General features: G+C 62.6%; 49 protein-coding genes (2 of these 49 running past the window's edge). 26 read left to right on the top strand and 23 right to left on the bottom strand.

The window, feature by feature from the left end; translation table 11 throughout:
* Positions 1 to 2,890 carry the 5' portion of an autotransporter domain-containing protein gene (locus RNA01_RS11895; RefSeq protein ID WP_147180432.1) on the bottom strand. Its footprint begins 584 nt before the window's first position, so the window shows 2,890 of its 3,474 coding nt (coding positions 1-2,890); the start codon lies at positions 2,888 to 2,890; its stop codon lies beyond the left edge, outside the window.
* 196 nt (positions 2,891 to 3,086) lie between these two features.
* Positions 3,087 to 3,980: a DMT family transporter gene (locus RNA01_RS11900; RefSeq protein WP_147180433.1), complete on the bottom strand. Its 894-nt coding sequence runs from the start codon at positions 3,978 to 3,980 to the stop codon at positions 3,087 to 3,089.
* A 183-nt stretch (positions 3,981 to 4,163) separates the two neighbouring features.
* On the opposite strand from RNA01_RS11900, the gene RNA01_RS11905 reads away from it, so the two are divergent.
* From RNA01_RS11905 to RNA01_RS11930, 6 genes are all read left to right on the top strand, one after another.
* The gene (locus RNA01_RS11905) at positions 4,164 to 5,072 is read left to right on the top strand and encodes a LysR family transcriptional regulator (protein ID WP_147180434.1); all 909 of its coding nucleotides are present in this window, start codon (positions 4,164 to 4,166) and stop codon (positions 5,070 to 5,072) included.
* 280 nt (positions 5,073 to 5,352) lie between these two features.
* Positions 5,353 to 6,510, top strand: a complete 1,158-nt coding sequence (locus tag RNA01_RS11910; protein WP_147180435.1) for an ABC transporter substrate-binding protein — start codon at positions 5,353 to 5,355, stop codon at positions 6,508 to 6,510.
* A 200-nt stretch (positions 6,511 to 6,710) separates the two neighbouring features.
* Complete coding sequence (locus RNA01_RS11915; protein WP_147180436.1) at positions 6,711 to 7,700, top strand: ABC transporter ATP-binding protein; 990 nt, start codon at positions 6,711 to 6,713, stop codon at positions 7,698 to 7,700.
* Entirely contained in the window at positions 7,697 to 8,647 is a 951-nt protein-coding gene (locus RNA01_RS11920) for an ABC transporter permease (protein ID WP_147180437.1), read from the top strand. Before RNA01_RS11915 ends, RNA01_RS11920 begins: the two co-directional genes overlap by 4 nt.
* Positions 8,637 to 9,452, top strand: coding sequence for an ABC transporter permease (locus tag RNA01_RS11925; RefSeq protein WP_147180438.1), 816 nt, complete (start codon positions 8,637 to 8,639; stop codon positions 9,450 to 9,452). The genes RNA01_RS11920 and RNA01_RS11925 overlap by 11 nt, the downstream gene beginning before the upstream one ends.
* 35 nt (positions 9,453 to 9,487) lie before the next feature.
* Positions 9,488 to 10,912, top strand: coding sequence for a gamma-aminobutyraldehyde dehydrogenase (locus RNA01_RS11930; RefSeq protein ID WP_147180439.1), 1,425 nt, complete (start codon positions 9,488 to 9,490; stop codon positions 10,910 to 10,912).
* Between the two features lie 61 nt (positions 10,913 to 10,973).
* Here RNA01_RS11930 and RNA01_RS11935 read toward each other — a convergent pair whose 3' ends face one another.
* Both RNA01_RS11935 and RNA01_RS11940 read right to left on the bottom strand, forming a co-directional pair.
* On the bottom strand, positions 10,974 to 12,908 hold the full coding sequence (locus RNA01_RS11935) for an FUSC family protein (RefSeq protein ID WP_147180440.1): 1,935 nt from the start codon (positions 12,906 to 12,908) through the stop codon (positions 10,974 to 10,976).
* 3 nt (positions 12,909 to 12,911) lie between these two features.
* The gene (locus RNA01_RS11940; protein WP_147180441.1) at positions 12,912 to 13,364 is read right to left on the bottom strand and encodes a MarR family winged helix-turn-helix transcriptional regulator; all 453 of its coding nucleotides are present in this window, start codon (positions 13,362 to 13,364) and stop codon (positions 12,912 to 12,914) included.
* A gap of 177 nt (positions 13,365 to 13,541) precedes the next feature.
* Between RNA01_RS11940 and RNA01_RS11945 the strand changes: the two genes are divergently transcribed.
* Positions 13,542 to 14,213: an SH3 domain-containing protein gene (locus RNA01_RS11945; RefSeq protein WP_170253435.1), complete on the top strand. Its 672-nt coding sequence runs from the start codon at positions 13,542 to 13,544 to the stop codon at positions 14,211 to 14,213.
* Between the two features lie 99 nt (positions 14,214 to 14,312).
* Here the strand turns inward: RNA01_RS11945 and tal are convergent, their stop codons facing one another.
* The 3 genes from tal to RNA01_RS11960 all read right to left on the bottom strand — a co-directional run bounded on the left by tal (position 14,313) and on the right by RNA01_RS11960 (position 16,925).
* Positions 14,313 to 15,269, bottom strand: a complete 957-nt coding sequence (tal, locus tag RNA01_RS11950) for a transaldolase (protein ID WP_147180443.1) — start codon at positions 15,267 to 15,269, stop codon at positions 14,313 to 14,315.
* Positions 15,270 to 15,398: 129 nt separating this feature from the next.
* Positions 15,399 to 16,289: a methylated-DNA--[protein]-cysteine S-methyltransferase gene (locus RNA01_RS11955; RefSeq protein ID WP_147180444.1), complete on the bottom strand. Its 891-nt coding sequence runs from the start codon at positions 16,287 to 16,289 to the stop codon at positions 15,399 to 15,401.
* 138 nt (positions 16,290 to 16,427) lie between these two features.
* Positions 16,428 to 16,925, bottom strand: coding sequence for a DUF2244 domain-containing protein (locus tag RNA01_RS11960; RefSeq protein ID WP_147180445.1), 498 nt, complete (start codon positions 16,923 to 16,925; stop codon positions 16,428 to 16,430).
* A 22-nt stretch (positions 16,926 to 16,947) separates the two neighbouring features.
* Between RNA01_RS11960 and nth the strand changes: the two genes are divergently transcribed.
* Positions 16,948 to 17,724 carry an endonuclease III gene (gene nth, locus RNA01_RS11965; protein ID WP_147180446.1) on the top strand — a complete coding sequence of 259 codons (777 nt, stop codon included), beginning with the start codon at positions 16,948 to 16,950 and terminating at the stop codon, positions 17,722 to 17,724.
* Here the strand turns inward: nth and RNA01_RS11970 are convergent, their stop codons facing one another.
* From RNA01_RS11970 to RNA01_RS11990, 5 genes are all read right to left on the bottom strand, one after another.
* A complete protein-coding gene (locus RNA01_RS11970) occupies positions 17,725 to 18,435 on the bottom strand; it encodes a sulfate transporter family protein (RefSeq protein WP_147180447.1) in 711 nt (236 codons plus the stop codon).
* 100 nt (positions 18,436 to 18,535) lie between these two features.
* Positions 18,536 to 19,327: a carbon-nitrogen hydrolase family protein gene (locus RNA01_RS11975; RefSeq protein WP_147180448.1), complete on the bottom strand. Its 792-nt coding sequence runs from the start codon at positions 19,325 to 19,327 to the stop codon at positions 18,536 to 18,538.
* Positions 19,328 to 19,423: 96 nt separating this feature from the next.
* Positions 19,424 to 20,083: an exopolysaccharide biosynthesis protein gene (locus RNA01_RS11980; RefSeq protein ID WP_147180449.1), complete on the bottom strand. Its 660-nt coding sequence runs from the start codon at positions 20,081 to 20,083 to the stop codon at positions 19,424 to 19,426.
* Positions 20,084 to 20,227: 144 nt separating this feature from the next.
* On the bottom strand, positions 20,228 to 22,063 hold the full coding sequence (locus RNA01_RS11985) for an ABC transporter ATP-binding protein (protein ID WP_147180450.1): 1,836 nt from the start codon (positions 22,061 to 22,063) through the stop codon (positions 20,228 to 20,230).
* A 52-nt stretch (positions 22,064 to 22,115) separates the two neighbouring features.
* Positions 22,116 to 23,279, bottom strand: a complete 1,164-nt coding sequence (locus RNA01_RS11990) for a M20 aminoacylase family protein (RefSeq protein ID WP_147180451.1) — start codon at positions 23,277 to 23,279, stop codon at positions 22,116 to 22,118.
* A gap of 324 nt (positions 23,280 to 23,603) precedes the next feature.
* On the opposite strand from RNA01_RS11990, the gene RNA01_RS11995 reads away from it, so the two are divergent.
* The 3 genes from RNA01_RS11995 (at position 23,604) to RNA01_RS12005 (ending at position 27,296) form a co-directional block, all read left to right on the top strand.
* Positions 23,604 to 25,310: a peptide ABC transporter substrate-binding protein gene (locus RNA01_RS11995; protein ID WP_147180452.1), complete on the top strand. Its 1,707-nt coding sequence runs from the start codon at positions 23,604 to 23,606 to the stop codon at positions 25,308 to 25,310.
* Between the two features lie 71 nt (positions 25,311 to 25,381).
* Positions 25,382 to 26,392, top strand: coding sequence for an ABC transporter permease (locus RNA01_RS12000; RefSeq protein WP_147180453.1), 1,011 nt, complete (start codon positions 25,382 to 25,384; stop codon positions 26,390 to 26,392).
* Positions 26,385 to 27,296: an ABC transporter permease gene (locus RNA01_RS12005; protein ID WP_147180454.1), complete on the top strand. Its 912-nt coding sequence runs from the start codon at positions 26,385 to 26,387 to the stop codon at positions 27,294 to 27,296. The genes RNA01_RS12000 and RNA01_RS12005 overlap by 8 nt, the downstream gene beginning before the upstream one ends.
* A gap of 56 nt (positions 27,297 to 27,352) precedes the next feature.
* Here the strand turns inward: RNA01_RS12005 and RNA01_RS12010 are convergent, their stop codons facing one another.
* The 3 genes from RNA01_RS12010 to RNA01_RS12020 all read right to left on the bottom strand — a co-directional run bounded on the left by RNA01_RS12010 (position 27,353) and on the right by RNA01_RS12020 (position 29,863).
* Positions 27,353 to 28,684 carry an NAD(P)/FAD-dependent oxidoreductase gene (locus RNA01_RS12010; protein WP_147180455.1) on the bottom strand — a complete coding sequence of 444 codons (1,332 nt, stop codon included), beginning with the start codon at positions 28,682 to 28,684 and terminating at the stop codon, positions 27,353 to 27,355.
* Between the two features lie 165 nt (positions 28,685 to 28,849).
* A complete protein-coding gene (locus RNA01_RS12015; RefSeq protein WP_147180456.1) occupies positions 28,850 to 29,200 on the bottom strand; it encodes a ribbon-helix-helix domain-containing protein in 351 nt (116 codons plus the stop codon).
* Positions 29,201 to 29,296: 96 nt separating this feature from the next.
* Complete coding sequence (locus RNA01_RS12020; protein WP_170253436.1) at positions 29,297 to 29,863, bottom strand: DJ-1/PfpI family protein; 567 nt, start codon at positions 29,861 to 29,863, stop codon at positions 29,297 to 29,299.
* Positions 29,864 to 30,106: 243 nt separating this feature from the next.
* Here RNA01_RS12020 and RNA01_RS12025 point away from each other — a divergent pair, with 243 nt between their 5' ends.
* The 6 genes from RNA01_RS12025 to RNA01_RS12050 all read left to right on the top strand — a co-directional run bounded on the left by RNA01_RS12025 (position 30,107) and on the right by RNA01_RS12050 (position 37,805).
* Positions 30,107 to 31,102: a P1 family peptidase gene (locus RNA01_RS12025; RefSeq protein WP_147180457.1), complete on the top strand. Its 996-nt coding sequence runs from the start codon at positions 30,107 to 30,109 to the stop codon at positions 31,100 to 31,102.
* Between the two features lie 218 nt (positions 31,103 to 31,320).
* Complete coding sequence (locus tag RNA01_RS12030; RefSeq protein WP_147180458.1) at positions 31,321 to 33,135, top strand: PHA/PHB synthase family protein; 1,815 nt, start codon at positions 31,321 to 31,323, stop codon at positions 33,133 to 33,135.
* Positions 33,136 to 33,142: 7 nt separating this feature from the next.
* Positions 33,143 to 34,549, top strand: a complete 1,407-nt coding sequence (locus RNA01_RS12035) for a bifunctional enoyl-CoA hydratase/phosphate acetyltransferase (protein WP_147180459.1) — start codon at positions 33,143 to 33,145, stop codon at positions 34,547 to 34,549.
* Complete coding sequence (locus tag RNA01_RS12040) at positions 34,546 to 35,718, top strand: acetate/propionate family kinase (protein WP_147180460.1); 1,173 nt, start codon at positions 34,546 to 34,548, stop codon at positions 35,716 to 35,718. Before RNA01_RS12035 ends, RNA01_RS12040 begins: the two co-directional genes overlap by 4 nt.
* A gap of 17 nt (positions 35,719 to 35,735) precedes the next feature.
* Positions 35,736 to 36,506 (top strand): enoyl-ACP reductase FabI, encoded by a 771-nt coding sequence (gene fabI, locus RNA01_RS12045; protein WP_147180461.1) that lies wholly within the window; start codon positions 35,736 to 35,738, stop codon positions 36,504 to 36,506.
* A gap of 120 nt (positions 36,507 to 36,626) precedes the next feature.
* Positions 36,627 to 37,805: an alpha-D-ribose 1-methylphosphonate 5-triphosphate diphosphatase gene (locus tag RNA01_RS12050; protein WP_235916591.1), complete on the top strand. Its 1,179-nt coding sequence runs from the start codon at positions 36,627 to 36,629 to the stop codon at positions 37,803 to 37,805.
* Between the two features lie 4 nt (positions 37,806 to 37,809).
* Here RNA01_RS12050 and RNA01_RS12055 read toward each other — a convergent pair whose 3' ends face one another.
* Genes RNA01_RS12055 through RNA01_RS12080 form a run of 6 tightly spaced genes read right to left on the bottom strand, consistent with a single transcriptional unit; the run spans position 37,810 to position 44,137 of the window.
* A complete protein-coding gene (locus RNA01_RS12055; RefSeq protein WP_147180463.1) occupies positions 37,810 to 38,565 on the bottom strand; it encodes an ABC transporter ATP-binding protein in 756 nt (251 codons plus the stop codon).
* Positions 38,562 to 39,395, bottom strand: a complete 834-nt coding sequence (locus RNA01_RS12060) for an ABC transporter ATP-binding protein (protein WP_147180464.1) — start codon at positions 39,393 to 39,395, stop codon at positions 38,562 to 38,564. Before RNA01_RS12060 ends, RNA01_RS12055 begins: the two co-directional genes overlap by 4 nt.
* Positions 39,392 to 40,324, bottom strand: a complete 933-nt coding sequence (locus RNA01_RS12065; protein ID WP_147180465.1) for an ABC transporter permease — start codon at positions 40,322 to 40,324, stop codon at positions 39,392 to 39,394. The genes RNA01_RS12060 and RNA01_RS12065 overlap by 4 nt, the downstream gene beginning before the upstream one ends.
* Positions 40,321 to 41,388, bottom strand: a complete 1,068-nt coding sequence (locus tag RNA01_RS12070; RefSeq protein ID WP_147180466.1) for an ABC transporter permease — start codon at positions 41,386 to 41,388, stop codon at positions 40,321 to 40,323. Before RNA01_RS12070 ends, RNA01_RS12065 begins: the two co-directional genes overlap by 4 nt.
* 5 nt (positions 41,389 to 41,393) lie before the next feature.
* A complete protein-coding gene (locus RNA01_RS12075) occupies positions 41,394 to 43,034 on the bottom strand; it encodes an ABC transporter substrate-binding protein (RefSeq protein WP_147180467.1) in 1,641 nt (546 codons plus the stop codon).
* A gap of 50 nt (positions 43,035 to 43,084) precedes the next feature.
* Positions 43,085 to 44,137, bottom strand: a complete 1,053-nt coding sequence (locus RNA01_RS12080; RefSeq protein WP_147180468.1) for a dipeptidase — start codon at positions 44,135 to 44,137, stop codon at positions 43,085 to 43,087.
* 565 nt (positions 44,138 to 44,702) lie between these two features.
* Between RNA01_RS12080 and RNA01_RS12085 the strand changes: the two genes are divergently transcribed.
* From RNA01_RS12085 to RNA01_RS12125, 9 genes are all read left to right on the top strand, one after another.
* On the top strand, positions 44,703 to 45,800 hold the full coding sequence (locus RNA01_RS12085) for an ABC transporter ATP-binding protein (protein WP_284215182.1): 1,098 nt from the start codon (positions 44,703 to 44,705) through the stop codon (positions 45,798 to 45,800).
* Positions 45,801 to 45,804: 4 nt separating this feature from the next.
* A complete protein-coding gene (locus tag RNA01_RS12090) occupies positions 45,805 to 46,725 on the top strand; it encodes an ABC transporter permease (protein WP_147180469.1) in 921 nt (306 codons plus the stop codon).
* Complete coding sequence (locus tag RNA01_RS12095) at positions 46,718 to 47,527, top strand: ABC transporter permease (protein WP_147180470.1); 810 nt, start codon at positions 46,718 to 46,720, stop codon at positions 47,525 to 47,527. Before RNA01_RS12090 ends, RNA01_RS12095 begins: the two co-directional genes overlap by 8 nt.
* Before the next feature lie 17 nt (positions 47,528 to 47,544).
* The gene (locus RNA01_RS12100) at positions 47,545 to 48,579 is read left to right on the top strand and encodes an extracellular solute-binding protein (protein ID WP_147180471.1); all 1,035 of its coding nucleotides are present in this window, start codon (positions 47,545 to 47,547) and stop codon (positions 48,577 to 48,579) included.
* A gap of 72 nt (positions 48,580 to 48,651) precedes the next feature.
* Positions 48,652 to 49,833 carry a serine hydrolase domain-containing protein gene (locus tag RNA01_RS12105; RefSeq protein ID WP_147180472.1) on the top strand — a complete coding sequence of 394 codons (1,182 nt, stop codon included), beginning with the start codon at positions 48,652 to 48,654 and terminating at the stop codon, positions 49,831 to 49,833.
* Positions 49,834 to 49,861: 28 nt separating this feature from the next.
* Positions 49,862 to 51,532, top strand: coding sequence for an amidohydrolase (locus RNA01_RS12110; RefSeq protein WP_147180473.1), 1,671 nt, complete (start codon positions 49,862 to 49,864; stop codon positions 51,530 to 51,532).
* Between the two features lie 23 nt (positions 51,533 to 51,555).
* Positions 51,556 to 53,229: an amidohydrolase gene (locus RNA01_RS12115; RefSeq protein WP_147180474.1), complete on the top strand. Its 1,674-nt coding sequence runs from the start codon at positions 51,556 to 51,558 to the stop codon at positions 53,227 to 53,229.
* A 3-nt stretch (positions 53,230 to 53,232) separates the two neighbouring features.
* Positions 53,233 to 53,907: a TetR/AcrR family transcriptional regulator gene (locus tag RNA01_RS12120; RefSeq protein ID WP_147180475.1), complete on the top strand. Its 675-nt coding sequence runs from the start codon at positions 53,233 to 53,235 to the stop codon at positions 53,905 to 53,907.
* A gap of 64 nt (positions 53,908 to 53,971) precedes the next feature.
* Positions 53,972 to 54,622: a hypothetical protein gene (locus RNA01_RS12125; RefSeq protein ID WP_147180476.1), complete on the top strand. Its 651-nt coding sequence runs from the start codon at positions 53,972 to 53,974 to the stop codon at positions 54,620 to 54,622.
* A 140-nt stretch (positions 54,623 to 54,762) separates the two neighbouring features.
* On the opposite strand, the gene RNA01_RS12130 is transcribed toward RNA01_RS12125, so the two are convergent.
* Positions 54,763 to 56,208: an NAD(P)(+) transhydrogenase (Re/Si-specific) subunit beta gene (locus RNA01_RS12130; RefSeq protein ID WP_147180477.1), complete on the bottom strand. Its 1,446-nt coding sequence runs from the start codon at positions 56,206 to 56,208 to the stop codon at positions 54,763 to 54,765.
* Between the two features lie 17 nt (positions 56,209 to 56,225).
* Positions 56,226 to 57,671, bottom strand: partial view of a Re/Si-specific NAD(P)(+) transhydrogenase subunit alpha gene (locus tag RNA01_RS12135; RefSeq protein ID WP_147180478.1) — the 3' portion only. 126 nt of this gene lie beyond the right edge of the window; the window shows 1,446 of its 1,572 coding nt (coding positions 127-1,572); its start codon lies off the right edge, out of view; the stop codon is at positions 56,226 to 56,228.

The following is a 57,671-nucleotide window of genomic DNA, read 5'->3' on the forward strand; positions in this document are numbered from 1 at the left end:
GAGAACGGCCTCCGTAGAGGCCGAGCGAAGCGTTGTCGGACGTGCCCGAGGCGTCGCGCGACGCCTCATCGAACGCCGTCCGGCTGTAGGCGCCGGCGAAACCCAGCCGCCAGTCGTCGGCGAGAACCGTGTCGGCGCCGCCGGCGAACCCCCCGGTCGAATGGGCGAGCGAACCGGCATTGCCGTCGCTTTCCGAGCGTGCCCAGGCACCGAACGCTGAGGTCCAGAAACCGTATCCCTGCGGATCGCCGCCCAGCAGACGGGCGTTGAAGGCATCGCGCACATAATGGCTGTCATCGATAAGCATGCCCTTTGTCGAAGCGTGAATGTCGGCGGACAGAGCATCGAAAGCACCGGGGACATCAGCGGCGCCAAGAGCGGCTACCGCGTCGTAGAGTGCGTCCCCGATCACAAACGATTCCAGCGCTGTGCCAACGGCGGCCTGATTGCGCGTCTCAGCCAGGCTCGAGAAAGCGATGTCGTTGCGCAACAACGTCAGGAAGACATTGTCGGCATCATAGGTCAGGCGCCCGTCGAGAAAGGCGAAACTGTCGGTCACCGATCCGAAGGTGCCGTTCACGCCGCCCGCAGCCGACAGGATCGTGTAGACGGTTCCCGAAGTATAGGTCGACCCGTCGTCCGTACCATTCTCTGGCCCGACGGTCACCGTCGCGCCGCTGTTGATGGTGGCTGTTCCGGAAGCGTCAATCAGATCGCTGTTGCCGAGATCGTCGACCTCGACGGCATAGAACGAACCGGACGCAAAGGTGATGTCGCCAACGCTGATCGTGCCGATCGAATTACCGGGCGCCACGGTTCCCCCGCTCGCGACCGCGACATTGCCGAGCATCCCGTTGCCGCCGAGCGTTGCGCCGTCCAGCACGCTGGCGGCGACCGAAAGCGTGTCCGTGTTGACTGACACCCGTCCGCCCTCGATCGACAGGCCGCCGGTGAAGGTGGAGTAGTCGCCGGTCAGTTCGGTAATGCCGGACAGGAAGGACAGCGTACCTGTGCCCGCCACATCCGCACCGAAGACATAATCAGTCGCCGTGTGGTTGAAGACGATTTCGCCGTCGCCATCGCCGAAGATCACGGTGTCGGTGTCTATGACACCGGCGGCTGTCGCCGCGTCTCCGGCTGCCGCGCCGATATTCAGGGTCCCGCTCGAACTCGCATCGTCGGCAATGACAATACGGCCGGCGCTCACGGTCCCGCCGTCAGCGACGGTCAGTTCGCCATCTCCCTCGATGCCGATCGACAGGCGGTCGGTCACCGTCAGGTTGGAACCGGCACCCGAAACGACCGCCGTACCGGAAGAGCCGGCCTCGTTGGCGATGTGCAGCCGGTTCCCGGTGACCGAGCCGCCATTGAGGACCGACAGGTTACCCGTGCCGTGCCGGCCGACATTGAGGTCCCCGGAATAGAGGATCGCCGGGTCGACGGTGGCCGACCAGGTCGAACCCGCTCCCGTCACCGTCATGGTGCCGACCGAACCGGAAAGATCGCCGAGAATGCCCTGGAGGCTACTGATCGAGCCTCCGCCGTCAACGGTGACCGTCCCTTCCGCACCGGTATTGTGACCGACGAAAAATGCCCCATCCATGGTCCAGGCGGAGCCCGCACCATTGATCCGAAGCTCGCTGTCGGAGCCGTTTTCCGTACCCACATAACCGTCGGTGCTCGTGACAATGGCACCGTCGGCGACGGTCAGGGAACCGTACCCCAGATTGCCGACATAGAGCGTGCCGGTATTGTCCCACCGGCTACCGACGCCCGTGACAGTGGCGGTGCCCGTGGCGGTCGAGTTCCAGCCGAGGATGGCGCCATTCCCGTTGACGGTTGCCCCGTTGCGGATCGTCAGCGACCCAGTGCCGTCGTAGCCGACACCGATGCGGTCGGTGACGGAAAGGGACGCATCATCGACCACGATCGAACCACTGCCAGCGACGCCATATCCCAGATAAGCCGCCCCGATTTCGACACCGCCGCCGTCCGTGATTTTCAGGCTGCCGGTCCCATCCGAGCCGAGATACAGATCGCCCAGGATCGACCATTCACTGCCGGCACCGTCGACATTGACGTTGCTGCCCGAAGCGGAGGCGAGATTGGCGACGGTCGCGGTGCCGCTCTGGACATAGCCGCCATTCGTGACATCGAGGGTACCAACGCCGCCGCCGCCGACAAGCAGGCTGCCCGTCGTGTTCCAGCTGGAGCCGGTCCCGTCGACGAGGGCCGCTCCGGTGGTATTGGTGCCGTTGGCGATGATGCTGTTGGCGCTGGTCACGTCTGAGCCGGACAGGACGTTAAGATGTCCGTCGCCGCCGCTGGTCGCGTCACCGCCAAAGCCGACATAGAGATAGCCGGAGGTGACCAGACTGGAATCATCCTGCAGGTTGACTGTGCCGGTCGATGTGGTTCCGGAGGCAATATTCATTTCCCCGGTCGAAACCGTCGCGCCATCGAGGATATTGATGACACCGTCTCCGCCGTATCCGACATAGATCGCCCCCGAATTGGCCCAGGTATTTCCTGCGCCGGTGATCGTGGCCGTGCCCAGCGAGCCGCTGTTCCAGCCCAAAGAAACGGAGTCCGAGGTCAGGTCGTCTTCGATTGTCAGATCGGCAGTGCTGCTGATCCCAAGGAAAAGAGTTCCGACATAGGCGCCGGCTCCGCTGATCACCACGCCCGTCGTGTCGATACGCGCGAAATCGCCGGCATTGGGCGTGTGGCCGTCCCAGACCCAGTTGCTGTCGACGAACCAATCATTGGTGATGCCGTTCCAGTAGACCGAGTCGGCTTTCGCGGCGCCGGCAAATCCGCCGGCAAGGCATAGCGCCAGCGCGCTTGTCGATGAAAGACGCATACGACGCGCAAGACGGGCGGCTTTCATGCTGGGCCTCCCGGAGACAGCGCGACGGAAAAACCAACCGTCCCGACAACTCCAAAGTGATAAATGAATCGATCCGCTCCTTGTCCCAACTGCGGGTTCGGCCCGTCAATAGAAAGCACGCGTCCCTTTTCGTTACACCCGAAAATGGTCGCGGATAGCAGCGTACTCGGCGCAAGCCATCACACAGCGATCGGTTTCACCGCTCTACAGATGCCGCGGCCGCATTGCGTCGAGCGATCACGTTCTCCCGCCAGACGGTGAAAAGGCCGGCGCCGACGACGATTGCCGCGCCGATCACCATATTCACCCTCAGCACCTCGCCGAAAACCACGACGGCCATGCCGGAAGCAAGCACAAGCTGGAGATAGGTAATCGGCTGAACGGCTACCGCATGCAGCGTGTCATAGGCCTTGATCAGCGAAAAATGCCCGGCGATGCCGGTGCAGCAGAGCAGGATTATCCACTTCCAGTCGGACGGCGCGATCTGCGTCCAGAAGAATGGTCCGGCAATCGACAGTGCTACGGCGCCGACCGTGCCGATATAAAAAAAGCTCGTCATCGGCCCGTCGACGCGACTGGCGAGACGGGTCATCAGCCCGTACAGGGCGCCGATCACCGCGGTTGCGATCGGCAGGATGATCAACGGGCTGAACTGGTCGCCGCTCGGCGACAGGATCAAAAGCACGCCACAAAGACCGACACCGATGGCCGTCCAGCGTCGCCAGCCAACCTTCTCGCCGAGGATCGGCACAGAGAGCAGCGCGACGATCAGCGGGCCGGCGGCGAAAATCGCCTGCGACTGTGCCAAACCGACCTTGGCGAAGGCGGAAATGGCGATCGGGATCTGCAAGGCCAGCAACAGGCCGCGCGCGATCTGGAGACCCGGCCGCTTCGTCGCCACCGCAGCCCTCAAGCCACCTTGAGCCCGCATGGCCAACAGAATGGCGAACAGGGCAAAGGCCCAATAGCGGAACATCGCCACCAGCACCGGCGGATAGGCCATGCCGAGATGTTTCGACACGGCGTCCTGCACCGAGAATATGGTGAAGGCGAGAATGGCGAAGGCATAGCCAAGCGGCGTGGATTTCATGAAACTGACTGACGTGTGGACGAACGAAACGCGGTTCGGCGCAGAGAAATGGACGAATCGATCGTATACGTCTCTTGGCATTTGCAAAGGCGGATCTTTGCAAATCCGCCGTGGGCGAGGCGCGCCGCTGGAATGGCCTGACACCGGCTTGCCCTTGCGCCCCTGGCCATGCTCTAACGCGCCATGGCCTTCACGCTTCGCCAATTGCAGTATTTCATTGCCGTCGCCGAGCAGGGTTCGGTGACGCGGGCAGCGCAGAATCTGTCGATCTCACAGTCTTCGGTCACCGAGGCGATCAAGGAACTCGAGGGCGATCTCGGAGTCGAGCTGTTCGAGCGCCACCCACGCGGGCTATCGATCACCTACAACGGCCACCAGTTCCTGCGTCACGCTACCAAGATCCTCTCCAGCGTCTCCGATGCGCGTAACGCCTTTTCCGAGACCAAGGAGAACACCGGCGGTACGCTCAACATCGGCGTGACCTCGCTGGTCGCCGGCTATGTGCTCTCCGACCTGCTGGCCCGCTATCGCCGCGCCTGCCCTGGCGTCGAGGTCTCGGCGATTGAGGACAATGGCTCCTACCTCGAGCACCTCTTGATCGGCGGGGAACTAGATGTCGCCGTCATGGTCATATCCAACCTGCGCGACCGCATGGCGCTACAGGCCGAGATTCTCGAAACCTCACCCTATCGGCTGTGGCTACCAATGGGCCATCCGTTGGTGTCAGCCGATATCATTTCAATCGCCGACATCGCCCGCGAACCGCTCATCATGTTGACCGTCGACGAAATCGAGGAGAACACCGGCAAGCTCCTGTCGGCGCTCGGCGCCCGCCCGCATGTCGCCTTCCGCACCCGCTCTGTGGAAGCCGTGCGCAGCCTGGTGGCGACCGGCGCCGGCGTGGCGCTCCTGCCGGATCTCGTCTACCGCCCGTGGTCGCTTGAAGGCGACCGCATCGAAAGCCGCGACGTTTCCGGCGCACTGCCTGTCGTCCAGGTCGGCATGGTCTGGCGCAAGGGCTCGAGCCTGCCGCAATCCGCCCGCGACTTCGTCGGCATCGCCGAGGCGCTGAGGAGCGGACGAGGACGGTAAGGCTGCCTCATCGTTGGAAATCCCCTGGCCTGCCGGCCATTTCCCCCCACCAGAGGGAGAATAAGCGCCGACTGTCTTGCCGAAAACTTGGCTTGGCTTTCGAGGGCGAAGGCCCTCCCCCTTGCAAGGAAGGGGTTGGAGCGGGATTCGCCCCTGATCTATCGGGAAAACCGATAGCAACTTTCTGACAAATGAATTTGCGAATGCGGCGATTTCACGTCACCTTCATCCTTGGGAACAAACGCCGCGATAAGGCGGCCCCGAACAGGGAGAAATTGCCATGAAAAAATTATTGCAGTCCTGCACCGCAATCATTGCCGTTGCCAGCTTCGCAACCAACGCCGTCGCTCAGGAGCCCCTGAAAGCGCTCGGCAAGGGTGAAGGCGCCCTCTCCATCGTCGCCTGGGCCGGCTATATCGAGCGCGGCGAAACCGACAAGGCCTATGACTGGGTCAGCAAGTTCGAGGAGGAGACCGGCTGCAAGGTCACCGTCAAGACCGCAGCAACCTCCGATGAGATGGTTGCCCTGATGAACGAAGGCGGTTTCGACCTCGTCACCGCTTCGGGCGACGCTTCGCTGCGCCTTGTCGCCGGCAAGCGCGTTCAGCCGATCAACACCGATCTGATCCCCTCGTGGAAAAATGTCGATGAGCGCCTGCAAAATGCAGCCTGGCACACCGTGAAGGGCGTTCACTACGGCACACCCTATGTCTGGGGGCCGAACGTGCTGATGTACAACACCGATGTCTTCAAGGAAGCACCGACCAGCTGGAACGTCGTCTTCGAGGAAATGACGCTCTCCGACGGCAAGTCCAACAAGGGTCGTGTCCAGGCCTATGACGGCCCGATCTACGTCGCCGATGCGGCGCTTTACCTGATGAAGCACAAGCCGGAACTCGGCATCAAGGACCCCTACGAGCTGAACGAGGACCAGTACAAGGCAGCGCTTGACCTGTTGCGTGTCCAACGCACGCTCGTCGGCCGCTATTGGCACGACGCCATGATCCAGATCGACGACTTCAAGAACGAGGGCGTCGTGGCTTCCGGTTCCTGGCCGTTCCAGGTCAACCTGATGAAGGCCGAAGGCGACAAGATCGCCTCGACATTCCCGGAGGAAGGCGTCACCGGCTGGGCCGACACCACCATGCTGCACGCTGACAGCGAGCATCCGAACTGCGCCTACATGTGGATGGAGCACTCGCTCTCGCCGAAGGTTCAGGGTGACGTCTCGGCCTGGTTCGGCGCCAATCCCTCCGTTGGCGCAGCCTGCAAGGGCAACGAATTGCTGACCGACGAAGGCTGCTCGGCCAACGGCTACGACGACTTCGACAAGATCAGCTTTTGGAAGACGCCGACCTCGAAGTGCGAAAGCCAGGGCGAATGTGTGCCCTACCATCGCTGGGTTTCGGACTACATCGGCGTGATCGGCGGCCGCTAACAGCAAACCAGGAGAGGGCTCGCCCCTCACCTGCCCCTCTCCCCGCCAAGCGGGGGGAGAGGGAACATGCCCCGAACGACCGCCGCAAATACGGCAACCGACAGATCCGCAAGGCCGGAGAGGTTCGGCCTTCTTCCCGCATGCGGGAGGAAATGCCGGCGGGCGGATGACGGGCAACTCAAACTTTCCCTGGAGTACACATGAACGCAGCCGTTGAATTCTCGAAGGTGTCGCGCCATTTCGGCGCCGTCAAAGCCGTCGATGCCGTGGACCTCAAGATCGCGCCGGGCGAGTTCTTTGCCATGCTAGGCCCCTCCGGTTCAGGCAAGACCACCTGCCTGCGCCTGATCGCCGGCTTCGAGCAGCCGTCCGCCGGCCATATCGAGATCTTCGGCGAGACTGCGGAAGGCGTGCCGCCCTATCGCCGCCACGTCAACACGGTGTTCCAGGACTACGCCCTCTTCCCCCACCTCGACATTCTCAACAACGTTGCCTACGGGCTGATGGTCAAGGGTGTCGAAAAGTCCGAACGCCTCCAGCTTGCCGAACAGGCGCTCGACCTCGTCAAGCTGCCAGGCTACGGCGCCCGCAAGCCCGGCCAACTCTCGGGCGGCCAGCGCCAGCGTGTGGCACTCGCTCGGGCGCTGGTCAACAAGCCCAAGGTACTGCTGCTTGACGAGCCGCTCGGCGCGCTGGACCTCAAGCTGCGCGAGCAGATGCAGGACGAGTTGAAGACCCTGCAACGCTCGCTCGGCATCACCTTCATCTTCGTCACCCACGACCAGGGCGAGGCGCTCTCCATGGCCGATCGCGTCGCCGTGTTCAACGACGGCAAGATCGTTCAGGCCGGCACGCCGGAAGACATCTACAACCGCCCGAAAACGCGCTTCGTCGCAGATTTCGTCGGCTCTTCCAACGTGATTTCACCAGCCGAGATGCAGAAGCTCGGCGGCGAGGCGAAATGGGCGAGCCTTCGCCCCGAGTCGATCCGGCTTGTTGCCACAGGTGGTATTGCCGCGACCGTCCGCTCGAGGAGCTTCCTGGGGGCGGCCACGCGACTGACCGTTGCGGCCGGCAACACCAACTTGACGGTTATGGTGCCGGCAGGCCAACCCGTGCCGGATGTCGGCTCCGGCACGGGTCTTTCCTGGCAGCCGTCCGACCTGCACTACATGGATGACGCCGCATGAGCGACGTAGCGAACACATCGATCCTGCCCGGACGCGGCGGCCTGATGGGAAGCCTGTCCGACCTGTTCTGGCGTCGACCGGCCCTCCTGCTGGCGCTGATGCTGATCCCGCCGCTCCTCTGGCTCGGCATCATCTACGTCGGCTCATTGCTCGCCTTGCTGCTGCAAAGTTTCTTCTCGATCGACGAATTCTCGGGAATGATCAGCTACGAGCTGACGCTTTCGACCTACGGACAGCTGCTCAACCCGGCCAATTTCGACATCATCGTGCGCACCGTGCTGATGGCGGCCGCCGTGACACTGGCCGCGGCGGTGCTCGCATTCCCGATCGCCTATTACGCGGCGCGCTACGCCACCGGAAAATGGAAGGCTTTCTTCTACATCGGTGTCATGCTGCCCTTGTGGTCGAGCTATCTGGTCAAGGTCTATGCCTGGAAGCTGATCCTCGCCAAGGAAGGCATCCTGACCTGGGCCTTTGCCAAACTTCACCTGAGCTGGCTGCTGGACGCCATTCTCGCCATCCCGGTGATCGGCGGCAATTCGCTGTCGATCAGCTACATCGGCACGTTTCTGGTCTTCGTCTATGTTTGGCTGCCCTTCATGGTACTGCCCGTCCAGGCGTCGCTCGAGCGCGTCCCGGGGAACCTGATCGAGGCCTCCGGCGATCTCGGCGGCCGACCGGGACAGACCTTCCGCCACGTGATACTGCCACTTGCCCTTCCGGGTATCATCGCCGGCTCGATCTTCACCTTCTCACTGACGCTCGGCGACTACATCATCCCGCAGATCGTCGGCTCCTCGCGCCTCTTCATCGGCCAGGCCGTCTATGCCCAGCAGGGCACCGCCGGCAACGTGCCGCTCGCGGCCGCCTTCTCGGTCGTGCCGATCGTCATCATGGGCGCCTATCTCTGGGCTGCCAAACGCATGGGGGCTTTTGATGCGCTCTGACCGTTCCTCCGGCGCCACCTGGCCGCTGAAACTCGCGGCCGCCGGTGGCCTGCTTTTCCTGCACCTGCCGATCCTCCTGATCTTCGTCTATGCCTTCACCACCGAGGAGAAGAGCTTCCAGTGGCCTCCACCGGGCTTCACCACCAAGTGGTTCGCCGTGACCTGGGGCCGCCCGGATGTGTGGGAGGCACTAGGCCTCTCGGTCAGGGTCGCCTCGATCGCAACCGCTGTCGCCTTGGTGCTCGGCACGCTCGCGGCCGCCGCCGTCTCGCGCACGAAATTCTTCGGCCGGGAGGCGATTTCACTGCTCGTCATCCTGCCGATCGCGCTTCCCGGCATCATCACCGGTATCGCGCTGCGCTCCGCCTTTTCGCTCGCCGAGATCCCCTTCTCGATATGGACGATCATCCTCGGCCATGCGACCTTCTGCGTGGTCGTGGTCTACAACAACGCCGTCGCCCGGTTCCGCCGCACCTCCGGCTCGCTGATCGAGGCCTCGATGGACCTGGGCGCCGATGGCTTCCAGACCTTCCGCTACGTGGTGCTGCCGAATATCGCGACAGCGCTTCTCGCCGGCGGCATGCTCGCCTTCGCGCTGTCCTTCGATGAGGTCATTGTCACCACGTTCACCGCGGGCCAGCAGGCGACCCTGCCGATCTGGATGCTGGAAGAGCTGATCCGCCCGCGCCAGCGCCCGGTCACCAATGTGGTCGCCATGCTGGTGGTGATCGTCACCTTCCTGCCGATCCTCGCCGCCTACTACCTGACCCGCGACACCGACCAGATCGCCGGCAGCGGCAAATAGAGACTTTGAAACTCAATAGTTTGAGGGAGAACAACATGGACACGCAAATGCTGATCGGCTCGACGTTCGAGGCCGGCACCGAGACCGAGGAAAAGGTCCTCAACCCGAAGACCGGCGAGACCATTCTGGAACTGCCCGAGGCCTCCCTCGCTCAGGTCGACGCCGCCGTCGATGCAGCGGAAAAGTCCTTCGACAACTGGTCGGCGACCACGCCGTCCGAACGATCGGCCTATCTGCTCAAGATCGCCGACGCGATCGAGGCGGATGCCGACGGCTTTGCCGCTCTTGAATCGCTCAACTGCGGCAAACCGATCAATGCCGTCAGAAACGACGAGATTCCGGCGATCGTCGATTGCTGGCGTTTCTTCGCCGGTGCCATCCGCTCGCTCCACGGCCCGGTCGCCGGAGAATACCTCCCCGGCCACACCTCGATGATCCGTCGCGATCCGGTCGGTATCATCGGCTCGATCGCACCGTGGAACTATCCGTTGATGATGATGGCCTGGAAGCTGGCACCGGCGATCGCCGGCGGCAATACCGTCGTCTTCAAGCCGTCGGAACAGACCCCGCTCACGGCGCTGAAGATGGCGAAGCTGCTGGCCGACATCCTGCCGGAAGGCGTCGTCAACGTTGTGCTCGGTCGCGGCGAAAGCGTTGGCAATGCGCTGATCAACCACCCGAAGATCAACATGGTGTCGATCACCGGCGATATCGCCACCGGCAAGAAGGTGCTCGCCGCTGCCGCCAAGTCGGTCAAGCGCACCCATCTGGAACTCGGCGGCAAGGCCCCGGTCATCGTCTATGACGATGCCGACCTCGAAGCCGTCGTCGCCGGCATCCGCACCTTCGGCTTCTACAATGCCGGCCAGGATTGCACCGCCGCCTGCCGGATCTACGCCAGCGACAAGATCTACGACAACTTCGTCGCCGACCTCGCCTCCGCCGTCTCGACGCTGAAGTTCAACCAGGCCGACGACACAGAGAACGAGATCGGCCCGCTGATCTCCAGGCGCCAGCGCGACCGCGTCGAGAGCTTCGTCACCCGCGCCTCCGAACACAGCCACATGGAAGTCGTGGCCGGCGGCAAGGTCTCCGGCGAAAAGGGTTTCTTCTATGCTCCGACCGTTATCGCCGGCGCTTTGCAGGACGACGAGATCGTCCGGCGCGAGGTCTTCGGCCCGGTCGTTTCGGTCACACGCTTCTCGGAAACCGACGATGCGATCGCCTGGGCCAACGACAGTGACTACGGCCTTGCCTCCTCGGTCTGGACCAAGGACATCTCGCGCGCCATGAAGACGGCGGCCCGCCTGCGCTACGGCTGCACCTGGATCAACACCCACTTCATGCTCTGCAACGAGATGCCGCATGGCGGCCTGAAGCAGTCCGGCTACGGCAAGGACATGTCGGTCTATGCGCTGGAGGACTACACGGCGGTCCGCCATGTGATGATCGCCCACTGAACTCGCTCGAAACGATCACCAGGACGGCGCGGCTCCGGCTGCGCCGCCTTTTTTGTGGCCATCAGCGGGCCCGCTGCAAAAAGGCGCCATTCGCCTGAAGTGCCTCGGCCGCCCCGGCGAGTTGCCCAGCCTCGCGGCTGTGCGCCGCCGCCAGCCGCTCCGCCGCGCGTGCCATGGCTGACGCGGCCTTTTCCGGCGCCGACCGGACCTGTTTCAGCCGTTGCAGGGCGGCCCGTGCCGCCCGCTCCGCACCCGGTGCCATAGCGCCGGAACGCACGAGATCCTGCAACATCAGGATCGAACGGCCGACCGACAGAACCGCTAGACCGCCTTCGGTGACTTCACGATGGGTACCGCCGCTGCGCTCCGCATAGCGGATGAGCCGCAACAGGCGATGATACAGCCGCGCCCGCCAGGTCAGACGATGCTGCGAAGCATCCTCCGCCCGCGCCATGTCCTGCAATTCATGCACCATCATGACGATCAGCATGTCGAGCCGTTTGCCGGCATCAAGCGGGAAGATCGCCTTGTAGGCGACGAGCGCGATCAGCGGCGCCATGAGCAGCGCGACGATGCTTGACAGCATGGACGGGAGATCGCCGGTCAGCGGATAGACGGGGTGCAGCAACAACAGGGAGACCATCGCATAGTCGAATGCGGTCGGGAGCGTCCGGCGATGGGAGAAAAACAATGGGCCGACCAGGATGAACGGCAAGGTCAGGAGCACCACCTCCAGCTCGTTGCCGGCAAGCGGCCAGGCGACAAAGCGACAGAGCAACGCCCCGGCCGAACCCAGCACCTGCCCAAGCAGCACGTACCGCATGGTCTGGGCCGGGTTCTCGAAGGTCGAGAAGATTGTCGTCATGATCGACAGACCGAGCAGCAGATAGGGTGCCGAGGCCCAGCCCGTCACCACCCACAGGAAGCCGACCGCCAGCATGCAGGCGGTTGCACGGATGGCCGCCTGCCGCGCGCCGATCCAATCGCGGTGTAGGACAATCGGGTAACCGGCTGAAGCCGACGTATTCGCCGGGGCCTGAACATCCTGCCCGAGCGCGACGCGGTGAGTGCGGATCGCCTGGCTCAGCGACTGCAATGCGGCCCCCAGCTCACTTTCAAGCCCGGCGTGATCTGCCGCCTGATCGATCGCCGCAAGCGGCGCGTCCGCACTGCCACCGCCTTCGAAGCCGCTTGCGGCGCTGTCTAGAAGAGCCGCCACGGCCTCGTCGTGCGGGTGCGCGCCGCGACGGCCAGCCAAGAGCAGCGAGACCTGCACCGAAAGCACGGTACGCATCGCCCGCACGGTCTGGCGCGAACGGCGGGAGCCTGCACCATGCGGATCCAGGAGTTCGTCAATCGCCGCCATCTCCGCCAGCAGTGCCTGCTGTTCATCGCCGAGCGGAGCAGCCGTACCGGTCTTAAGGCCGAGCGCCAGATCCCGTAACAGCCGCGCCGTCACACGGCGCATCCGGCCCGTCATTTCCTGCTCGGCGGTCGCCGGCGTCAACAGCCAGCCGATCACCACCGCCGTCGCCACCCCGACCATGATAGTCGCCGCGCGGTCCGCGCCAAGAGAGAGAACATGGTCCGGGTGGCCGCTGTCGAGCAGCGCCACCATGGAGGCGGAATAGCCGGACAGCATCGCGCCATAAGAGACATAGCCCCGCAACAGATTGCCGGCAGCCACACAAATGCCGATCCAGATCGACAGTCCAATGACCAGTGGCGCCGGATGACCGCCGGAGAAGGCGACCAGGCCAACGCCCACCGCCACACCGATCAGGGTGCCGAGGGCGCGGAAAAAGCCCTTCTCCAGCAATTGCCCCCGGGTCGGCTGCGCCGCGGCCCACACAGTCATCGCCGACCATTGCGGATGCTCAAGTCCGATGGCCCAGGCGACGAGCAGCGCAAGGCAGGCGGCAAGGGCCGTGCGCAGCGAAAAGCCAAGCCGCGGCATATCAAAGCCGAATTGGATCATCCATTGCTTCGGGGACATCGATTAACACCCATCCGGCTCGCATCCACCCCGGATGCGCGCTTCAATCTTCTCGAAGGCGGAAAGCACAACGGCAATCTCGGCATCACCGAGATCCTGCAGCAGGTCGTTCTCCAACGGCACGAGGCGGCCCATGATCTCCTGCACCCGCTCCGTCCCGGCTGAAGTGAGATAGAGACGCTTCGCCCGGCGGTCATCCGCCTCGGTGTGCCGCTGCAACAACCCCAGTCCCTCTAGGATGTCGAGCAAGCGCACCAAGCTAGAACCGTCGAGACCTATGCGGGCGGCGAGCTCCTTTTGCAGCAGGCCTCCACCTGCCCGGTGGAGGTGAAAGAGCGGAGCCCAGGTCGCGTCACTTAAACCCGCGGCGGCCACGCCCTCGTCGACATAATGGCGCCAGCGGCGCGAAAGGCCGACCAAACGGAACCCGAATTCTCTGCGCTGATTTGCTTTCATGAATTTACATTGCATACAAATTATTTGCTTAGCAAGTATTTTAGGCCGACGGTGAACAACACCCTGTCGCCCATGGCTGGATGGCTTTTGGACAGGCCCCGTTTACCTTTGGCCAAGATAATCTGGCGACGTTTCGGCCAGTGTATTATCGTCCGCCGCGAACAGAGGAGTCTCCGCATGCGTCTTGTCCTGCCCGTCCTTATCGCCCTTGTGGCCACGCTCCTGCCGGCGACGGTGGGCGCGCAGGAGCTGCAGGTCATCCCGGCTCCGGACCTCGGCGGAAACCCCTCCGACGACGCAGCGATCTGGCATGTCTATGGTTTGATGCCCGATGACATGCTCAATATCCGCTCAGGCCCAGGGCCCGCCTTCCGGGTGATCGGCGCGCTTCAGGAGAGCCAGCCGGTGCGCAATCTCGGTTGCAGCGAACGCGATGGTGGCTTCTGGTGCCGGGTCTCCACCTATGACCAGCCGCGCATCAGCGGCTGGGTGAACGGGCGCTACATCACCGATGAATGGGTGCAACCGGGCGGTCGACTACTGCAAGACGACGAGGAACGCGTGATCCCGGGCACCGCTTATCATGCCACAGGCACGATCCGCTGCCAGACGCTCGGCGATCCACGGGTCGGGGCCTGCGCCTACGGCGTCGTCCGCAACGGCCCCTTCGCCGAGATCGACCTCACCTTTCCCGATGGCTATACGCGCTCGCTCAGCTATCGCGCCGGCCGTTTTTCCGCCAAGGACGGCTCCGAGGTACGCTCCCGCAAACAGGGCGGTGTCGCCATCGTCACCATTAACGGCGAAGAGACGTTCCATATTCCCGATGATGTGGTGATGGGCTGGTAAGGGCACGTCCTCCTCGCCGAGGAGAAGCGCCTGAAGCCTGAGCGAAAGGCCGTTTCAGGTTCCCCCAAGGCGAACGAGAGGGAACCTGATCGTTGCGTTTTAAGCCGCAAGCGCCTTGGCGACCATGCCGCGCAGCGTGCCGAGGTCCTTGGCGAAAGCGCGAATGCCTTCGGCGAGCTTTTCAGTCGCCATGGCATCCTCGTTCATCGCCCAACGGAAGGCCTTCTCGTCAAGCGAAACGCGCGGTTCGGGCGTGGCCTTTTCCGGCGACAGCATCTGCTGCAACGCGCCCTGATCGGCATCCAGCTCATCAAGCAGCGCCGGGCTGATCGTCAGGCGATCGCACCCGGCCAGCGCTTCGATCTCGCCGGCATTGCGGAACGAGGCACCCATGACGATGGTCTTGATGTCGTTGGCCTTGTAATAATTGTAGATCGAACGCACCGACAGCACGCCCGGATCGGTCTCAGCCGTATAGGTCTCGCCGGTCGACTTCTTGTACCAGTCGAGGATACGACCGACGAAGGGCGAAATGAGGAAGGCCTTGGCCTCAGCGCAGGCGATCGCCTGGGCCTTGGAGAAGAGCAGCGTCAGATTACAGTCGATACCCTCGCTCTGCAGCACTTCCGCCGCACGGATGCCTTCCCATGTGGAGGCGAGCTTGATCAGGATCCGGTCGCGCTCAATGCCGCGCTCCTTGTAGCCGGCGATGATCTCATGTGCCTTGGCGATCGAGCCCTTAGTGTCGAAGGAGAGATCGGCATCGACCTCGGTCGACACACGACCGGGAACGATCTTGGCGAGTGCCGCGCCGACCGAGACCGCCAGCCTGTCGGCCACGATCGCCGTCACCGCCTCGCCCGATCCGCCCTGCGCCTTGCCCCAGGCGATTTCCGCCTTGAACGTTTCGGCGAAGGCCTCCGTACCAAGCGCTTTCAAGACGATCGTCGGATTGGTGGTGCAATCGACCGGCTTCAGGCGGGCCACGGCCTCGATGTCGCCGGTGTCGGCGACCACGGTGGTCATAGCGCGAAGCTGTTCGAGTTTGGAGGTCATCATCGTCATCCCTGTTTAGAAGGCGGCAAGGCCGGAAAAATCGAGCCGACTATCACCAGCCACAGACGGCAAAGTCAAGAATGTGGGAAAACGAATCTAATCGATTAATTGATCCATCGGCACGAACAGTCAGCCGGAGATTTTCCCCGCCTCCCAGCCCAGCATGGCGCGCTTGCGCGTCAAACCCCAGTGATAGCCGGTGAGCGCACCACTTTTGCCGAGCGCCCTATGGCAGGGCACCACGAAGGAGATCGGGTTACGGCCGACGGCCGCGCCCACCGCCCGGCTTGCTGTCGGCTGTCCGATTCTGGCGGCGATGTCGGAATAGGTGACCGCCTTGCCAAGCGGAATTTCCAGGAGGCTTTCCCAGACCCGGACCTGAAAATCGGTGCCGATCAGAACGACGCGCAAGGGCTGTTCGCCGGACCATCTTTGCGGGTCGAAGACGCGCGCCGCGTAGGGTGCGGTCGCCTGCTGGTCGGCCACATAATGGGCCGCCGGCCAGCGCCGCGCCATGTCATCGAAGCAGGCGGCCTCCCCACCCGGATCGGCAAAGGCGAGACCGGCAAGTCCCCGATCGGTCGCCATCACCAGCGCCTGCCCAAAGGGCGAGGAATGAAAGCCGTAACGAATGGTCAGCCCGGCCCCCTTTGCCTTCCATTCGCCCGGCGACATCGCCTCGTGCGTGACGAACAGATCATGCAGCCGACCCGGCCCGGACAGCCCGAGTTCGATGGATGTCTCCAGAAGCGGCATGCCTTCCTGCCCGAGCAGCCGCTTGGCATGATCAAGGGTGACCGCCTGCAAAAAACCCTTCGGCGTCAAGCCGGCCCAGCGGGTGAACGTCTTCTGCAACTGGCTTTGCGAAAGGCCGAGTCGTGCTGCGATGGTGTCCAGCGAGGGCTGCGCCTGATAGTCGAGCGTCAGCATCTCGATCACGCGACGCACCGTTTCATAGTCAAAGCCTTCTGGCGTGATGTCGGTCAAGGCCGAAAGGTCGATCTGCTGGGCAAGGGTCATGGCGAAATCCTCAGTCTCTTGCCGCAACTTGACCACGAGCCGACACTTCTCGCCACCCGTTTCTTGCCGGAGATCGGGAATTCATCGGCTGCAACATGGCCGTCATCTCGGACCTGCCGAACCTGTCACGCGCCAGGTTCAGATCCGCTGCTTGGCGGTCGCCAGCGCGCCCTTGAACGCCTTGGCGAAGCTCTCCCGATCATCAGGATTGAGAAACGCGCCAATCTCGGTGCGTCGCCCCTGCCCGGTCACCTGCATCGAGACGATACCGATCTCGGCGTGCCGCTTGACGAAGAAGCGAGCCCAGAAAGGGTTGTACCAATATTCGGTCATTCGCCCTGACGGGGTGAATTTGCGAATCGCGACATCGGTTCGTGAGACATAGACCTCTTCACGCGCCCGGCCAGACCGATAGTTGAGCCAGAAAGCGCCGTAGAGCAGCAGGAAATCGAGACCGAAGAACAGACCGATCGGCCAGGCGCCGGTCACCATGAAGAACATCGCGTGCACCGCGCACACGCAACCCGTGATCATCAGCAGGATGCGGAAGCCCTTCCGGCCGAGCGAGCGGTAGGGAACAAGTTCGGCAGCGAATATCGGCTGCTCCACGACGGTGTTCACATTGCCTTCTGTCATTGTGGCCGACTATAGATTGTTCATGACGAGTCCGATGAAGAAATCCAGCACCCAAACGCTGAAAAAGTCAAATCCCGAAACCGCGAAGCGTAAGCCTGCGGCCCGGTCTGCCTATTCCAAGGCCGAGGTCGAAGAGATCTTCCGCCGCTTCTCGATCCAGCGCCCAGAGCCGAAGGGCGAGCTTGAGCATGTCAATCCCTTCACTCTCGTGGTCGCGGTCGCGCTCTCCGCGCAGGCGACCGATGCCGGCGTCAACAAGGCGACGCGCGCCCTGTTCAAGGTCGCCGACACGCCGCAGAAGATGCTCGATCTCGGCGAGGACAAGGTCCGCGACTACATCAAGACCATCGGCCTTTTTCGCAACAAGGCGAAGAACATCATCGCCCTGTCGCGGCGGCTGGTCGAGGTCTACGGCGGTGAAGTGCCGAAGACGCGCGAGGAACTGGTGACGCTGCCGGGCGTCGGCCGAAAGACGGCGAATGTCGTCATGTCCATGGCCTTCGGTATTCCGACCATCGCCGTCGACACTCATATCTTTCGCATCGCCAACCGCATCCGCCTCGCGCCGGGCAAGACGCCAGACGAGATCGAGGCCAAACTGATGCGGATCATCCCGAAGCAGTATCTCTTTCACGCCCATCACTGGCTGATTCTGCACGGGCGCTACTGCTGCAAGGCGCGCAAGCCCGAATGCGAACGCTGCATCATCGCTGACATCTGCAAGTCGCCGGAAAAGACCTGCGACGTGCCGGCGCCTCTGGTGGAATTGCCACCGCAATTGTTTGGTCCGACGGACTAGTCAGGCGACGGATACGCCGCGCCGCGTCAACATCTTGTGCAGATGCACCATCAGCCCAGCGGCAAAGAGCGGCGTCAGCAGATTGACGAAGGGGATCGCCAGGAAGCCGGCGATGAGCAGACCGGCGACGAAGACTGTCCCGGCATGGCGGGAGCGCAACTGCCGCGCCTCCTCGGGCGAGCGGAAACGCATGGCGGCGAATTCAAAGAATTCCCGGCCCAGCAGATAGCCGTTAACGAGGAAGAAGGCGAAAATATTGACGCCCGGCACAAGCAGCAGCAGCAGCGCAATGATATTGCCGACGATCACGATGCCGAAGAATTTCAGCGAGGAGACTATCGCCGCGCCGATCGGCATGGCCGTGCCGGGACGATCGGCCGGATAGTCGCGTTTTTCAATGACGTCCGCGACGTCGTCAAGGAAAAGGCCGGCGATGATGGCCGTGACAGAGGAGAGAAGCAGAGCCAGAGCCAGAGCCAATCCCACGCTGGCGAACATGCCGATGACGAAGGTCAGCCAACCGGCCCATTCGGGCGTGCCGGGGACGAGCACATCGACCCAGGGCATGGCGTAGGCCACGAAGGCTTCGCGCAACGCAAACCACAGGCCGGCCAGCACCAGGAGAGTCAGACCGATCACCTTCCAGAAGACCGAGCGGGTCTCCGGCGCGAAGAGATTGCGCAAAGCAAGGCCAGCGGCGTCAAGGATCATTCGGAACCTCCATCATATCGCTGCGGATGTAGGATGCCGGGGACCGCCGGACAAGGCCGAAGGCCAGGCTGCTCCCTGTCCCTGTCGCGGCTACGCTCCGTCACCCCAGCCGGTAAAGATCCGGCCGCCGATCGATGAGATAGGGGTTCTGCTTTCGGCAGTCGTCATAGGCGGTCGGATCGATTTCACTCACCAGCAGGGTCTCGCGCAGGCCTGCACGCGCAAGCTCGTCGCCGTCCGGACCGACGACGGCCGAACGGCCGCTATAGGAGAGCGCACCCTCCTCGCCACAGAGATCGGCATAGGCGATGAAAAGCCCGTTCTCGAAAGCCCGCGTCGGCACCACCATGTCCGCCACCCGCCGGCTGATGATCCCGGCCGGCAGCGCTGTCGGCACCAGAACAAGCTCCGCACCCGCCAGCGCCAGGCTGCGGACATATTCCGGAAACTCGACGTCATAGCAGATCAGCATGCCAGTGCGGATGCCGGCGAAATCGAAGACGCATGGGCCTTCCGTGCCCGGAGCGAAAGCGGCGCGTTCGCCATCGCCATAGAGGTGGGTCTTGCGGTAGAACTCGGTGCCCCCCTCCGGCCGTACCAGCACGGCGCTATTGTAGACAACATCCCCATCCCGTTCGGGAAAGCCGGCGCAAACAGCGATCTCGAATTCGGCGGCGATTTCCCGGAGCGCGCCGATGATGTCGCCATCGCGCCCCTCTGCAATCTCGGAGAACTGGGCAGGGCTCAAGGCATAACCGCTGACGGAAAGCTCGGGCGTCACCAGCAGGTCCGCCCCCATGTCGGAGGCCGCCGCCGCCGCCTGGGCGATCTTCGAAAGATTTCCCGCAGCGTCGCCGGAAATCGGCTGCATCTGATAGAGCGAGATCAACATGGCATGTCTCCAGGGGGATGATCGAAAACCGGACGATAGGCCGCCCGCCCGCACATTGCAAAGCGTCTCCTGGCTGAGGTCACAGGTTTCCGACGTTCAGAACACCGTTGCCGTGAGCAGCAGGATGAAACCCTTGACGAGCGCGTAGAGCACCCCGGCGACGACGGTGAGCGACACGCCGAACATCACCGTCCCCAGAAGGACACACACACCGTCACGCTCAAGAATACCAAAGGAGAACAGACAGATGGCAATCGCCGGCAGGATATTGCCGAGCGGCACAGGCAGGGTGAGGATGACCGCCAGGACGAGACAAAGCAGGCCGATGACATATTCGGCCGGCGGATAGATGAAAAAGCTCAACCTTGGCCGGAGCATCCGCTCGCCACGTGCCAGCCAAGGGGCGAGGCGAATGACGATCGAGGCGAAATCGGCACGGCTCATCGACCTTTTGGCGATGATCTGCGGCAGCCAGGGCACCTGGCCGAGCATGAGTTGGGCGGACAGGAAGACAAGTGGCGCGCCGGTCAGCGCCGAGGTTCCCGGCGGGGTCGGCACGACATTTGGCAACGCGAAGATCAGAATCAAGGCTCCGAAGGCGCGGTCGCCCATGGCCTGGAATATGTCCGCGACGGAAACGCGATCACGGCTCTCATCCATGGCAAGACTCGTCAGAATCTCGGAGAGCCGCCCGCCCCGCTTACGCGCGTCGTGGTCCCCCGATTCGTCCACCTTTGCCCCGTCGCTTTCCGCCATACTGCTCCCTGCCCCCCCTCCACCCGAGGGTTTGATCTTAGATGCAGACAATGACGAATGTTTGTTTAAGGACGAATGAAGCGATGACTGGCAACGATTAGCGCTGCCTTCGGCAAAGGCGCCCGCCAACCACGCGCCATAGCCTCATACCTGGACCAGATGCCCGGCCGACACTTCGCGGTAGGTCCGCTTCGGCGGCACATAACCGACCGGGCGGATCGGACTCTTGATCTCGTCGGTGGAAACGTTCCGTTTCAGGCTACGCCGGGCCGGATCGGGGACCGGCACCGCCGCAATCAGCTTTTTCGTGTAGGGATGCTGCGGATTGTCGAACACGGCCTGTCGCGGGCCTATCTCGACGATTTCGCCGAGATACATGACCGCCACCCGATGGCTCACCCGTTCAACCACGGCCATGTCGTGGGAAATGAACAGATAGGCGAGATTGAAGCTCTGCTGCAGATCGAGCAGCAGATTGCAGACCTGGGCCTTGATCGACACGTCAAGCGCCGAGACCGCCTCATCGGCGACGATCACCTTCGGATCGAGCATCAATGATCGGGCGATGGCGATACGCTGGCGCTGGCCGCCGGAGAACTCATGCGGAAAGCGATGCATCATATCGGCTTTCAGCCCGACCCTTTCGAGCAGGTCCGCCGCCTTTTCCCGTGCCTCGGCTTTGGCGCCAAGCCCATGCTCGATGAAGGGCTCCATCACCGCGCTACCGACGCTCATGCGCGGGTCGAGGCTGGCGAACGGGTCCTGGAACACCATCTGGACACTGCGGCGCATCTTACGCAGCGCGATCCGGTCAAGATTGACGACGTCGTAGCCATCGAGCGAAATCGCCCCTGCGGTCGGCTCGACCAGGCGCGTGATCGAACGCCCTGTCGTCGACTTGCCGCAGCCGGATTCGCCGACCAGAGAGAGCGTCTCCCCTGCCCGAAGGTCGAAGGAAACGTCTTCCACCGCATGGACCGCGCCGCTCTTGCGACCGAGCAGGCCCGAATGGATGTCGAAGCGCGTGGTGAGGTTCTTCACCTCGAGAACCGGGCGCGTGCTTTCATCGACCCCGCCGGCTTCTGTCTCCGGGATCCGCGTCTCGCCGGTGGCGATATCGATCACCGGAAAGCGCATCGGCCGCTCGTGACCGCCCATCGAGCCAAGCTTCGGCACAGCCGAGAGAAGCGCGCGGGTATAGGGGTGCTTGCCGCGGTTGAATATGTCGTCGGTCGTGCCCGTCTCGACGGCTTCGCCGCGAAACATGACGATGGTCCGGTCTGAGACTTCCGCCACCACGCCCATGTCATGGGTGATGAACAGGACCCCCATGCCCTCCTCTTCCTGCAGCACCTTGATCAGGTCGAGGATCTGGCCCTGAATGGTCACGTCGAGCGCCGTTGTCGGTTCGTCGGCGATCAGGACCTTCGGCCGGCTGGCAAGCGCCATGGCGATCATCACGCGCTGGCGCATGCCGCCGGAGAACTGGTGTGGATAGTCGTCGAAGCGGCTCTTGGCATTGGGAATGCGTACTTTGTCCAACAGCCGCAGCACTTCCGCCTTCGCCTCGGCCGAGGAAACACTGCGATGGCAGGTGATCGCTTCGGCGATCTGCTTGCCGATCGGAAAGATCGGGTTGAGCGAGGTCATCGGCTCCTGGAAGATCATGGCGATCTCATTACCGCGGACCCTGCGCATGCCTTCGTTGCCGAGCGTGAGCAGTTCCCGCCCGTTGAGCTTGACGCTGCCCTCGATGCGGCTGGCATTCTGTGGCAGAAGCCGCATGATCGACAAGGACGTGACGCTTTTGCCCGATCCCGACTCGCCGACGATCGCGACTGTTTCCCTCGGCGCCACGTCGAAACTCACGCCCTTGACCACCGAACGCCATTCATCTCCCACCCTGAAGGAGGTCGTCAGGTCCCGGACCGAAAGGACCGGCGCCGCACCCGTAAGACTGCCATTAGAGATTTCCACCATTCGACCGATCCTTGAAGCCTGCGGTTTCAGACAAGAATATGCAGTCGCGGTATCAGGCCGCGAGCGCCGTCTCCGCGAGCGTCACCCAGTAGCTGATGCCGTAGGGGATGGCCTCGTCGTTGAAATCGTAGGCCGAATGGTGGAGGTTGGCGCTGTCGCCATTGCCGATGAAGACGAAAGCGCCGGGGCGGGCCTCCAGCATGTAGGAAAAGTCTTCCGCCCCCATCATCGGCGCAATTTCGCTTTCAACCGCCCGGTCGCCGGAAATACGCCGGAGAACGCCAAGCGCGAATTCCGTCTCGTCCGGGTGATTGAAGGTCACCGGATAACCGCGCCGATAGTGCACATCGACGGTTGCGCCGAAGGTTGCGGCAATACCGTTGGCCACTTCGTTCAGGCGCCGCTCGGCGTAATCACGCGTCTCGGACAGAAGCGTGCGCACGGTGCCGGTCAGCTTGACGGTATTGGCGATTACGTTGCACGCCTCGCCGCCATGCACGGACGCGACCGTCACCACAACCGATTTCAGCGGATCGACCTCGCGCGAGGCGATTGCCTGCAGAGCGATGACGATATGCGAGGAAACCAGCACCGGGTCGATGGTCGTGTGCGGCTGCGCGGCATGGCCGCCACGTCCATGTACGACGATCTCGAACTCGTCGGCCGCCGCCATCACCGAGCCCTTGCGCGTGGCGAAATGACCGACCGGCATGCCGGGATGATTGTGCATGCCGTAGACCTGGGAGATGCCGAAGGTTTCCATCATGCCATCCTCGACCATTTTCAGGCCACCGCCGCCGCCTTCTTCTGCCGGTTGGAAGATCAGCGCGACGGAACCGCGGAAATTACGGGTCTCTGCGAGATATTTCGCCGCCCCGAGCAGCATGGCCGTGTGCCCGTCATGGCCGCAGGCATGCATCTTGCCCGGCGTCTTCGACGCCCATTCCTTGCCGCTCGTCTCGTAGATCGGCAAGGCGTCCATGTCGGCGCGGAAACCGATGACCGGTCCGTCGCCGCGGCTGCCCTTGATGATCGCCACGACCCCGGTACGGCCAATGCCGGTTTCCACCACATCGCAACCGAAGGACTTCAGTTTCTCCGCGACGAATTCGGCGGTCTCTTCGACATCGAACAAGAGTTCCGGGTTCTCATGGAGATGGCGGCGCCAGGCGGCCACCTCGCCTTGCAGTTCGCTGGCACGGTTCAACACGGGCATGTGTTCGATCCTCGCATTTTTCTTGTGGTTCCCACTTTTATCCGGTCATACTGCGCTGCCTCAAAGCGCTTTTGCAAGCCGCAATTTTCCGCCTTGAACACAAAATAGGCCTATGCTTAGATGGCTCAAATTTTGATCAGTCCCGCATGTTCCGGACAAGCATCCGAGACGATCGGAGACCTTAAGCGGAGACAACAGAGTCAAAATTACGAAACAGGGCCAATAAGATAACTGGGACTGGCCTTGACCGCCGGGAGAACGGGAACTCTCCTCAGGCAGCACTGACGATCAAAACTCCAACGATAAAAACAGGGGAATGACGACATGCAGAAATTCCGTATTCTATTGGCAGCCTCGGCTGCGGCGCTGGCCGTGCAGGCGGCACCCGCCTTCGCCGAGCGAGGCTCGGACGGTGACCTTAAAATCATCTTCTGGCAGGCCGTCTCCACCCTCAATCCCTATCTCTCCGGCGGCACCAAGGAAGTGTACAGCTCATCCATGGTGATCGAGCCACTCGCCCGCTACGACGAGACCGGCACACTGGTTCCGATGCTGGCCGCAGACATCCCGACCATCGAGAATGGCGGCGTCACGGCCGATATGAAAAGCATCACGTGGAAACTGAAGCCCGGCCTCAAATGGTCGGACGGCACGCCGGTCACCGCCGATGACGCCATTTTCACCTGGAAGTACTGCACGGCGCCGGACGGCGGCTGCGCCCAGGCCGCCTATTACGAAGGCGTGACCAATGTCGAGGCGATTGATCCCTCAACCATCAAGATCTCCTTCTCCGAGCCAAAGCCCTATCCCTACTCCGCTTTCGTCGGCGCCCAGTCGCCGCTGATCCAGGCAGCCCAGTTCAAGGATTGCATGGGCGCCAAGGCACCGGAATGCACCGCCGCCAACTTCGGTCCGATCGGCACCGGCCCGTTTGTGGTCAAGGAATTCAAGCCGAACGACGTCATCACCTTTGAAGCGAACCCGAACTACCGCGACCCGGCCAAGCCGGCCTTCGCCACGGCAACGCTGAAGGGCGGTGGCGATGCCGCCTCCGCGGCCCGCTCGGTTCTTGAGACAGGCGAATACGATTACGCCTGGAACATGCAGGTCGAACCGGAAGTGCTCGAACAGATGATGCAGGCCGGCAAAGGCAAGATCGAGGTGGCCTTCGGCACCCAGGTCGAGCGTATCGACCTGAACCCTTTCGGCGTCGACCCGTCGCTCGGCGACAAGCGTTCGACCAAGGAAGCCGGTCCACATCCTGCATTGTCCGACCCGGCGGTTCGCAGAGCGCTTTCCATCGCCATCGACCGTGACATCCTGGTCGAGGCCGGCTACGGCGCCAACGGCAAGCCGACCTGCAACATCCTGCCGGCTCCGGATATCTATGTCTCGACCGCCGTTGACTGGTGCCTGAAGCAGGACATCGAAGGCGCCAACAAGCTGCTTGAAGATGCCGGTTGGAAAATGGGGCCTGACGGCATCCGCGAAAAGAACGGCGTCAAGCTCTCCTTCCTCTACCAGACCTCGACCAACTCGGTCCGTCAGGGCACCCAGGCGCTCGTGAAGGACATGTGGAAGCAGATCGGCGTCGATGTCGAGCTGCGTAACATCTCGGCTTCCGTCTTCTTCGGCGGCGACCCGGCTTCCCCGGATACCTTCCAGAAGTTCTATGCCGACGTGCAGATGTACACCAACAACTTCGACGGAACCGATCCGGAGAAGTACATGGCAGGCTGGAAGTGCGACAAGGCTCCGACCCCGGCCAATGGCTGGCAGGGTGAGAACGAGCCCCGCTACTGCAACCCGGAATATGACAAGCTGGTCGACACCCTCGGCAAGACCGGCAAGCTTGAAGAACGCGCCGCGATCGCCAAACAGCTCAACGATATGCTGAGCAACGACGGCGCCCAGATCCCGCTTATCCATCGTGGCCAGCCGTCGGCGGTCAACGTCACGCTCGATGGCGTCAGGATGAACGCCTGGGACTCAGAGCTTTGGAACGTCGCTGACTGGTCGCGCAAGAAGTAAATGTATCTCACCGGGCCCGGCACCCGCCGGGCCCGGTAGCATTTTCTTCGTGACGGTCTGGAGACTATCCGATGTTCACATACACACTGCGGCGGTTGCTGTTCGCAATCCCGACATTGCTGATTATCAGCTTCATCATTTTCGCTCTGCTGGACCTCGCTCCCAACGATCCGCTCGGCGACCTGCCCCTGACCATTCCACCGGAAGTACGCGAACAGATGCGGGCGGCGCTTGGCATGGACCAGCCCTTCTTCATTCGCTTCCTCAAATGGTTGCAGCAGTTTTTCATCAATGAACCGCTGAATATTTTCGAACAGCTCACCGGACTGACCGTCGGCACCGGCGAGCGTCTGCGCGTGCTGTCGTGGGCAACCCGCAGCCCCGTCGTCGACCTGATCGTCCAGAGACTGCCCCAGACCCTTTGGGTCGTTGGCATGTCCTATGTCTTCGGTGTCATGCTGGCGATCCCGATCGGCGTCCTTTCGGCCTACAAACAGTATTCGGTCTTCGATCAGCTGGGCACTTTCATCTCGATGATCGGCTATTCGGTGCCGACCTTCTTCACCGGTGTCCTGCTGATCGTCGTCTTCAGCTCCTATCTGCAATGGTTCCCGTCAATCTACGACACGAACCTCGTCGTTCACGACTGGTCCAGCTTCCTTGCCCAGGTCAGGCAAATGTTCCTGCCCGTGCTGGTTTTGACGCTTTACAATACCTCGCAGATCAGCCGGTTCGTACGCGCATCCATGCTCGACAATCTGCATCAGGACTATGTCCGGACCGCCCGCGCCAAGGGCGTCAAGGAGAAGGTCGTGCTGCTCGTGCATGTCCTGCGCAACAGCCTGATCCCGGTCGTCACGGTCATCGCGCTCGGCGTACCCACGATCTTCTCCGGGGCGATCATCACGGAGCAGATCTTCCGGGTCAACGGTCTCGGCCAATTGCTGATCGTCGCCATCCAGGGCGCCGATATTCCATTGGTCCAGACACTGACCTTCATCTTCGCCATCCTGATCGTGCTCTTCAACCTGATTGCCGACGTCCTTTACGGCATCCTTGATCCGAGGATCCGCTATGACTGATACAACTGCGGTCGTTGAGGACCGCCCTTCCCGATCCTTTGCCGGCGACCTCTGGCACCAGTTCAAGGCCCATCCGGGCGGTGTCGCGGGCCTGATCGTCTTCGCCTTCATCCTGCTTGCGGTTTATGTCGGCCCGCTGATCCACACCGTCGATCCCAACAAGCTCGACATCCGCGCGAAAAACCAGGGGATGTCGCTTGCCCATCCCTTCGGCACCGACAACCTTGGTCACGACATGTTGGCGCAGGTCATGGCCGGCGGGCAGATCTCGCTTGCCGTCGGCATAACGGCAATGCTTCTGGCTCTGTTCCTCGGAACGCTGGTCGGGGTTCTGGCCGGTTATTTCAAGAGGATCGACGGCTTGCTGATGCGCATGACCGATCTGTTCCTGGCGCTGCCCTTGCTGCCCTTGCTGCTCGTCATCATCATGCTTTTCCGTGACACATTGCGGGCCGCGTTCGGACCGGAGACCGGGATCTTCATCCTGATCGTCTTCGTCATCGGCATCACCAGCTGGATGCACACGGCCCGCATCGTTCGCGGTGACGTGCTGACGGTGAAGAGTCAGGAATTCATCCTGGCGGCGAAATCGAGCGGCATGTGGGAGTACCGGGTGATCCTCAAGCACATCCTGCCGAACGTCATGAGCTCGATCATGGTCTCCGCGACGCTTGGCATCGCCTCGGCGATCATCACGGAATCGGCCCTGTCTTTCCTCGGCCTCGGCTTCCCCTCGGATTTCCCGACCTGGGGCCGCCTGCTGTTCGATGGCGCCAACTTCCTGCAGATAAACCCGTCGCGCGTCTTGTGGCCCGGCCTGGCGATTTCGCTCTCCGTGCTTTCGGTCAACTATATCGGCGATGCCATCCGTGACGCGCTCGATCCGCGCCTGTTGAAGCGCTGAGCCGGCGATTGCGCAAGTGACAAGGGGCGCCGCGGCGCCCCTTTTTCGTATCAGCCTCAGACCCCGCTGATGATCTCGATCTTCGAGCCGTCGAAGAAGCGCGACAGACGAAAAGCCGTCGGATCCACGCAAGGGGTATGTCCGGTGACAAGGTCGGCCATGAGGCGCCCGGCCCCCGGCCCGATACCGAAGCCGTGGCCGGAGAAGCCTGTGGCGATAAAGAAACCCGGCACCGCCTCGACCGGAGAAATCACCGGAACGGCGTCGGGCGAAACGTCGATATAGCCGGCCCAGCGCTGCTCGATCTCGGCCTTGGCGAAGACCGGGTAATCTTTCTTCAACTGCGCAAGCGCGTGATTGGTCCACTTGTCGGAGGGCTTGGGATCGAGCACGCGGCATCGCTCGAAAGGTGTCTCCTCATCCATCCGCCAGCGCTGCGCCATACGGCCCTCCTCCAGGAAGCGGCCGGAGACGCGAAAGCGCAACGACCGCCACTCGCTTTTCAGGGCGGGGAGGAACTTCAGCATGTAGCGGAAGCTGTCGGGGACGATCTCGACGATATTGTCGTAGCGCGAGGCGATCGTATAACCGCCGTCCTGCCGCTTGCGGAAGGCGAAATCCCGGCCATACAGCGTCTGCTCCGGCCCGCCTTCGATCGGCTTGGTGCGGATGACGGTGTTCATCACCTTGAGCTGCGGCAGATCGACCCCGGCATTGCGGGCAAACAGGCTCGACCATGCCCCGCCGGCAAGAACGACCGACGAGCAGGCGATCGAACCACGCTCGGTCACGACCCCCGAGATCTTGCCACCCGATGTCTCGATACCACGCACCGCGCAGTTGGTCAGGATATGCGCGCCTTTGTCGCGCGCCGCTTCGGCGATCGCCGGCGCGGCCTTCTGCGGTTCGGCGCGGCCGTCGGCCGGCGTAAACAGAGCGCTTTTGAAGTCGTGCTTCATGCCCGGATAGAGCCCGTTGAACTCCGCGCCATCGATCATGCGCGACTTGAGCTGATAGGCGCCGAGCGCCTCGGGCCATTCGGCGTTCTTCGCCTCATAGGACTTGTCGAGCGAGGCGAACACGATGCCGCATTGCCTGTAACCGGTGTCGCGGCCGGTTCGGGCGTCCAGCCCCTGCCAGATGCGGATCGCTTCGGCCATCAGTGGTACTTCGCGCGGATCGCGCCAGGAAATGCGTACCCAGCCCCAGTTGCGGCTCGACTGCTCCTCACCGATCCCCCCCTTCTCGCAAAGCGCGACCGATACGCCGCGTTCGGCAAGCTCCAGCGCCGTCGACGAACCGATGATCCCGCCGCCGATGACGACGACATCGACGCGGGCGGGCATTTGCGCGTCACCTTGAACGGGAACGACCTTGGGACCGGGCATGGGGGATCAACTCCTGAAAGACAAAGGGGTCCGGCAGGAGAGGAAGGAAGGGAATGCCCTGCCGGTGCAATGACCACGCTATAGCACCGTGAGAGCACAGCGTCACGTCGGTGCAAAGACCTGGCCATGTGGAAAAGCGACAGCGGAAAACGGAAGCGTCCGTGTTCAGTGATACTTCGCCTTTTCGGCAACCAGGATATGGTCCGCGTCGAGCGCTGCGATCGGCAAATCTGTATTGGCCGGTATATCCCCGGACAGCTGGAGCGCCAGATAGCGGCCGCAGCAGACGCGAAGGAACGAGGTGAAATTGCCGAGATCGTGCCCGGCATCGATCGACTCGTGATAGAGCTTGGCGATCAGCTGGATCACCGTCATCCCGTCGCGCCGACCGACCTCTTCCAGTGTCATCCAGAAGAAATTCTCCAGCCGGACGCTGGTCACCATGCCGTCAATGCGCAGCGATTTCGTCTGGCTTTCCCACAAGGCCGGATCGGCCTGGATGAAGAGCTTGCACATGGTTTCCTCCCGGATGCGCGGTCCTCGGTAACGTCAGACCCTAGAGAGAAACGACGGAACCGTGAAGCCCCGCCGTCTCGTTCCATTGGGCCGCGATCAGGCGGAAAGCACCGCCATGAACTGTTTCAGCCATGCCGGATGCGCCGGCCAGGCCGGTGCAGTCACCAGATTGCCGTCGGTCACGGCCGCGTCGATGGCGATGTCGGCATAGGTGCCGCCGGCCAGTTCGACTTCGGGACGGCAGGCCGGATAGGCCGAGCATGTGCGGCCCTCAAGCACGCGGGCCGCGGCCAGGACCTGCGCGCCGTGGCAAACGGCGGCTACCGGCTTGTTGGCATCGAAGAAGTGCTTCACGGCAGCGATCACCTCCGCATTGAGGCGCAGATATTCCGGTGCCCGACCACCGGGAATGACCAGCGCATCATAGTCCGATGCCTTGATTTCGGCGAAGGTGGCATTGAGCGCGAAATTGTGGCCGCGCTTTTCCGTATAGGTCTGGTCGCCCTCGAAATCATGAATCGCGGTGGCGATCGTCTGGCCGGCCTTCTTGCCGGGGCAAACGGCATGCACGGTGTAACCACAGGCAAGCAACGTCTGGAACGGCACCATGGTCTCGTAGTCTTCGGCAAAATCGCCGGCAATCATCAGGATCTTCTTCGACATATCATCCTCCCGTTCTGGAATGTCGGGCGGACGCTAGCAAATCGGCCGAAGGGACGGGTATTATCGCATTACTACAGCGCCGATTTCCGAACACGCGCCGATCCGGCGTCCGAAATCCGCCCGGTCTGTTTCGATCCTGGCGCGGGTTGATTCCGATCACGGACCGGGTCACTCTCCACCCCGTATTTTCCAGCCGACAGACAGCTCTGTCCAACCGAAGCACGTACGAATACGAGGTATGGCATGACGTCCCAACTGAACCTGCTAACCGATGTCGAAGGTGTCGCCGTCGGTCACGCCACGGACCTGAAGCTCGGCTCCGGTGTCACGGCAATCGTCTTCGACCGCCCGGCCACGGCTTCCGGCAGTGTGCTCGGCGGCGCACCAGGCGGGCGTGAGACGGCGCTGCTCGATCCGGCCATGACGGTGGAGGCGGTTGACGCTTTCGTGCTCTCGGGCGGATCAGCCTTTGGCCTTGATGCCGCCGGCGGCGTACAGGCTGGTCTTCGCGCCATCGGTCGAGGCTTCCCGGTCGGCGATGTCCGCGTGCCGATCGTGCCCCAGGCAATCCTCATGGATCTGCTGAATGGCGGCAACAAGGACTGGGGCCTGCACTCGCCCTATCGCGACATGGGTTATGATGCCTTCATGGCGGCCAGGCATGGTGCCTTCGACCTTGGCAGCGTCGGTGCCGGCACCGGCGCGACGACAGCAACTTTCAAGGGCGGGCTTGGTTCGGCCAGCGCTATGACCAGCGGCGGCCATACGATCGCCGCCCTCGTCGCGGTCAACGCCATGGGCTCGACGACGATCGGCGACGGCCCGTTCTTCTGGGCCGCCCCCTTTGAACTCGACGATGAATTCGGCGGCATCGGCCTACCGGCCAATTTCTCCTCGCCCGATACGATCCTGCAGGCCAAGGGCATCAACCTGACCGCCACCACCATCGGCGCCGTGGTGACTGACGCCGCCTTGACCAAGGCGCAGACACACCGCCTGTCGATCATGGCCCACGGCGGGCTTGCCCGCGCGGTGTTGCCGGCTCATCTGCCCGCCGATGGCGATACGATATTCTCCGCCGCGACCAATCGCCGGCCACTCGCGAATTCCACCGATTTCATGGAACTGTGCCATCTTGCCACCCTCGTCATGGCCCGCGCCATCGCTCGCGGCGTCTTCGAGGCGACCTCTTTGCCGGTCGAAGGCGCGCAGGCCTCCTGGCGCGACCGCTACGGCTGATCCGCTTCGGCGGCAACCGGCACCGCCCGACGATCGACATGCGCCTTTCGGGTAAGGCGGCATTAGGCTTTAGGCAAGGCTTTGATTGAATAGCGGCGGCAAAGGCTTATATTGCACCGCAATACAAGCGTGTCGAAGCGCTCATCATTTCGTATGCGCGTCACGAATCCACGTTATTCCCCTGTCGGAGTGACGGACCTATTGCGGGAGAAAGAGACATGTCGACATCCAGCATCATCCGGGCCGGAGATCCCTCCTCCGCCAATCTCGACACGGCGCTCGACGCTCTCGGTTTCGACGACGGCTCACAAGCAGCAGGTTTCGACGCCCTCAATCGCATGAACGAGGTGATGATCGCGCCGTTCACCGGCGGCATCTCGCCCGCCGCCATATCACTTGCCGTCTACGACTGGGCGATCCATCTCGGCATGGCACCAGGCAAGCGGCTGGAACTGGCGCAGAAGGCATTGCGCAAGAGCCACCGCCTCGCCACTCATCTTGCGGCAGCCGCCGTTGACCCGCAAACACCCCCCTGCATCGAGCCCCTGCCAGGCGACGAACGTTTCAAGGGCGAGGAATGGCAGCATTTCCCTTATAATATCATGTCCCAGTGTTTCCTGCTAAACCAGCAATGGTGGCATAAGGTGACCAACGACGTGCCCGGCGTCGCCGCACACCACGAGGACGTGATTTCCTTTGCCACCCGCCAGATCCTCGACGTCTTCTCCCCATCGAACTTCCCATTGACCAATCCGGTGGTGATGAAACGCGCCGCTGAAACCGGCGGCATGAACTTCCTGGAGGGATTCAGGAATTTCATCGAGGATGCCAACCGCGAACTGACCAAGCAGCCGGTCGCCGGTACCGAGGACTTCGTACCTGGCAAGACCGTCGCAACCACTCCCGGTCGCGTCGTCTATCGTAACCGCCTGATCGAGCTGATCCAGTATTCGCCGGCAACCGAAACCGTCCACGCCGAACCGATCCTGATCGTTCCGGCATGGATCATGAAATACTACATCCTCGATCTTTCGCCGCACAATTCGCTGATCCGCTATCTCGTCTCCCAGGGCCACACCGTCTTCTGCATCTCCTGGCACAATCCGACCGCCGCCGATCGCGACCTCGGCATGGACGACTACCGCCGCCTCGGCGTCATGGACGCCCTCGATGCGATCAACGCGATCATACCGGATCGCAAGATCCATGCTGCCGGCTACTGCCTCGGCGGCACGCTGCTATCGATCGCAGCCGCCGCCATGGCGCGCGCCAAGGATGAGCGCCTCGCCTCCGTGACCCTGTTTGCCGCCCAGACGGATTTCTCCGAGCCAGGCGAGCTCGCCCTTTTCATCGATGACAGCCAGCTGCATTTCCTCGAAAGCGTCATGTGGAACCGCGGCTTCCTCTCGGCCGACCAGATGGCCGGCGCCTTCCAGCTATTGCGCTCAAATGACCTTATCTGGTCGCGCATCGTGCACGACTACATGATGGGCGAGCGCACGCCGATGATCGATCTGATGGCCTGGAACGCCGACACCACGCGCATGCCCTTCCGCATGCATGCCGAATATCTCCAGCGCCTCTATCTCGACAACGAACTCGCCGCCAGCCGCTTCATGGTCGACGGCCACCCGGCAGCGCTGCAGAACATCCGCGTTCCGCTTTTCTCCGTGGGGACCGAACGCGACCATGTTGCCCCCTGGACCTCCGTTTACAAGATCCATTACCTGACCGACACCGACGTCACCTTCGTTCTGACCAGCGGCGGCCACAATGCCGGCATCGTCAGCGAACCCGGTCATCCGCACCGCCATTTTCGCATGGAAACCAAGAAGGCTGTGGATCCCTGCGTGAGCGCCGAGGAATGGATGGCCGAGTGCCCTTCACAAGAGGGTTCGTGGTGGCCGGCGTGGTCTGCCTGGCTTGTGTCCCATTCGTCGCAGGAGAAGGTTGCACCGCCGCCGATGGGGGCAAGCGAAAACGGTTATGTCGCAAAGGAAGCCGCGCCCGGCACCTATGTCCATCAGAAATGAGAGTGAAATGACTGAAACCCTCCTGACGAACCGTACCTTCGACGAACTGAAAGTCGGCGACAGTGCGACGCTCAAGCGCTCGGTCGATCTCGAAAGCATCAAGCTCTTCGCGCGTGCCTCCGGCGATTTCAATCCGGCCCATGTCGATGCAAAATTCGCCGAAAAGGATTTCTTCGGTCACATCATTGCCCACGGCATGTGGACGGCCGCCGTGGTGTCGGCCGTGCTCGGCACCAAGCTGCCCGGTCCCGGCACCATTTATCTCGGCCAGGAACTGCGGTTCGAAAAGCCGGTTTTCCCCGGCGACACGATCACCGCGATCGTCACCGTGACGGAAAAGCGTCCCGACAAACGGATCGTCGTGTTCGACACCCGCTGCACCAACCAGAAAGGCGAGGAAGTCTTATGCGGCCGGGCGACCGTTATCGCCCCGTTCGAACGGATGGAATGGCCGCAGGTCACCCTTCCGGAAGTCGTGGCGCAGCACCACGACCGCTTCGATGACATCGTCGCCGAGGCACGTGCGCTCCCCCTCATCAAGACTGCCCTCGTTCATCCCTGCTCGCCCGAGGCAATCCAGGCAGCTATAGAAATCCGTGACGAGAACCTGCTCGACCCGGTTCTGATCGGCCCCGAGGCCAAGATTCGCGCAGCCGCCGAAAAGGCCGGCATCTCCCTTGACGGTTTCGAGATCATCTCCGTCGAACACAGCCATGCTGCCGCCGAAAAGGCGGTCGAACTGGCGGTTGCCGGCAAGGTGTCCACCCTGATGAAGGGCAGCCTGCACACCGACGAACTGCTGGGCGCCGTCGTGGCTCCCGGCTCGGGACTGAGGACCGCGCGTCGCATCAGCCATGCCTATGTCATGGACGTGCCGGCCTACGAGAAACTGCTGGTGGTCACCGACGCGGCGATCAACATCGCTCCCACCCTCGACCACAAGCGTGACATCTGCCAGAACGCCATCGACCTGCTGCAACTGCTCGGCAATACCAAACCGAAGGTTGCCGTGCTCGCCGCCGTGGAGACGATCAATGACAAGATGCAGGCGACGCTCGACGCGGCGGCGCTGACCGTCATGGCTGCGCGTGGCCAGATCACCGGCGCCAGCGTCGACGGACCGCTTGCCTTCGACAATGCCATCAGCCTTGAGGCCGCCCGCACCAAGGGGATCGTCTCCCCCGTCGCCGGCCAGGCTGACATCCTGCTCGTGCCCGATCTCGAAGCCGGCAACATGTTGGCCAAGCAGTTGCTCTATTTCGCCGGTGCTGACGCCGCCGGCCTGGTACTCGGCGCCCGCGTGCCGATCATCCTGACCAGCCGTTCCGACAGCCTCAAGGTCCGCATCGCCTCGGCGGCACTCGCCAAGCTCGTTGCCGCCAAGCGCGCCGCCCAGGGACTGCCGGCTCAATGACGGAAAAGCTGCTCCTCACCTTTAACGCCGGCTCCTCGACGGTGAAAATCGGTCTGTTCCTGCGCAAGGAGGACAAGGCGGTTCGCATCGGCAAGGGCATGATCGACTTCCGCCACAAGCCGCTGACCTTCCATCTGGTCGAGGGTCCGGAAGTGTTCGACGTGCCGCTCGAAGCCGAGGGCGGCGACATGTTGCACGAGGTGCTGGACGAAACCTTCGGCTGGCTGGCCAATCATTTTGACATTGATGCGGTCACCGCCGTCGGACACCGTGTCGTTCACGGTGGAGACATGTTTTCCGGCCCGGTGCTGATCGACGATCGAGCCTTTTCCGGCATCGCCGCGCTCACACCGCTGGCACCACTCCACCAGCCGCAGAACCTCAGGCTGATCGAGGCAATTCGCCACCTGAAGCCTCATCTGCCGCAGACGGCCTCCTTCGACACCGCATTCCACCGCAGCCAGTCGCCGACCGTACAGCGTTTCGCCATCCCGCGCACCTATTTCGACCAAGGCATCAAGCGCTACGGCTTTCACGGCCTTTCTTACAAATACATCGCCGGTGCGCTGGCCAAACTCCGGCCTGAAAACGCAAACGCTCGCACCGTGGTCGCCCATCTCGGCAGCGGCGCCAGCATCTGCGCGATTGAGGGCGGCTTGAGCCGCGACAGCTCGATGGGCTTTTCGACCATCGACGGCATTCCGATGGCCACCCGCTCCGGCGCGCTCGATCCCGGGGTCATCTTTCACTTCATGGCGCGCATGGGGCTTTCGCGCGAAGAAGTCGAGGACATCGTCTACCACAAGTCCGGCCTGCTCGGGCTGTCCGGCATCAGCGCCGACAGCCGCGCGCTTCTCGAAAGCACCGCACAGGAAGCCAGGGAGGCGATCGACGTCTTCACCTTCCGTATCGCCGGCGAAGTCGCCAGGCTTTCCGCCACCCTCGGCGGGCTCGATACCCTCGTCTTTACCGCCGGCATCGGCGAGCACCAGCCGGCGATCCGAAGCGCCGTTTGCGAACGGCTCGCCTTCCTTGGTGTCCGGCTCGACACCAGCGCCAACGCGACCAATGCGGCGACGATCTCGGCGCCCGCCTCAGGCGTCGCGGTCATGGTCATCGAGACCGACGAGGAACAGGTTATCGCAGACGAAGCCCTTTCCATCCTCTGAAACGGAGACACGAACAGATGTCGCTGACGAGCCTTGCAGGAAAACGTGGACTGGTCGTCGGCATCGCCAACGACGTGAGCATCGCCGCCGGCTGCGCCGCAGCCTTTCGCGCCGCCGGCGCCGAACTCGCCGTCACCTATCTCAACGAGAAGGCCGAGCCTTTCGTCCGGCCAGTCGCCGAAAAACTGGACGCGGAAATCTTCGTGCCGCTCGACGTGCGCATTCCGGGCCAGTTGGAGGCGGTGTTCGGCGAAATCGAACGCCGCTGGGGCAAGCTCGATTTTCTCCTGCATTCCATCGCCTTCGCCCCGCGCGAGGACCTTCACACCAGCGTCGTCAATTGTTCGGCCGAAGGCTTCGCCATGGCCATGGACGTCTCCTGTCACTCCTTCATCCGCATGGCAAAGCTCGCCGTGCCGCTGATGAGGAACGGTGGCAGTCTGATAACCGTCAGCTTCTACGGCGCCGATCGGGTGGTGGAGAACTACAACATGATGGGGCCGGTCAAGGCCGCGCTGGAATCGAGCGTCCGTTATCTCGCAGCCGATCTCGCCGAGAGCCGGGTCCGCGCCTTTGCCATCTCGGCCGGCCCGGTCAAGACCCGTGCGGCCTCCGGCATCGACCGCTTCGACGCTCTTCTTGACAAGGTGCGCGAACGCACCCCCGCCCACCGCCTCGTCAGCATCGAGGACATCGGCCAGATCGCCGCCTTCCTCGCCAGCGACGCAGGTGCGCCCATGACCGGCTCGGTGATCTATGCCGACGGCGGTTTCCACACCGTCGCCTGAGCGGGCCCGCCGACACAGAACCTTCACACGACGGGTCTAAGCACGGACCCGGACGGGCGCCGGCGAGTCGTCGTCGAAACAGGGCCCCGGCATTCAAATCGGAAAGGTCAGGCTATGCTGATGGACGTGCGTGCTGAGGGTCATGAAAACGATGCGACCGCCCGGCTGACAATCGCCAATGCCCGGATCATCCTGGCCGACGGGATTGTTCACGGCACACTCGTCTCTGAAGCCGGACAGATCGTCGCGATCGAAACCGGCTCGCAGCCAAGCGGCGCGCTGGACTTTGGCGGCGACTATCTCCTGCCCGGTCTCGTCGACATCCACACCGACCATTTTGAAAAGCACGTCTATCCCCGTCCGCACGTCCGCTGGGATTATATGCGCGCCGCCCTTGCCCATGACGCCCAGATTATCGGCGGCGGCGTGACCACCGTTTTCGACAGCCTTTGCGTCGGCGTTTCTTCCGAAGACAGCGAACGCGCGGAGATCCTGAGCCCGATGATCGACGTGCTGGAGCGCGCCCAGGCAGCCGGCATGCTGCGCGCCGAACACTTCGTCCACCTTCGCTGCGAAGTGGTCGATCCGCGTACGCCGGAACTCACCGCCGAGAACATCGACCGGCCACTGGTGCGCGTCGTCTCGGTGATGGAACATCTGCCGGGCATCCGCCAGAGCCGCGACATGGACGCCTACGTCAACCGCCTGCAGAAGGCAGGGGGCGAAAGTGAGGCGGTCATCCGCGACCGCATCGCCCAGATGGTGGCGGAGAAATCGGACATCGGCCGCACGGTGCGCCCCGAGGTCGTGGCACTCGCCCGCGCCCGCGGTCTGCCTCTGCTCAGCCATGACGACACCGACATCGAGCATGTCGATCTGGCGGCCGACGAAGGCGTGGCGATCTCCGAATTCCCCTGCACGCTGGAGGCCGCCCGCGAGGCCCGCAGCCGTTCCATGCTGATCGTCGGCGGAGCGCCAAACATCGTGCGCGGCGGCTCGCAATCGGGCAATGTCGCGGTGCGTGAACTGCTCGAGGAAAGGCTCGTCGACATTCTCGCCTCGGACTACGTGCCACGCTCCATGCTCGATGCCGCCTTCCTGATCGGCAGCGATCCGGCACTCGACTACGATCTGGCCGCGGCCGTTCGCATGGTGACAAAGGTGCCGGCAGAGGCCGCAGGCCTTGCCGATCGAGGCGAAATCGCCCTCGGCAAACGCGCGGATCTCATCCGCGTCGGCCTGCATGATGGTCATCCGTTCCTCAAGGCCGTGTGGCGAAAGGGGCAACGGGTCGCCTGACGGTTCAGGCCTCCCGCACAAACCCTTCGCTCGCCACCATCAGCTGGCGCGTATAGTCGGTCGAGAACTCTCGCGAGCGTAGCTGCGCCACATCGAGCGACTCGACCACCTTTCCGGCCTTCATCACCGCCAGCCGCTCGCACATGTGGCTGATCACCGCCAGGTCATGGCTGACCATGACGAAGGTCAGGTCGCGATCCTTGCGAGCCTGTTCGAGCAGGTTGAGGATCTCGGCCTGGATAGACGCATCGAGCGCCGAAGTCGGCTCGTCGAGCAGCAGGATCTTCGGTTCGACGATCAACGCCCGCGCAATGGCGATGCGCTGGCGCTGACCACCCGACAACTGATGCGAAAAGCGGAAGCGGAAGCCGGAACCGAGCCCCACCTCGTCGAGCGCGCGGGCGATCCGTGACTCGGCGTCGGTGAAGCCATGGATGGCAAGCGGCTCGAGCAGCAGCCGGTCGATCGTCTGGCGCGGATGCAGCGAGCCATAGGGGTCCTGGAACACCATCTGGACGGTCCGGTAGAACTCGTGGTCGCGGTCCTTGCCGGAAAAGCTGCGGCCATCCACCAGGAGGCTTCCGCTGTCGAAACGGTTGAGTCCTGCGACAGCGCGCAAAAGCGTCGACTTGCCGGAGCCGGATTCACCGACGATGCCGAACGACTCGCCAGCGGCAATATCGAGACTCACCTCGTTCAGCGCCCGAAAGCCGCTGAAAGTCACGAGCATGTCGCGGATCGAAATGGCTGGTGCGGTCATAGCGCCCACGCCTCCTGGCGTTCGAGGACGGGCAAGGGGTGGTGATCGGCATCGATCTGCGGCAGACAGCTGAGCAACCCACGCGTATAGGGGTGCTGCGCCTCGGACAGACGTGAGGCCGGCAGCTCCTCTACGACATGCCCCGCATACATGACGAGAACCCGGTCACAGAAGGATGAGACGAGACGCAGGTCGTGGCTGATGAAGATGAGCCCCATGCCGCGCTCGGAGACGAGCTTGTCCAAGATCGCCAGCACTTCGAGCTGCACGGTGACGTCGAGCGCCGAGGTCGGCTCGTCGGCAATCAGCAATTCCGGGCCGCAGATCAGCATCATGGCGATCATGATGCGCTGCCCCATGCCGCCGGAGACTTCATGCGGATAGAGATCGAAGACCCGTTCGGGGTCGTTGATCTGCACCGATTCCATCATGTCCAGCGCCCGCTGGCGCTTCTCGGCTGTGGACAGACGCTCGTGGGTCTGCAAGGTCTCCATGATCTGCCGACCGACCGGCATGACCGGGTTCAGCGAATATTTCGGGTCCTGCAGGATCATGGCGATTTTCTTGCCGCGCAGCGAACGGCGCTCGCGGCGCGAGATCGACAGAAGATCGGTGCCGCCGAATGCGAGGCGGTCGGCTGTGATCCTCGCATGCCCCGGCGTCAGTCCCATGATAGCGCGGCCGGTTTGCGACTTGCCGGAACCGGATTCGCCGACAATGCCGAGCCGTTCCTTGCCAAGCGTGAAGTTCACGCCGCGCACGGCCTCGACGAGACCGGTGCGGGTCGGAAAGCTGACCTTGAGATTTTCGACAGTCAGGAGAGGCGTCATTGTCCGGCCTCCTTCGGATCCAGCGCATCGCGCAAACCGTCACCCAGGAGGTTGAAGCCGAGCGAAACGATCAGGATGGCGAATCCCGGCATGGCCGCGACCCACCACTGATCAAGAATGAAACGGCGGCCGGAGGCGATCATCGCCCCCCATTCCGGCAACGGCGGCTGAGCGCCGAGACCGAGAAAGCCAAGACCAGCGGCCGTCAGGATGATGCCGGCCATGTCGAGCGTAACGCGGACGATCAGCGACGACATGCACAGCGGCATGATGTGGAAAATGACGATACGGATCGGAGAGGCGCCCATCAGCCTGACCGCGGCGATGAAATCCGAATTGCGGAAGGTCAACGTTTCGGCCCGCGCGATACGCGCGTAAGGCGGCCAGGAAGTGATGGCGATCGCAAGCACGGCATTCTCGATGCCCGGACCGAGAGCGGCGACCAGCGCCAGCGCCAGAACGAGCTTGGGGAAGGCCAGGAAAATATCGGTGATCCGCATCAGCACGGCGTCCACCCATCCCCCGGCATAACCGGAGACAGTGCCGACGATCAGACCGATCGGCGCGGCGATGACCGCCACCAGCACGATGACGAAAAGAGTCAGTCGTGAGCCGTAGAGCAGGCGCGAGAGAATGTCGCGGCCCTGGTCGTCGGTGCCGAGCAGATAACCGGCGGTGCCGGGTGGCAGGAGCCGGGCATTGCGCAGATCGCCCTGCACCGGCGAATGCGGCGCCAGAACGTCGGCAAAGGCGGCGACGAGCAGCAGGCCGATCAGGATCAGCAGGCCGAGCACCGCCAGGCGGTTCTCGGAAAAGCGCCGCCAGATGATGTAGAGCCGGCCAAGACGGGCCTGCCGGCGTGACTGCGGGCGATCGGAGAGAAGCCAGTCGCGCAGGCTCAGGTCGGTTTGCATGTCGGTCTGGCTCATCGGCTGCGCGTCCTCGGGTCGAGTGCGTGATAGAGGATATCGGTCAGCAGATTGATCGCAATGAACACGGCGCCGATGACCATCGTGCCGCCCAGCACGGCGTTCATGTCGGCGTTCTGCAGCGAATTGGTGATGTAGAGGCCAAGCCCTGGCCAGGAGAAGATCGTCTCGGTCAGCACCGAGCCTTCGAGCAGACCGGCGTAGGAGAGCGCGATCACGGTAACCAGCGGCACGGCGGCATTGCGCAGCGCATGGAACCAGATGATCCGTGTCTCGGACAACCCTTTGGCGCGCGCTGCGACGATATACTCCTGGGACAGTTCATTGAGCATGAAGCTGCGGGTCATCCGGCTGATATAGGCCAGCGAGAAATAGCCAAGCAGAGCACCGGGAAGGATGATGTGGCGGAAGACATCCCACAAGACGTCCCACTGGCGCTGCCAGGCGGCATCGAGCAGGAAAAAGCCGGTAATCGGCGTGAAGGAATATTCATAGACGATGTCGATGCGCCCCGGATAGGCAACCCAGTGAAGCTTCGCGTAGAAGAGCACCAGCGCCAGAAGACCGAGCCAGAAGATCGGCACGGAATAGCCGATCAAGCCGATGACCCGAACGATCTGGTCGGCGATCGAGCCGCGCTTGACCGCGGCGAGCACGCCGAGCGGCACGCCGAAAAAGGCGCCGATCACCGTGCCGACGGAGGCAAGCTCGATCGTCGCCGGGAATACCCGGCGGATGTCGGTCATTACCGGATTGGTGGTCAGCACCGAAATGCCGAAGTCGCCGGTGAGCGCCTGTCGGACATAGATGAAAAACTGCTGGTAGAGCGGCAGATTGAGGCCAAGCTCCTCGCGCACGCGTTCAACGACATGAGCGGGCGCACGGTCGCCGACGATGGCGAGCGCCGGATCGATCGGAACGACGCGGCCGATGAAGAAGGTCACGGCCAGAAGACCAAGATAGGTCGTCACCACGGTCACGAGGAACCGCAGCAACGACATGGCGAAGGCCGAGGCGCGGGCGCCGGAGCGCCCCGCCTCGGTTTTTGTTTCGACAAGGGCCAAGGGCCTTAGTCCTTGGACACGGTATAGACGAAGTTGGTGTCGAAGCTCGGGCCGAGCTTGTAACCCTTCACCTTATCCGAATAGCCGGCGACTTCCGTCTGCTGGAAGATGACGACGAACGGACCGGTGGCCAGAACCTGCTTCTGCAGATCCTCATAGATGGCGGCGCGCGCGGCCGAATCCTTCTCGAGCAAAGCTGCCTGGGTCTTTTCCGTCAGGTCCGGAACGTTCCAGGCATTGCGCCAGGCCAGCGTCTTGCTCTTGCCTTCATCGGAATTGTCCGGATTGGCGGTGAAGGTCTCGGCGTTGGAGTTCGGGTCGAAATAGTCCGAGCCCCACTGGCCGATGTAGATGTCGTGCTGGCGGGCGCGGTACTTGGTCAGCGTCTGCTTGCCATCGCCGGGGATGATCTCCAGCTTGATGCCGGCCTGGGCGAGCGTCTGCTGGACATTCTCGGCAATGCCGGTGACAGGCTGGGTGTTGCGCACGTCCATGGTGACGGTGAAGCCATCGGCGAGACCGGCCTTGGCCAGCAGTTCCTTGGCCTTGGCAACGTCGAATGTGTAGGGGTTGTCGTTCAGCGCGCCGAGCTGGCCGGCAGGAAGGAAGGTCTGGTGGATCGTGCCGATGCCCTTGATCAGGGTTTCACCGATCGCATCATAGTCGACCAGATACTTGAAGGCCTCGATGACTTCCGGCTTGGCCAGCGTCTCGTTCTTCTGGTTGAGGCTGAAGTAATAGAGCGTGCCCTTCGGAGCGGAAGCGAGCGCCATGCCTTTCTTCTTGGAAACGGCTTCCACGTCACCCGGCTCAAGGTTGCGCGCCACGTCGATGTCGCCGTTCTCGAGCGCCAGGCGCTGGCCCGCGCTTTCCTTCATGTGGCGATAGATGACGCGCGCAAGCGCCGGCTTTTCGCCGAAGTAATTGTCGTTGCGCTCCAGAACGACCACTTCGTTGGCGCGCCACTCGCGGATCTTGTAAGGGCCTGAACCGGCATAGCCGGTCTTGAGGAACTCGTTACCGAAGTCGGTGTCGTACTTGTATTCGTCGGAAGGCGTGACCGCCTTGGCGTGCTCCATCACGACTTTCTTGTCGACGACGGAAGCAGGGGTCGAGGTCAGAACGTTCAGAACGAAGCTCGGCGCATAGGGCTTGTCGACGGTCAACACGAAAGTGGTCTCATCGGCGGCCTTGGCCTTGTCCGTAACATTATCGCCGTCGAGGCCAAACTGGGTCAACAGGAAGGCCGGGGACTTGTCGAGCTTGACGACGCGTTCGATCGAGAAGGCGACATCTTCCGCGGTGATCGGATTGCCGGACGCGAACTTCATACCGGGCTTCAGCTTGAAGGTATAGGTCAGGCCGTCGTCGGACACGGTCCAGCTGTCGGCAAGCTCACCGATGACCTTCGACGTGTCGCTCATGTCGAGGTTGACCAGTTTGCTGTAGGTGTTGGCGGTGACCTCGGCGGTCGAGATTTCAAACGCCTCACCTGGATCGAGCGTGATGATGTCGTCGAACGCCCAGCCTTCGACCAGCGTGTCGGCCGGCGTTGCGGCAAAAGCCTGCGGCGCCGAAGCGAGCAGCAAGGCAATGGCCGCGCTGCTGGTCATAAGGCGCATCGTCTTATTGAAGGAATGCATCATTTCCGTCGTTCCCCTGTTGTCCCTATTGGTCTTTTCGAAGCATCCGCAGCCTATTCGTGCCAGGCGGATGCCAGAACTCTCAGCCAGTTCTCCCGGCATATTTTAGCAAGATCCAGATCAGCGTATCCGGCTGCTTTCAGGGCGGCAACCAGTTTCTGATTGCCGCTCGCGTCGGCGAGTTCGGCTGGAATCGTCGCTCCGTCGAAGTCGGAACCGAGAGCCACGCAGTCGATCCCCATGCGCTCCACCATATAGTCGATATGCTTGACCATGGCGCTGATCGGCGTTGCCGCGTTATCCTGCGCGTCGTCGCGCAGCATGGTGACGGCATAATTAAGCCCCACCAAGCCGCGGCTCTCCTTGATCGCGTCGAACTGCTTGTCGGTGAGGTTGCGCGCCACCGGCGTCAGCGCATGAACGTTGGAATGGCTGGCGACCAGCGGCTGGTCGGTGGTCTTCGCCACATCCCAGAAGCCGCGCTCGGTGATATGGGCGAGGTCGACCAGAATGCCGAGCCGATTGCAGGCCTTGACCAGTTCAAACCCGGCATCAGTCAGCCCCGGCCCTGTATCGGGCGATGACGGATAGGCGAAGGGTACGCCGTGGCCAAAGATATTGTTGCGGCTCCAGACCGGTCCGAGCGAACGAAGCCCGGCGGCATAAAAGACCTCGAGCGTGTCGAGATCCTCGTCAAGCGCCTCGCAACCTTCCATATGCATGACCGCCGCAAACACACCATCGTCCATCGCATTACGGATCTGTGCCGTCGAGCGGCAAAGCCGCCAGGCACCTGCCCGATCAAGACGAAGGGCGATCGAGGCCATGTCGAGCGCGATGTCAAGTGACGGCTGGCGGGCGAGCGGCGCTTCGAGCGGCGTGGAATAGTGGCCGTTGGCATCCGGCTCCTTGAGCGAGAAATCACCGTTGGAGGGGATATAGATGGCACAGAGTCCACCGGCCAGCCCGCCCGCCTTGGCGCGCGGTCCGTCGATATGCCCTTCACTGGCGCCATTGGCGAATTCGACAACCGGATCAACTCCCTTCGCCCGTCCCTGCCAGAGCCGCAACAGAACGTCGTTGTGACCGTCGAAAACCAGTTCCATGAGAAAAATCCCGCTGTCCGAGAACCAATGATGGGAATGCAATGAGCAACGGAGCCCCCTTCCCGCAGCGGCTATCACCGCTTGTTAAACTAACGTAGAACTAAATCACACGCCGGTTCAAGCCAAAAAAAGCTGATTGCAAACAAGGCGATGCACGGGACGGTAGAACGTCGCGTTTTGACCTCCCGTCAATACCGCATCCGCTTCCAGGTCGGCGGAGGCCCGGCAATTTCCGCCGTCAGCGAACGTCGCTCAAAATTTGCACCGACTGACGAAATAAAAATGGTCAACCGACCAAATTTGCGGCACGATGCAGAAATTCCGCCTCGGCGGGATGGGGCTTGGAGGAGCCTCGGGAGACGAAACCTACAGCACACATCGCTGTTTCTATGGCGGTTTGCGGGTTTCAGAGAGGACAAAACGGGGAGGGATTTCTCAGATTTCAGCGCGTGGCACGCATATTGCGTCGCCATCATCGACGAGCCAACCGGCGCGACTGAATGTCGGCAACACTGGAACGCGAGTTGTTGTCGGAAAAGGTCCACTTCCAGACTGGGGATATTTCTTGAGTTCAACATCGAAGAAGGCCGCAATCGAAATCCGGGATGTCGGCCGTATCTACGGCGCCGGAGCGGGTCAGGTCACCGCACTCGACCGGATCAACCTGCTGATCCGGGAAAACGAGTTTTTCACACTCCTTGGCCCCTCGGGCTGTGGCAAGACCACTCTACTAAGACTCATCGCTGGCTTCGACTTCCCGACCAGCGGCGAGATCCTGCTGCACGGCGAAGACATCGCGCCATTGCCGCCGTTCAAGCGACCGGTCAACACAGTCTTCCAATCCTACGCGCTTTTCCCCCACATGACCGTTGCCGAAAACATCGGCTTCGGCCTGAAGATGCTCGGCAAGCCGTTGGCCGAGATCAAGGCGCGCGTCGATGAGATGCTGGCGCTCGTTCACATGGAGAAGATGCGGGACCGCTCGGTGGCCCAGATCTCCGGCGGCCAGCAGCAGCGCGTGGCGCTCGCCCGCGCACTGGCGCCGAAGCCGAAGGTTCTGCTGCTCGACGAACCTCTGTCAGCGCTCGACTACAAGCTGCGCAAGGAAATGCAGATCGAACTGAAGCGGGTCCAGGCCGAGACAGGCATCACCTTCATCTTCGTCACCCATGACCAGGAAGAAGCCCTGACCATGTCGGACCGCATCGCCGTCATGTCGAATGGCGAGGTGCGTCAAGTCGGATCGGCACACGAGATCTATGAGCGTCCGGCCGATCGTTTCGTCGCAGATTTCATCGGCGAGTCCAATTTCCTCGCCGCCGACGTCATCGATCTTGGCGAGAGCACGGCCACCGTCCGCCTTGGCGGGGGCGCCGTCATCGAGGCTTCCCTCCCCGAGGGTCTCCGCGCGTCGGGCCAGGTCACCATCGTCGTGCGTCCCGAACATGCCTCACTGGCCGAACCCGGCACCGGCAGCTTCGACGGCACGCTGGCCGAAGCCATCTATTTCGGCACCGATACGCATTTCCAGGTACTGCTCGACAGCGGTGACAGCTTTGTCGTGCGCGAACAGAACATGCGCAACGGCACGGTGCCGCACGAAAAAGGCGCCCGCGTCGGCGTCCGTCTCGGCCAGCAGGCCGCACAGATCCTGAGGGGCTGACGCCATGAGCACAGCCGCCGAAGCCGCCGCCACGGCAAAAAGCAAGGAAGTCCGGGACCGCTGGTTACTCAGCGCCCCTGCCCTTTTGCTGATCGCGCTCGCCAGCGTCGGTCCGCTCCTCATCGTGTTGATCTATTCTTTCCTCGCCCCCGGCGCCTATGGCGACGTGAAGTGGCAGTTTTCGACCGAGGCCTGGTTCAACGTCTTCCTGTCTCGCGACATCTTCGACGGAACGATCTCGATCGCCGATGCCCATCTGTCGATCCTCTGGCGCTCGATCAAGCTGGCGGTCGCCACCACCGCCATCTCTCTGATCTTCGGTTTTCCGACCGCCTACTTCATTGCCAGCCGCCCGCCACATATTCGCTCGGTCTGGCTGTTCCTGATCACCATCCCCTTCTGGACAAACATGCTCATCCGCGCCTTCGCCATCCAGGAAGTGATCCGCAACGAAGGCCTGGCCAACACGATCCTGATGAAGCTCGGCGTCATCTCCGCACCGATGCAGATGCTCTATACCGACTTCGCCATCCTGCTCGGCATGGCCTATGTCCACCTGCCGCTGATGGTGCTGCCGCTCTATGCCAGTATGGAGAAGATCGACTTCCGTCTCGTCGAGGCCGGCTACGATCTCTACGCAACGCGTTTCCAGGTGCTGCGCCGGATCATCATCCCACTGGTCAAGCCCGGCATCATCGCCGGCTCGATCCTCGTCTTCATCCCGGCGCTGTCATCCTATGTCATCCCGCGCATTCTCGGCGGCGGCAAGAACCTGATGATCGGCAACCTGATCGAGTTGCAGTTCGGCCAAGGCCGCAACTGGCCGCTCGGTGCCTCTCTGTCAATCACGCTGGTCATCATCGTCCTGGCGGCCATGCTCTACTACGTGAAGAATGCTGGAAAGAGCGGAGACGGTCATGCATAAGGGGTTCAACATCCGCACGCAGACGGGCTTCGCCACGATCGCCATGATCTGCTTTTTCATCCTCTATCTGCCAATCGCCACGCTGGTGGTCTACTCTTTCAATTCCGGCACTTCGATCGCCGTCTGGGAGGGTTTCTCGCTGCGCTGGTTTTCAGCGGCTTGGAACAATGACCAGGTGATCGAGGCCTCGATCCGCTCGGTGAAGATTGCCGCCGTGGCGGCCGTGGTTGCCACAGCCGCGGCAACGCTTGCGGCCATCGCCACAACCCGCACCGCCGCCTATCGCGGCCTGACCTTCAAATATTCCTTCATCAACATGCCGCTGATGGTGCCGGAAATCGTCACCGCCGTGGCGCTCCTGATCTTCTTCTCGCGGATCAAGGTCTGGACCGGCTATTCCGGCCTCGGCTACCTGATCATCGCCCACACCGCTTTCTGCATTCCGTTCGCCTACCTGCCGATCCGCGCCCGTCTCGAAAGTATGGACCTGGCCCTGGAGCGCGCCGCAGCGGATCTTTACGCCACGCCGTTCAAGGCTTTCCGCTATGTCACCCTGCCACTGCTCTGGCCTGGCATACTGGCCGGCATGATGCTCGCTTTCGTCATCTCGCTCGATGACGTGGTCATCACCGAATTCGTGAAATCCGGCGGTCAGGACACGCTCCCGACCTACATGCTCGGCCAGTTGCGCCGCGCCATCACGCCGGAAATGAATGCCATCTCGACAGTCTTTCTGCTGCTGTCGCTGGCGGTTGTCACGATATTCTTCTTCCTCAGCAGACCCAATGAAAAAACCGAGTAGAAACAGGAGTGGGAACCATGAAAAATACCTTGAAACTCGTCACCGCCGCGGCGGCATTGCTCGCATCGGCGGCCTTCGCCCATGCCGAAGGCGAACTGAACATCTTCAACTGGGGCAATTACACCAATCCCGAACTGATCAAGAAATTCGAGGAGACCTACAAGGTCAAGGTGACGCTGACCGACTACGATTCGAACGACACGGCGCTTGCCAAGATCCGCCAGGGCGGCCACGGCTTCGACATCGTCGTGCCTTCCGCCTCCGCGATGCCGGTGTTCATCAGCGAAGGGCTGCTGCTCGAATCGCGTCCCGACCAGTTGGAGAACTTCAAGAATGTTGACCCGCAGTGGGTTGACGTTCCCTTCGATCCGGGCCGCCATTACTCGGTTCCATGGCAGTGGGGCACGACTGGCGTCGCCGTCGACAAATCGGTCTATTCCGGCGATCCGAACACCTCGGCCATTTTCCTCGACCCACCGGCCGAACTGGTCGGCAAGGTCAATGTCGTACCGGAAATGTCGGATGTCATGCACCTAGTCGTCACCTATGCCGGTGGAGAACCGTGCACCGGCGACCTCACTGTGCTGAAAAAGGCGCGCGACCTTCTCGTTGCTGCCAAGCCGAAGTGGATCTCGATGGATTACGGCACGGTGGAGAAGTACACTAAGGGCGACCTTGCCGCCTCGGTCGACTGGAACGGCGCCACCTTCCGCGGGCGCCTCGCCAACCCGAACATCGTCTATGGCTATCCGAAGGAAGGCTATCCGATATGGATGGACAACGCTTCGATCCTCAAGGATGCCAAGAACGTCGAGAACGCCAAGCTGTTCCTCAACTTCATCATGGATCCGGAAAATGCCGCGATGATCTCTGCATTTGCCCGCTATGCGAACGGCATCAAGGGCTCGGAGGCCTTCATGCCGGAAGACATGAAGAACGCCCCGGAAGTTAACATTCCAGAAGAGTTCAAGGCTGCCGGCAAATTCAACCTCGCTTGCGCCCCAGAAGTCCAGGAACTCTACACCAAGATCTGGACGGAAGTGCAGAAGTAAGCCCCGGAGCTTTCCAACAGTCGACGAACGGGAGGGCCGCAAAGGCTCTCCCGACCGTAAGGATTACGCACAATGACCACCGCATTCGAGAAGACCCACGGCTTCGCCCGCCGCGACGTGACCATCGCCAACTGGCGCACAGCCCCTTACAGCCGCTGGTCCTTCCAGAACCTGCGGGAAATGGTGCCGACAGCGGAAATCCGCGCAAGCGCCGAGGCGCCGGAGGAGGTCGCGACCTCATCGCCGCTGCTTGACGCCGCGATGGACACCGGCCTTGCCGGCAAGGACAGCGCCCGCGCCTTCCTCGACCACGCTCATACCGACGCCTTCGTCTGCATGAAGAAAGGCCGCATCGTCGCCGAGCATTATGCGCCCCATGCCGATGTCAACGCTCGACACATCGTCTTTTCGATCAGCAAATCGCTGACCGCCCTTGTCTCCGCCGTGCTGGAAGCCGAAGGCACCATCGATTCCGATCGCCCGGTCACCGACTACATGCCGGAAGCGAAAGGCTCCGCCTGGGGCGACTGCAGCTATCGCGACGTGCTCGACATGCGCGTCAGCCTCGATTTCGAGGAAGCCTATCTCGACCGGCTGGGCGCCTTCGCCCGCTATCGCCGCTCGACGCTGTGGAATCCGGCCGAACCGGACATGCCGACGGAAACCCTCACAGACTTCCTGCTCACCCTGAAGAAAGCCGATCGCCCGCATGGCGGCCGCTTCTTCTACGCCTCGCCCAATTCCGACATGCTCGGCATCCTGATCGAGCGCGCCAGCGGCCGCCGCTACGCCGAGCTGTTTTCCGACCTGCTGTGGAAGCCGCTCGGAGCAAGGAACCATGCGCTGGTCAGCGTGGATGGCGCCGGCACCGCCCGCTCCGCCGGCGGCGTCTGCGTCACCGCCCGCGACCTCGCGCGCGTCGGACAGATGCTGCTCGACGGCGGCACAGCCGATGGCCGCCAGGTTGTCCCCCCCGCCTGGGTTGAAGACATGAAGGCCAACGGTGATCCCGCGGCGTGGGCCGAGAGCGGCCCGACCTTCCTGCCCAACGGCCGCTACCGCAGCAAATGGTATCAATCCGGCGAGGCCGACGGCGCCTTTTGCGCCATCGGCATCCACGGCCAATGGCTTTACGTCGACCCTTCGACCGAAACCGTGATCGTCAAGCTGTCGTCGCAACCCAATCCACTCGACGACGAACTGAAACAGGACAATTTCGCCTTTTTCCGTTCCCTCAGCCTCGTAGACGCTTGAAGCGCCTAGCCCATCCAGGACCGAAGACATGCCGCAGATCGCCGACCTCATCATTCGCAACGCCCGCGTCCTGACCATGGACGCCGACACCCCTCGCGCCGAAGCCGTGGCGGTTGCCGGAAACAGCATCCTTGCCGTCGGATCGAGCAATGAGATTACCACGCTCGCCGGCCCATCCACGCGGGTGATCGACGCCAAGGGCGCGACTGTCCTGCCCGGCTTCAACGAAGCCCATATGCACATCTTCCCTGGCTCGGTCTCGCTGCGCCAGCTCAACCTGCACGGCATCCAGGGTTTCGACGCCCTGAAGCAGGCGATCCTCGGCTATGCCGCCGCCAATCCCGATGAACCGTTGCTCATGGGCTTTTCCGCCGACTATTCGATCATCGGGCTCGGCGAACCCGTCACACGCCAGCACCTCGACGCCATCCTGGCTGACCGTCCGTTCATGATGTTCGCGCCGGATCATCATACCGCCTGGGCCAATACCGCCGCGCTGAAACAGGCCGGACTGCTGAACGGCAAGGATGTCGGAATCGGCAATGAGGTCGTGATGGGTGCTGATGGCCTCGCCAGTGGTGAGCTGCGCGAAGGCAATGCCTTCGGACCGGTCGCAGCACTTGCCTCCACCGGTGGCCGCGAGGAACTCGGCATGGTGACCGGCATGGATCCGGAAAACGTCACACCGGAGCAATATGCGCTTGACCGCGCCATCCTGAAGAACGGGCTCGAATATTGCGCCTCCTGGGGCGTGACCTCGATCCAGAACTTCGACGGCAACCATTACCAGTTGCGCATCATGCGGGACCTGGAGCAATCCGGCGAACTGCCCTGCCGCATCCGCATCCCCTTCCATATGAAGAACTTCATGGACCTGTCGGAGATCGACAAGGCCGCCGAATGGAAGAAGGAATTTTCGACCGACATGCTGCGCGGCGACTTCGTCAAGGTCTTCATGGACGGCGTTCTCGACAGCCAGACGGCGTTCATGCTCGACGGCTACGGCGATCGCCCGGACTATGACTATGAGCCGCTGTTCACGGAGCAAGCCTTCAACGCCATCGCGACGAAGGCCGACGCGCTCGGCCTGCAGGTCGCCGTCCATGCGATCGGCAGTGCCGCAATCCGCCAGACGCTCGATGGCTATGAGTCGGCGCTCAAGGCCAACGGCCGGCAAGACAATCGCCACCGCATCGAGCACATCGAGATCATCCACCCCGACGACATTCCGCGCTTCGCCGAACTCGGCGTCGTCGCCTCCATGCAGCCGGTACACTATCCGGGCGGCACCTGCTTCCCGGCCGAACCGACGACGGCGAAGATCGGTGAGGATCGCTGGGCCTACGCCTATGCCTGGCGCACGATGAAAGACGCCGGCGCGCCCGTTGTTTTCGCTTCCGACTGGCCGGTCTCGCCCGTTTCGCCGTTCCAGTGCATCCAGGATGCGATGACTCGCAAACCGTGGAAAGACGGCCTTCCCGACCAGCGCTTCACGCTGGAGGAATCGCTGGAGGCCTATACGGCGATCGGCGCATGGGTCGAATTCATGGAAGATCGAAAGGGCAAGCTCAAGCCGGGTTACCTCGCCGATATCGCTATCCTGTCGACCGACATCGAAAGCGTCGCTCCGGACACCATCATGGACACGGTCCGGGCCGCAATCACCATTTGCGACGGCCGGATCACCCACCAGGCCTGACACCCAAGCACGGAACAGAGACAATGAGCACCACCGCCGACATTATCATCCACAACGGCCGCGTCCGGACCATGGATGACTCGCGTCCCTTCGCCGAAGCCGTGGCGCTCGCAGGTAACAGCATCCTTGCCGTCGGCTCCGACGCGGAGGTGAAGGCGCTCGCAGGGACCACGACACGTCTGGTCGATGCCAGGGGCGCAACCGTCATGCCGGGGTTCAACGAAGCCCACATGCATATCTTCGGCGGCTCGGTCGGCCTTGGCCAATTGTCGCTGATGGGCGTCAAGGGCTTCGATGCCCTCAAGTCCGCCGTGCTCGCCTATGCGGCAGCCAATCCGGACATGCCTTTGCTGGAGGCGCTTTATGCTGATTACACCATCTTGTCGGAGGACGAGCGCGTCTCCCGCCACCATCTGGATGCGATCATAGCCGACCGTCCCTTCGTGATGATGGCACCCGATCGTCACACCGCCTGGGCAAACACCGTAGCCCTCGACAAGGCCGGCATCCTCAATGGACGTGACGTTGGCGTCGGCAACGAGATCGTCATGGGTGCGGATGGGCTTGCCGCCGGCGAATTGAGGGAAGGCAATGCCTTCGGCCCGATTATGGCGCTGAGTGCGACTGGCGGTCGGGAAATGCTCGGCGGCGCCACCGGTGGCGACCCGGCTCACGTGACACCGGCGGAAAGGGCGACCGACATCGCCGTCCTCAAGCAGGGTCTCGCCTATTGCGCCTCGCTTGGCATCACCTCATTCCAGAACATGGACGGCAATCTCTATCAGCTGGAAATGCTGCAGGAGATCGAAGATACGCAGGGCCTCCCCGTTCGCGCGCGCATGCCCTTCCACATGAAGAATTTCATGCCGCTCACCGATCTGGAAAAAAAGGCCGCCGCCTGGCGCGCCCGTTTCGACAGCGACAAGCTGCGCTGCAACTTCGTCAAGGTGTTCATGGACGGCGTCACCGAAGGCGAGACCGCCGTCTTCGTCGACGACTACGCCCACAAGCCCGGCTGGAAGGGCGAGCCGCTGTTTTCGGCCGGGCATTTCAACGAGATCGCGGTCGAGGCGGACCGTCTCGGCCTGCCGATCGCCGTCCACGCCATCGGCGACGGCGCGGTGCGCATGGTGCTGGACGGCTATGAAGCGGCAAGGGATGCGAACGGCAAGAGCGATCGGCGCAACCGCGTCGAACATATCGAGGTGGTCCATCCCGACGACATTCCGCGCTTCGCCGAACTCGGCACCGTTGCCTCGATGCAACCGACGCATCCGCCGGGCTCGGCAGGCCTGCCGCTGGAACCCTATCTCACCTATATCGGCCGCGAACGCTGGCCCTATGCCTTCGCCTGGAAAAGACTGGTCGAAGCCGGTGCGAAGATGGTCTTCTCCACCGACTGGCCGGTCTCGCCGCTATCGCCCCTGAGCTGCATTCGTGATGCCATGACCCGCAAACGCTGGGCCGACGACATGCCGGACCAGCGGCTGAGCCTCGACGAGACGCTTGCCGCCTACACCCGTACCGGCGCCTGGGTCGAATTCATGGAGGATCGCAAGGGTGTGTTGAAACCCGGCTATCTGGCAGACGTCGTCGTTCTCTCCGCCGAGATCGGCCAGGCGATCGCACAGGAAACGGCCGACATCGCCGTCGAAATGACGATCTGCGATGGCCGGGTGACCTACGAAAAAAGCTAAACCATGGACGACAACGACCAACCAGCGCCTCCTCTACCCTCCACCCGGACCCCGGGCGCCACCCGCAAGGGAGTGGAAACACGCGCCCGCATCATCAGGGGGGCATTGGAGGCGCTGGAAAGCGGCGGGATGGAGACGCTGACGACCCGCAAGATCGCCGCCAGCGCCGGCGTCAAGCTCGCCACGCTGCATTATTACTTCGACAGCAAGGAAAACCTGCTGCTCGCGGTGCTGGAAGACCTGATCGCCGACATGGCCGAGGCCTACCGGCAGGACATGTCCATGCCGTCCGACCCGGAAGAGCGCATCGAGGCCCTGATCCGCTCGATGTGGCGCTATGTCCAGCGCACCCGCAACAAGCAGCTCGCCCAGACCGAACTCACGCTCTACGCCCTGCGCACCCAGGGCGCGGAGTGGCTCGCCGCGCGCCAGTACAACGCCTACATCGACTTCTATTGCCGATTGGTCTTCCACGGCATGGGCGAACTGACCGAGGAACAGCGCAAGATCGGTACAGCAATCGCCCGCTTCATGCTGATCGGCATCGACGGGCTGATCCTGCAGAACTTCGCGCTCCACAACAACGGTGACACCAATGAGGGTGTGGAGACCCTTGTCATCGCCACCCGCGATCTCCTGCATCGACTGAGATCCGAGGCCGGGATCCAGCCGGGCTGAGCGCACATTCCGCCAGCCCCGTGTTAGGATGGTCGCGAAGTCCACAACAAGCGGCCCGACGATCATGCCCGACACCGGTGAAGCATCCAGGCACCTTCCCCGCCCCAACCGGGTGACGCCGTTCGGCGACCTCGAATCCACCGCGGCACGCGGCGCCCTGATGGGCAATCGCGGCGATCTGCACGGGCAAGACGGCACGATCCGCAGGCACCATCTCGGCAAGGCGTGGATCTGCTGCACGCTCACCGAGAAAAATGGCCGTCGCGCGATCTTCGACACCAAAGGCCACTATACGCCGCTGTTCTTCCACGACGAAACCGTCGCCTTCGCCGCCGGCCACCGCCCCTGCGCCGAATGCCGCCGCGCCGATTTCCTTCGCTTCAAGCGCTATTTCAATCGGGCGACCGGCCTATCGGAAGAGCACTTCGTCGCGGCCGGCGAAATCGATGCCCAGTTGCACCGGCAGCGGCTGGACGGCCGGGAAAAACGCCTCCATCGTGCACGCCTCGTCACCCTGCCGGATGGCGCCTTTTTCATCCTCGAAACCCGGCCGCAGACACCCTTTCTGCTGTGGCGGGGCAAGGCCCATCCATGGAGCCATGAAGGCTATGGCACGCCTGCCGCCTTGCCTGAAGACGGCGACGTGTCCGTCCTGACGCCGCCCTTGATCGTCGGTGTGCTGCGCGCCGGCTATCAGGTCGAGCCCCGTTTCTGATCCCGCAAGAGCCGGTTCATCATGCCATGGCGACACGGCAGGGACCTCACCCTCGAGATCCAATGCGCTTGCCAACAAGAAGGCCGGACGTCTCCGCCCGGCCTTCGTTGTTTTATATGCGGTTTTAAGTGCGGCCGCGCTTACTTGACCATCGGCAGCAGTTCGGAGACAGACTTCTTGGCGTCGCCGTAGAACATCCGCGTATTCTCCTTGTAGAACAGAGGGTTCTCGATGCCGGAATAGCCGGTGCCCTGGCCGCGCTTGGAGACGAAGACCTGCTTGGCCTTCCACACTTCGAGCACCGGCATGCCGGCGATCGGCGAGTTCGGGTCTTCCTGAGCCGCCGGATTGACGATGTCGTTCGAGCCGATGACGATGACGACGTCCGTCGCGGGAAAATCCTCGTTGATCTCGTCCATCTCCAGCACGATGTCGTACGGCACCTTTGCTTCCGCCAAAAGCACGTTCATATGGCCCGGCAGACGTCCGGCCACCGGATGGATGGCAAAGCGCACGGTCTTTCCGGAGGCACGCAGCTTGCGGGTCAGTTCGGAAACCGCCTGCTGCGCCTGCGCCACCGCCATGCCGTAACCCGGCACGATGATCACCGAATCGGCCTCGTTCAAAGCCGCCGCCACGCTTTCGGCATCGATGGCGATCTGCTCGCCCTCGATCTCCATGGCCGGACCCGTCGTGCCGCCGAAACCGCCGAGGATGACCGAGATGAAGGAGCGATTCATCGCCTTGCACATGATGTAGGAGAGGATCGCGCCCGAGGAGCCGACCAGCGCGCCGGTGACGATCAGCAGATCGTTGCCAAGCGTAAAGCCGATCGCCGCCGCCGCCCAGCCGGAATAGCTGTTGAGCATGGAAACCACGACCGGCATGTCGGCGCCGCCGATGCCCATGATCAGGTGGTAGCCGATGAAGAAGGCGAGCAGCGTCATCAAGATCAGCGCCCAGACACCGGCCCCGTTGAAATAGAGCACCAGCAGGATCAGCGAGGCGATGGCTGCGGTGGCGTTGAGCATGTGCCCGCCCGGCAGCTTCTTGGCCTTGCCGTCAACCTTGCCGGCCAGCTTGCCGAAGGCGACGACCGAACCGGTGAAGGTAACGGCACCGATGAACACGCCGAGGAAGACCTCGACCTTGAGGATCGCCACCAGCGCGCCGGTCGGGTCGGCCAGCTTGTGCGCCAGAACACCGGCAAAACCGGTCAACGCATGGCGGGCCGCCTCGTCCATGCCGGCAACGCGGCCGAGATCAAGCTCGGCATTATAGCCGATGAACACGGCAGCCAGACCGACGAACGAGTGGAGTGCGGCAACAAGCTGCGGCATTTCCGTCATCTGCACGCGGGAAGCCACGTAATAGCCCATGACAGAGCCACCGGCGATCATCACCAGAATGATGAGCCAATTGCCGACGCCGGGTCCGAAGACCGTGGCGAAAACGGCAAGCGCCATGCCGGCAATGCCGTACCAGACGGCGCGCTTGGCACTTTCCTGACCGGAAAGCCCGCCGAGCGAGAGGATGAAAAGAACGGCCGCAGCGATATAGGCGGCGGAAACGATACCTATCGTCATGACTTACCCCTCCCCGATCAGGATTTCTGGAACATGGCGAGCATGCGCCGGGTGACAAGGAAGCCGCCGACGATGTTGATCGTGGCGATCAGCACTGAGAGCGCCGCGAGAATCACCACCAGCCAGTTGCCCGAGCCGATCTGCAACAACGCGCCGAGAATGACGATGCCGGAAATGGCGTTCGTCACCGCCATCAGCGGCGTGTGCAGCGAATGGGACACATTCCAGATCACCGAGAAGCCGATGAAGCAGGCGAGCACGAAGACGATGAAATGGCTCATGAACTCCGCCGGAGCATAGGCCCCGACCAGCGCCATGAGCAGACCGCCGATGACCAGCAGGCCGACCTGGCTGCGGGTCTGCGCCTTGAAGGCGGCAATCTCCTTGGCCCGTTTCTCCTCCGGCGTCGGCTCCTTGACCTTCTCCTTCGGCTTGGCCGCGGCGATCGCCTTGATCTTCGGCGGCGGCGGGGGATAAGTGATTTCGCCGTCCTTGGTCACGGTTGCGCCACGGATGACATCGTCTTCCATATTCTGGACGACCTGGCCATCCTTGCCCGGCGTCAGGTCCGTCATCATATGGCGGATATTGGTCGAATAGAGCGTTGAGGCCTGGGCGGCCATACGGCTCGGGAAGTCCGTGTAACCGATGACGGTAACGCCGTTTTCCGAAACGATCTTCTGGTCGGGAACGGTCAGGTCGCAATTGCCGCCCCGTTCGGCCGCCAGGTCGACGACGACCGAACCCGGCTTCATCGCGGCAACCATGTCGGCGAGCCAGAGCTTCGGCGCATCGCGACCCGGAATGAGGGCCGTGGTGATGACGATGTCGATATCAGGCGCCAGCTCGCGGAACTTGGCGAGCTGCTTCTCGCGGAATTCCGGAGACGACGGTGCGGCATAACCGCCGGTCGCCGCGCCGTCCTGGGTCGCCTCGAAATCGAGATAGACGAATTCTGCCCCCATGGATTCGATCTGCTCAGCCACTTCCGGGCGAACGTCGAAGGCATAGGTGATGGCGCCGAGCGAAGTCGCCGTGCCGATCGCGGCAAGACCGGCGACACCGGCGCCAATCACCAGTACCTTGGCCGGCGGCACCTTGCCGGCGGCCGTCACCTGGCCGGTGAAGAAGCGGCCAAAGTTGTTGCCGGCCTCGATCACCGCACGATAGCCGGCGATATTGGCCATCGAGGAGAGCGCGTCCATCTTCTGGGCGCGCGAAATACGCGGCACCATGTCCATGGCGATGACGCTGGCACCCTTCTCTTTGCAGAGCTCCAGCAACTCCTTGTTCTGCGCCGGGTAGAAGAAGGAAATGAGCGTCTTGCCGGGACCGAGCCGCTCCACTTCCGCCGTTTCCGGCGGACGCACCTTGGCGATCACGTCGACACCGGCATAGAGCGCCTCCGCCCCGTCGACCACCGTCACACCGGCGGCGCGATAGGCCTCGTCGGAAAAGCCCGC

It is taken from the genome of Paenirhizobium naphthalenivorans, assembly GCF_007992095.1.
Taxonomy (GTDB): Bacteria; Pseudomonadota; Alphaproteobacteria; order Rhizobiales; family Rhizobiaceae; genus Allorhizobium; species Allorhizobium naphthalenivorans.

Bases quoted from the DNA above. Each gene is read 5' to 3' on its own strand.
- RNA01_RS11910 (WP_147180435.1), top strand. From the start codon at position 5,353: ATGAAAAAATTATTGCAGTCCTGCACCGCAATCATTGCCGTTGCCAGC.
- fabI (WP_147180461.1), top strand. From the start codon at position 35,736: ATGTCGCTGACGAGCCTTGCAGGAAAACGTGGACTGGTCGTCGGCATC.
- RNA01_RS11945 (WP_170253435.1), top strand. From the start codon at position 13,542: ATGCGTCTTGTCCTGCCCGTCCTTATCGCCCTTGTGGCCACGCTCCTG.
- RNA01_RS11960 (WP_147180445.1), bottom strand. From the start codon at position 16,925: ATGACAGAAGGCAATGTGAACACCGTCGTGGAGCAGCCGATATTCGCT.
- RNA01_RS12060 (WP_147180464.1), bottom strand. From the start codon at position 39,395: ATGACGCCTCTCCTGACTGTCGAAAATCTCAAGGTCAGCTTTCCGACC.
- RNA01_RS11985 (WP_147180450.1), bottom strand. From the start codon at position 22,063: ATGGTGGAAATCTCTAATGGCAGTCTTACGGGTGCGGCGCCGGTCCTT.
- RNA01_RS12005 (WP_147180454.1), top strand. From the start codon at position 26,385: ATGACTGATACAACTGCGGTCGTTGAGGACCGCCCTTCCCGATCCTTT.
- RNA01_RS12125 (WP_147180476.1), top strand. From the start codon at position 53,972: ATGCCCGACACCGGTGAAGCATCCAGGCACCTTCCCCGCCCCAACCGG.
- RNA01_RS12080 (WP_147180468.1), bottom strand. From the start codon at position 44,137: ATGGAACTGGTTTTCGACGGTCACAACGACGTTCTGTTGCGGCTCTGG.
- RNA01_RS11905 (WP_147180434.1), top strand. From the start codon at position 4,164: ATGGCCTTCACGCTTCGCCAATTGCAGTATTTCATTGCCGTCGCCGAG.
- RNA01_RS11940 (WP_147180441.1), bottom strand. From the start codon at position 13,364: ATGAAAGCAAATCAGCGCAGAGAATTCGGGTTCCGTTTGGTCGGCCTT.
- RNA01_RS11935 (WP_147180440.1), bottom strand. From the start codon at position 12,908: ATGTCCCCGAAGCAATGGATGATCCAATTCGGCTTTGATATGCCGCGG.
- RNA01_RS12115 (WP_147180474.1), top strand. From the start codon at position 51,556: ATGAGCACCACCGCCGACATTATCATCCACAACGGCCGCGTCCGGACC.
- RNA01_RS12055 (WP_147180463.1), bottom strand. From the start codon at position 38,565: ATGACCGCACCAGCCATTTCGATCCGCGACATGCTCGTGACTTTCAGC.
- RNA01_RS11920 (WP_147180437.1), top strand. From the start codon at position 7,697: ATGAGCGACGTAGCGAACACATCGATCCTGCCCGGACGCGGCGGCCTG.
- RNA01_RS11995 (WP_147180452.1), top strand. From the start codon at position 23,604: ATGCAGAAATTCCGTATTCTATTGGCAGCCTCGGCTGCGGCGCTGGCC.
- RNA01_RS12130 (WP_147180477.1), bottom strand. From the start codon at position 56,208: ATGACGATAGGTATCGTTTCCGCCGCCTATATCGCTGCGGCCGTTCTT.
- nth (WP_147180446.1), top strand. From the start codon at position 16,948: ATGACGAGTCCGATGAAGAAATCCAGCACCCAAACGCTGAAAAAGTCA.
- RNA01_RS12090 (WP_147180469.1), top strand. From the start codon at position 45,805: ATGAGCACAGCCGCCGAAGCCGCCGCCACGGCAAAAAGCAAGGAAGTC.
- RNA01_RS12105 (WP_147180472.1), top strand. From the start codon at position 48,652: ATGACCACCGCATTCGAGAAGACCCACGGCTTCGCCCGCCGCGACGTG.
- RNA01_RS12015 (WP_147180456.1), bottom strand. From the start codon at position 29,200: ATGTGCAAGCTCTTCATCCAGGCCGATCCGGCCTTGTGGGAAAGCCAG.
- tal (WP_147180443.1), bottom strand. From the start codon at position 15,269: ATGACCTCCAAACTCGAACAGCTTCGCGCTATGACCACCGTGGTCGCC.
- RNA01_RS12020 (WP_170253436.1), bottom strand. From the start codon at position 29,863: ATGTCGAAGAAGATCCTGATGATTGCCGGCGATTTTGCCGAAGACTAC.
- RNA01_RS11970 (WP_147180447.1), bottom strand. From the start codon at position 18,435: ATGATCCTTGACGCCGCTGGCCTTGCTTTGCGCAATCTCTTCGCGCCG.
- RNA01_RS12095 (WP_147180470.1), top strand. From the start codon at position 46,718: ATGCATAAGGGGTTCAACATCCGCACGCAGACGGGCTTCGCCACGATC.
- RNA01_RS12035 (WP_147180459.1), top strand. From the start codon at position 33,143: ATGACTGAAACCCTCCTGACGAACCGTACCTTCGACGAACTGAAAGTC.
- RNA01_RS12065 (WP_147180465.1), bottom strand. From the start codon at position 40,324: ATGAGCCAGACCGACATGCAAACCGACCTGAGCCTGCGCGACTGGCTT.
- RNA01_RS12030 (WP_147180458.1), top strand. From the start codon at position 31,321: ATGTCGACATCCAGCATCATCCGGGCCGGAGATCCCTCCTCCGCCAAT.
- RNA01_RS12100 (WP_147180471.1), top strand. From the start codon at position 47,545: ATGAAAAATACCTTGAAACTCGTCACCGCCGCGGCGGCATTGCTCGCA.
- RNA01_RS11990 (WP_147180451.1), bottom strand. From the start codon at position 23,279: ATGCCCGTGTTGAACCGTGCCAGCGAACTGCAAGGCGAGGTGGCCGCC.
- RNA01_RS12050 (WP_235916591.1), top strand. From the start codon at position 36,627: ATGGACGTGCGTGCTGAGGGTCATGAAAACGATGCGACCGCCCGGCTG.
- RNA01_RS11975 (WP_147180448.1), bottom strand. From the start codon at position 19,327: ATGTTGATCTCGCTCTATCAGATGCAGCCGATTTCCGGCGACGCTGCG.
- RNA01_RS12000 (WP_147180453.1), top strand. From the start codon at position 25,382: ATGTTCACATACACACTGCGGCGGTTGCTGTTCGCAATCCCGACATTG.
- RNA01_RS12120 (WP_147180475.1), top strand. From the start codon at position 53,233: ATGGACGACAACGACCAACCAGCGCCTCCTCTACCCTCCACCCGGACC.
- RNA01_RS12110 (WP_147180473.1), top strand. From the start codon at position 49,862: ATGCCGCAGATCGCCGACCTCATCATTCGCAACGCCCGCGTCCTGACC.
- RNA01_RS11930 (WP_147180439.1), top strand. From the start codon at position 9,488: ATGGACACGCAAATGCTGATCGGCTCGACGTTCGAGGCCGGCACCGAG.
- RNA01_RS11925 (WP_147180438.1), top strand. From the start codon at position 8,637: ATGCGCTCTGACCGTTCCTCCGGCGCCACCTGGCCGCTGAAACTCGCG.
- RNA01_RS11900 (WP_147180433.1), bottom strand. From the start codon at position 3,980: ATGAAATCCACGCCGCTTGGCTATGCCTTCGCCATTCTCGCCTTCACC.
- RNA01_RS12040 (WP_147180460.1), top strand. From the start codon at position 34,546: ATGACGGAAAAGCTGCTCCTCACCTTTAACGCCGGCTCCTCGACGGTG.
- RNA01_RS11955 (WP_147180444.1), bottom strand. From the start codon at position 16,289: ATGACCCTTGCCCAGCAGATCGACCTTTCGGCCTTGACCGACATCACG.
- RNA01_RS12010 (WP_147180455.1), bottom strand. From the start codon at position 28,684: ATGCCCGGTCCCAAGGTCGTTCCCGTTCAAGGTGACGCGCAAATGCCC.
- RNA01_RS11915 (WP_147180436.1), top strand. From the start codon at position 6,711: ATGAACGCAGCCGTTGAATTCTCGAAGGTGTCGCGCCATTTCGGCGCC.
- RNA01_RS11980 (WP_147180449.1), bottom strand. From the start codon at position 20,083: ATGGCGGAAAGCGACGGGGCAAAGGTGGACGAATCGGGGGACCACGAC.
- RNA01_RS12025 (WP_147180457.1), top strand. From the start codon at position 30,107: ATGACGTCCCAACTGAACCTGCTAACCGATGTCGAAGGTGTCGCCGTC.
- RNA01_RS12075 (WP_147180467.1), bottom strand. From the start codon at position 43,034: ATGATGCATTCCTTCAATAAGACGATGCGCCTTATGACCAGCAGCGCG.